We start from the raw sequence: 57,348 nt of genomic DNA, 5'->3' as shown, positions 1-57,348 counted from the left end.
CGACGGCCCGCTGCTGGACCCGCTTTCCCGCCACCTGCGCCAGGCGGGCCTGACCGTACGGCGGGGCGAGCCCGGCCAGGACCTCCAGCCGCAGGCCGTAGCCCTGGTCGCCTGCGCCGAGTACCTGCCCGACACGGCCTGGCGGGAACTGGACGCCCGCTGCCGCGATCTGCGCCTCGCCTGGCACCGCGGCCACAGCGAGGGCCGCCGCTGGTACGTCGGCCCGTTCACCCCGCCGACCGGCGGCGCCGGGTATGAGGATGTGCGGCTGCGCCGCCTGGCGGCCTGCCCGTGGCCGGACGAGCTGGCCGCCTACTGGGCCTTCCTGGAGGCCGGCGGCCGGCCCGCGGCTCCGGCCGACCCGGCCGGAGCCGAGGTCGCCGCCGCCCTGGTCGCCGCCGACCTGCGCGCCTGGTTCGACGGCGCGCCCCCACCCGGCGGCGGGCACCAGGTGGGGATCGACTTGGCGGCCGGGGAGATCCGCCGTCACCCCGTGCTGCCGGTGCCACGCGGCCTGATGCGTGAGACACCCGCGTGAGCAAGGTGCGTACCGGCCTGACGGTGAAGGCGTCCGACGGCGCGCGGTTGGTGGCCGACCTGGTCCTGCCGGACCGGCTGCCCGCCCCCGCGGTGGTGATCCGCACGCCCTACGGCGCCTCGGGCTGCCTGCCCGAGGCGCTCTCCCTGGCCGAGGCCGGATTCGCCTGCCTGGTGCAGGACCTGCGGGGCCGCCACCTGTCGGAGGGGGCCTTCACCCCCGGCGCCGACGAGACCGCCGACGGCCACGCGAGTTTGGACTGGACGGCGGCCCAGCCCTGGTGCGACGGCGAGGTGTTCCTGTACGGCCTGGCCTACGAGGCCTACGCCGCCTGGTGCGCCGCCGGCCACCCCGCGGTCCGCGGGATCGTCAGCCGCCAGCCCTGGCCGCCGATCGGCTCGCCCGCCCTGGACGAGGAACTGTGGTGGCGCACAGACCTGGGCACCGGCCGGACGGTGCGCACCGGCCTGTACGACGCGGCCCTGGCCCGCGCACCGCACCTGACCGCGCTGATCCCGGCGGCCGCCGTCGCCAAGGCCTGGCCGGTGGACGTCGGCCCGTGGCCGGCCACGCCCAGCACCTACAGGACCGCGGCCCGGCGCATGGCGCGGGCCGCGCGCACCGCCACCGTGCCCAGCCTGCACCTGGGCAGCTGGTACTGCCGGTCGGCGCCGACCACGCTGCGTCAGGCCATGCTGGCAGCACGCGCCGAAGCCGTCGTCGGCGGCTGGGCGAGCGCGCTCACCCACCGCCTCCAGCCCGAGTGCGCCCTGCCGGAACCGGCCGGACCGCATCCCTTCGCGCTGGCACTGGAGTGGCTGGGCGGCTTCCGCCGCAGCGGGTGCCTGCTGCTGGGCACCGGCCGCTGGACGGACACCGATCCGATCCCGCCCGGCCGCCCCGGCTGGACCGCCCTGCCGCTCGGTGCCGACGGCATGCGACTGCGGCACGACCCGGCCGACCCCTGTCCGTCGGCGCCGCACTCCGCCGACCTGGCACCGTTGGCCGACCGCGACGACGTCGTCCGGCTGACCCTGGACGGCCCGTTGTACTGGCACGGCACACCCCGCCTCACCGCCGAGGTCACCACCGACACCGGCACCGAACTGGTCGCCACCCTCGTCCACGAGCAGCCTGATGGCACCGCCACCCGGATGGCCGACGGCACGGCGCCCATCGCGACGGGCACCTCCCGCTGCGAGATCCGCCCGGCCCCGGCCGCGGCCGAGCTGCCGCCCGGCCACCGGCTCCACCTGGAGCTGACCGCCGGGCGCACCCCCCGCTACCCGGCGCCGCAGCGGCGGGCCGAGCTCTCCTTCCGCGACGTGACGCTGCACCTCCCCCGCCCGAGAAAGGACGCCTTCGCATGACGGACGCAGGCGGTACGCCAGGTGTCACGACCGACACAGGCGAGAACACAAGGGGTGACACGATGGGCGCCGCCGACCGGCCGGACATCGCACAGGCCGGCAACGACCCGCTGGCGCTCCTGGCCGACGAGCGCACCGGCCTGATCCGCAGAATCGACCTCCTGGAGCCGGAGCCGTGGTGGCCCGACGGGCTCGCCATCTGCTCGGCCGAGGTGAGCTCGCCCTACCGGCTGCTGCCCTGGCCCGCCGACCGCGTTTCCACCGGCACCGCGTTCGGCGACCCAGGCCGGGCCAGGATGAGCGCCGTCGGCGAGGCGGTGGAACGCTACTGCGGCAACTTCGTCCCCGCCGGCCTGTTCCGCTCCTCCTACCGGCGGCTGCGCGAACCCGCCCTGGACCCGGCCCGGCTCGCCCTGTACCGCGACGCCCAGCACGCCGAGCCCGGCTTCCCGTTCACCCCGTTCACCGCGGACCTGGAGGTGCTGTGGACCCAGGGGACGGACCTGAGGGACGGCACGCCCGCCTGGCTGCCGGCCTCTCTCGTCTACGTCAACTACTTCACCCCGCCCCGCACCGGCGAGCCGCCGACCAACTACGCCATGCTCGCCGGCATCGCCGCCGGGTCCTCCGCGCGAGCCGCCCGCACGGCCGCGCTGGAGGAGGTCATCGAACGCGACGCCACGGTCGTGTGGTGGGCCGGCGAGCTGCCCGCCCGGCCCGTCACCGGCGCCGGCCATCCCGCGGCGCCGCTGCTGCCGGAGGCCGAACCCGGCTGGTACCGCGCCGCCGGTGCGGCCGGAAGCTGCCGCTACCGGGTCGTGGCCATCCCCACCGTCTTCGAGGTCGCGGTCCTGGGCGTGCTGCTCGACGACCCGCAGGCCGGCATCGCCGTCTTCGGCGTCGCCGCGCGTCCCGATCCCGCCGAGGCCGTGCGCAAGGCGCTGGCCGAGGCCGTCACCCTGCGCCGCTACGCGCTGGGCCTGATCGACCCGGAGGGGGAGATCTGGGCCGCCGCAGCGGCCGGCGTCATCGACGCCCGCATCTTCAAGCCCCACCGCGCCGACCGCCGCTACGCCGACGACTACCGAGGCGACTTTCGCGATGTCGTCGATCTGGGCTGCCACAGCCAGCTCTGGCTCGACCCCCGGATGCGCGCGCACCTGGCGCCGATCACCGCCTGCACCGACGCGATCGCCCTGGCCGACCTGCCGCACGTGGACGGCGATGTGCTCGACGGCTACCTCGAGCGGGTCGCCGCCCAGGGACTGGGCGCTTACGCGGCCGACCTGACCACCCCCGACATCGCGGCCGCCGGGCTGTCGGTCGCCCGGGTGATCGTGCCCGGCGCCTACTCCAACGCACCCGCCGCCTTCCCCTTCCTCGGCGGGCACCGCCTGCGCGAGGACCCCGCCCGGCTCGGCCTGCGAGCCGCCGACCGGGTCAACCTCGTCCCCCTGCCGCACACATGATCCCCGTCGACTCCCGAACCGGTCTCGTCACCGGCGTGCGCACCGCACTCCTGCGCGGTCGCCTGCACGTCGCCTTCGCCGACCTCGCCGCCACCGCCGGGTACGGCCTGCCGCTCGGCAACCCCACGGTCTGCGGCGCCTCCTGGCACGATCCCGCCGAGGCCCGCCGCCGCGCCCTGGGAGAGGCGGCCGAACGCCACTGCGGCCACCTCGTCCCCGGAGACCGGCTGGTGCGGGCCACCTGGCACGAACTGGCCCCTGGCGCCGTCGACCCGCAGACCCTGGCGCTGTACTCACCCGAACAGACCGCCCGCGACGGATTCCCCTTCACCGGGCTGGCGCGTACCGACCGCACCCACTGGGTGCGGGGTGGTCACTGTGACGGCGCGCCGGTCTGGGTGCCCGCCGCACTGGCCTGGCTCACCCCCTTCCGCGTGCGGTCCCGGCCCGTCGTCCTGCCGGTGTCGGCCGGGATCGCCGCGGGCCCCGACCTCGCCTCCGCGCGCTCCTCGGCGCTGGCGGAGGTCGTGGAGCGGCACGCGCTGGCCACCGCCTGGGCCTCAGGGCGCGCCTTCCCTGAACTGGCGGACGTGCGGCTGCCCCAGGTGCCCGGGGTGCGGCTGAGCGCGCACGCCGTACCGAACCTCCTGGACGCCCCGGTGGTGCTGTGCGTCGCCGAGGACACCGGAGAAGAATTCGGCGGGACGGCGGGGGTCGGCTGCGCGTTCGTTCCCGGAGCCGCCGACCCGCTGACCGCGGCCGCCTGGAAGGCCGCGGCCGAAGCCGTCCAGTCCCTGGACACCACCGCCCAGCTCGCCGCGGGCGACCTGTCCGAGTGGGAGCGCCCGCACGGCCCGCTCGCCCCCCACCGCCCCGACCGCGCCTTCGCCTCCTCCTACCGGCCCGACCTCGCCGACGTCACCGACGTCACCTGCCATCTGCAGCTCCTGGCCGACCCCTCCTTCTCCGCCCGCGTGCTGACCCGCCTGGCCCGCGGCGGGCTCACGACACCCGCGGAGCCCACCGTGATGGGCCGCTTCGACACGGACGCGGCGCTGACCGGCAGCGGCCTGCAGGCCGTCACGGTGGACCTCACCAGCCCTGACGTCGCCGTCTGCGGCCTGGCCGTCGCCCGCGTCGTCGTGCCCGGCCTGAGGGCCACGGCCCCGGCGGCCTTCCCCTTCCTGGGCGACGGCGCCGACCCCCTCCCCGGCCGCCCCGACCTGTCGCCGGTGCCCCATGCCTGAGCGCCCGTCCCGTCCCCCCGGACGACCTGCACCGTGAAGGGTTCGCCGCCGGCCGGGCCACGTCGGCCGGAGCCGAACCGCCCGGCGCGATCCTCGACGTACTCCGGCCGCGCGGCCGCCACGCCGACCGCCTGAAGAACCCGCACCAACCCGAAAGAGAGCACCTCCGATGAGACTCATCGCCCCTCGCGCGGCCCAGGCCCTGCTCGCCGGGGCCACCGTGCTCGCCGCCGCCGCGTGCGGCCAGACCGCCGGCCCCGCCACGGGCACCACCGCCGCCGCACAGGCCACCGCGCGGCCCTCGGCCACCCCGGTGGAGGTGAGCAACTGCGGCGCCACCTACCGCTTCGAGCGTCCGCCGCAGCGCATCGTCACCTCCAGCACGATCGCCACCGAGATCGTGCTGGCCCTGGGCGCCCGCGACCGGCTGGCCGGCACGGTCGCCCCGGGCGAGCTCCTGCCCGAGGTCGCCCCCGCCTTCGAAGGCGTGAACATCATCGCCAAGTCCGCCTTCCCACCCCCTTCCAAGGAGACGGTCTTCGCCGCCAATCCCGACTTCGTGGTCAGCGGTTACGGCGACGACTACGGCCCCAAGGCACTCGGTGATCGGGCACAGCTGCAAAAGGAGGGCGTCGACTCCTACCTGCTGTCGGGCAACTGCCCCGGCCGCAAGGCCACCGTCGAGGACACCTATACCGACATCCGCGAGCTGGGCCGCGTCCTGGGCGCCCAGGACGCGGCCGAGGACCTGGTGAGCAAGCTCACCGCCGAGGTGGAGGGCGTGAAACCGGTCTCCGGCACCCCCAAGGTGTTCGACTACGCGGGCGGCCTGGAGAAGCCGAGCACCGCCGGATCCAACGGCCTGATCGACGACCTCATCCGCCGAGCCGGCGGCGAGAACATCTTCCCCGAGGTGACCTCCTACGCGCAGATCTCCTGGGAGGAACTGGTCAAGCGCGACCCCGACGCCATCGTCGTCGAGGACCAGGCGTTCGAGCCGGCCGACAAGGCGATCGCGTTCTTGACCTCCTACGAGCCGATCAGGAACGTCACCGCGATCAAGGAGAGGCGATTCATCGTGATCCCGGTCAACGACACCCAGCCCGGCCTGCGCAACGGCCGGGCGCTGAAGACGCTCGTCGCCGGATTGGCCAAGTGACCTCTCCGGGGGCGGAGTCCCAGGCTCCGCCGGGGACGCCAGGGCCGCAGCGGCCACCGGGCTCCGCGGGACCCTCCGTCGCGGCTTCGAGACGGCGGGGCCCGGTGTCCGGCGCGCCGCGACGACCAGCGCCGGCCGGCCGCCTGACCTTCCTGGGCACGCTGGCCCTGCTGTCGGCATTGCTGGGTGTCTCGCTGGTCGCCGCCGTCGGTCTCGGGCCGGTCGCCATCGGTTCCGGCGACGTCGCCCGCATGCTCGGCCATCGGCTGCTGCCCTGGTTCGTGACCGAGGCGCCGGCCGGCCCCCAGGCGGTCATCGTGCTGGACATCCGCTTCCCCCGAGTCCTGCTCGGCGCCGTGGTCGGCGCGGGGCTGGCCCTCGTGGGCGCGGTGCTGCAGGCCGTACTGCGCAACCCGCTGGCCGACCCCTACATCATCGGAGCGAGCTCCGGGGCGTCCCTGGGCGCGGTGCTGGTGATGCTGGCGGGACTGTCACCGTTCGGGCCGCTGTCCCTGCCGCTGTCGGCCTTCGCCGGCGCCATGGCCGCCTTCACGCTGGTCCTGGCGCTGTCACGGCGCGGCGGACAGCTGGCACCGACCCGGCTCATCCTCGCCGGTGTCGCGGTCGCCGCGCTCACCGAGGCCGTCACCAGCTACATCGTGCTCACCACACCGGACAAGGAGGTGCGCTCGGCGCTGTTCTGGACCCTGGGCGGCCTGTCCGGCACCCAGTGGCGCGACGTGGGCGTGCCCGCGCTCATCGTCGCCGCGGCCACCGTCTGGGCCGCCACGCGGGCAAGCCTGCTCAACGCCCTCGTGCTCGGCGACGAAGGCGCCACCGGCCTGGGGGTGGAGGTCGACCGGCTGCGGCTGCGCCTGATCGTCATGTGCGCGCTGGTCATCGGCACGGTCGTCGCGGTGAGCGGCGGCATCGGCTTCGTCGCGCTCATGGTCCCGCACGCCGTACGGCTCGTGCTCGGCGGCGACAACCGCCGCCTGGTCCCGCTCGCCGCGCTGACGGGAGCGCTCCTGCTCGTCTGGGTCGACGTGGCGGCCCGCATGCTCAACCAGCCCGACGAGATCCCCATCGGGGTGATCACCGCCGTGCTCGGCTCGCCCTTCTTCCTCATGCTGCTCATCCGCGCCGATCGAAGGGCCCTGCGATGAACGTCGACATCCAGGACGTCTCCTGGCTGCACGTGCTGCACGACGTCAGTCTCACGGCCGGTTCCGCAAGGGTGACCGGGCTGATCGGTCCCAACGGCAGCGGCAAGTCCAGCCTGCTGCGGTGCGTCTACCGCCGGATCCGCCCGGACCGCGGCAGGGTCCTGATCGACGGCGCCGATGTGTGGCGGACCCCGCCACGCCAGATCGCCCAGCAGGTCGCCGTCGTCACCCAGGACACCCCCGCCGACCTCGACGACAGCGTCGAGCAGATCGTCGCCCTGGGCAGGATCCCCCACCTCGGAGCGCTGGGCCGGCTCTCGGCCGCCGAACGGGCGCTCATCGCCGAGACGATGGAGCGATGCGACGTCTCCGCGCTGGCGCACCGGCCGTTCGCGACCCTGTCGGGAGGCGAGCGCCAACGGGTCCACCTCGCCCGCGCACTGGTCCAGCAGCCCCGGCTACTGATCCTCGACGAGCCCACCAACCACCTGGACCCGCGCCACCAGGTCGACCTCCTGCGGCTGGTCCGCACGCTCGGCATCACCGTCCTGGTGACCCTGCACGACCTCCAACTCGCGGCCGCCGCCTGCGACCGCCTCGTCGTCCTCGACGGCGGACGCATCGTCGCCGACGGCCCGGTGACCGAAGTGATCACCACAGACCTCCTGCGCGCGGTCTACCGGGTCGAGGCCGAGGTAGGTCACGGACGTGACGGCCTACCCCGGGTCTTCCTGCCGCTGGACCGGCTCACCGAACCGATGCACCCGAGGTGACGGAAACCGGGGACCGGGCGCGCCGGCGGCTCACCCCCGAAGCAGGCCGGACAGGTCCCAAAAAGCCGACGGCCCCGACATCGGCCCGGCCTGAATTTACTTGGTAAAGGAATCCGGGCCGCACACCATGTGCGGCCCGGATTTCGTCATCTCCTGGCGAATCACGTCAAGGCGCGGAAAGAGGACTGGAAGATGAACGCCACGGCCGGGGCCGCGCTGCGCGCAGGCACGGGGACCGTGCTGCGAGATCCCAGCTGACCTGCGAGAACGAGGTATCGTGCAGGGGAGCCCGGTGCCTCTTGACGAGGGGGAAGACACGTGGCGACGCTCCTGTCGATCAATGTCGGCCTGCCCAGGGACGTCCCGTGGCACGGCACGACGGTGCACACCGGGGTGTGGAAGCGGTCCGTGGCCGGGCCGCGCACGGTGCGCCGGCTGAACATCGACGGGGACGGCCAGGGAGACCTTCGGGGGCACGGCGGCGAGCACCGCGCGGTGCTGGTCTACCAGATCGACTCCTACCGGCACTGGCAGGAGGAGTTCGGCCGCGACGACTTCGTCTACGGGCAGTTCGGGGAGAACCTCACGGTCGACGGGCTGCCCGACGACGAGGTGTGCGTCGGCGACCGCTACCGCGTCGGGGAGGCGGTGTTCGAGGTCACCCAGCCCCGGGTCACCTGCTACCGGGTAGGCCTGCGGATGAACGAGCCGCGGATGGCGGCCCTGCTGGTGTCCCACCGGCGTCCCGGGTTCTACTTCCGGGTGATCACCGAAGGGCGGGTGGAGGCGGGCGACGAGATCGTCAAGGTCGCCTCCGGACCGGAGGCGATGTCCGTCGCGGAGATCGACGCCCTGCTCTACCTGCCGGGGCACCCCCGCGACCGGCTGGAGCGGGCGCTGCGCATCCCCGCACTGAGCGAAGGCTGGCGGGCGTCCCTGCAGGCCCTGCTCGACCGGCCTGATGACAAGGGCACGAAGAAGGGATCGGCGGGGAACCCGGGGCTGACGCCCGCCGCGGCCGGGCCGCCGCCCGCCTGGCCGGGGTTCCGGCCGCTGCGGATCACCCGGATCGACGCCGAGAGCCGCAGCGTGTTCTCACTGACCCTGGAGGCCACCGGCGGGAAGCCGCTGCCGGCCGCCCTGCCGGGCCAGTTCCTCACCGTACGGCTGCGCCCCGAGGGCGGCGGTCCACCGGTCATCCGCAGTTACTCGCTGTCCGGCCCGCCCGACGCCGGTCGCTACCGGATCAGCGTCAAGCAGGAGCCCAGGGGTGTCGCCAGCACCTATCTCCGCACCCACCCGCGTGTCGGCGACCTTCTCGAAGTGGCGGCGCCGCGCGGCACGTTCACCCTGGAAGACGGCGACGCTCCGGTCCTGCTGCTCTCGGCGGGCATCGGCGCGACCCCCGTCCTCGCCATGCTGCACGCCCTCGCCGCCGCCCGCTCGACCCGCGAGGTGTGGTGGCTGTACGGCACGCGCGGCGGTACGGAACACCCGTTCGCCGCGGAGAGCGGCGGCCTTCGCGCGCTGCTTCCCAACGCGCACGAGCACGTCTGCTACAGCCGGCCCGCGCCCGGCGACCGCCAGGGAGCCGACTACGGCACGGCGGGACGGCTGTCGGTCGAACTGCTCGGCCGCCTCGGCGTCCCGCACGCCGCCGACGCCTATCTTTGCGGTCCTCCTGCCTTCATGCGCGACCTGCCGCCCGCCCTCGTCGCCTCCGAACTCGCCCCCGCGAGCGTCCACACGGAAGTCTTCGGCGCGGAGGCGGCGCTGACGCCGGGAGTGGCCCCGGTAGCCGCCCGCCCCCCGCACCCACCCGTCGGCGCGCCGGGAGCCGGGCCCGCCGTCACGTTCGCGCGCAGCGGCCTCACCGTCTCCTGGGACCCCGCCTACGAGAGCCTGCTCGAACTCGCGGAGGCGTGCGATGTGCCGACCCGCTGGTCGTGCCGTACCGGGGTCTGCCACACCTGCGAGAGCGGTCTGCTGTCCGGCGCGGTCGGCTACTCGCCGGAGCCGGTGGACGCCCCCGCCGACGGCAACGCGCTGATCTGCTGCTCGCAACCCCGCGAGGACCTCGTCCTCGACCTCTGACGCCCTGTCCCGCCGTCGGGCCGGACACGGAGGAACCCCTGTCCGGCCCGCCGCGCCGGGGAACTCGCGACAGTCGAGTACGCGAGCTCAGCTCATGCTCAATGGCCGGACCCGGCATGCGCTGGGCCTGGCGGCGCCGCGGCTCGTTGACCGGCCGCGTGATGGCCGGGTGTTCGTGACGAGGCGTCGGTCTCCGGGCGGCACTGGGCGGAGCCCGCTCGGCGCGGCGAACCGGCGGCGCGTCCGGTACGAGTGCCCGCCCGGCGGCGGTCTCACAGGCCTCCCGGCGTGCTCGCGTCGTGGACCAGCAGGGCGATCTGGACCCGGTTGTTGAGATCCAGCCGGGTCAGGATCCGTGACACGTGCGTCTTCACCGTCGGCAGCGCCAGATGCAGCTCCCGCGCGATCTCCGCGTTGGAGCGGCCGCGCCCGACCGCCAGGGCCACCTCCCGCTCCCGCTCGGCCAGCAGCGCCAGCCGGGCCCGGGCGGCGGCGGCCCGGTCCTCCTGCCCGGAGCCGTCCGTCACCTGCTCGATGAGGCGGCGGGTGACGGCGGGGGAGAGCACCGGATCTCCGGCGGCCACCGTCCGGACGGCCGTGACGATGTCCTGCGGCGGGGTGTCCTTGAGAAGGAAGCCGGCCGCGCCGGCGCGCAGCGCCCGCAGCACGTGCGCGTCGGTGTGGAAGGTGGTCAGGACCAGCACCTCCGGGGCACCGGGCCGGGCCCGGAGCCTCTCGGTGGCGGCCAGCCCGTCGACGCCCGGCATCCGGATGTCCATCAACACCAGATCGGGTCCGTACGCGGCGACCAGGGCGGGCACCTCCGCCCCGTCGGCGGCCTCCGCGACGATCTCGACGTCCGGGGCCCCGCCCAGCATCAGGCGCAGCCCGGCCCGCACGATCGCGTCGTCGTCGACCAGCAGGACGCGGATCACCTCGTCCCCCTCCTCGGCTCAGGCCCGCGGCGGACGCGGGTCATCTCGTCCCCTCCTCAGCCCCGGCCCGTGACGGGCGCGAGGTCCGTCGCCGGCCAGGGTAGTGAGGCGTGGACCCGGAAACCACCGTCGGCGGGACCGGCCGTCAGCTCACCGCCCGCCAGGCGGGCCCGTTCGGCCAGCCCGATCAGCCCCTGCCCGACGCCCCCGCCCTCGCTCGCGCCGGAGGCCGGAGCCGGTCCGGGCGGCGGCGCGTTACGGACCTCCACCGCCAGCCCGCCCGCCGGGCCCCCGGTCACCTCTACCGCGATCGCCGCGCCGGGCGCGTGCTTGCGTGCGTTGGTCAGCGCCTCCTGGACGATCCGGTACGCCGTACGCCCCACCACGGGCGGCGGCGCCGGTCCTTCCGGCGGCCCGGTCAGCTCGATCCGGCCGCCCGTCGCCCGGGCCTCCGCCACCAGCCGGGCCAGGTCCGCCAGTTCCGGCTGCGGGCGCTCACCCTCCTCAGGTCCGGCCCGCAGCACCCCGATCACCTCGCGCAGGTCGCGCAGGGCCAGGTGGGCGCTCTCCCGGATCACCCCGGCGGCCCGCGCGATCTCCTCCCCGGGCGCGCCCGGGTTGAACTCCAGCGCTCCCGCGTGCACGCTCAGCAGCGACAGCCGGTGACCGAGCACGTCGTGCATCTCGCGGGCGATCTCCTCCCGCGTCTCCCGCCGGACCCAGTCGGCGCGCGACTCCGCGTCCGCCTCCGCCAGTTCGGCACGCTCTCGCAGCGAGGCGATCAGCTGCTGCCGGGAGCGCCGGAACAGCCCCCACCCGACGGCCCCGGCGATCAGCGCGAAGTACGCCAGCGCCGAGTCCGCGCGGGCCTCGGGTATCTCCGCCACCTGCCACAGGAAGACGGGCAGCGGCGCGAAGGCCAGCGCCGCCACCCACGCCGTGACCCGCCACGGCCGGGTCGCGGCCACCGTGAACACCGCCACCATCGCCGGGCCGGTCAGGTGGTGCGCCTGGGTGCCCGCGAGCAGCAGCGTCACCGCCAGCGTCACCGGCCAGCGCCGCCGCAGGAGCACCGCCGCGCACCCCAGTCCGCCGGCCACCTGGTCGGCGTCCCGCCACACGGGATCGAGGTCCTCGGGGATCGGGACGGACTGCGAGCTGACGGCGGCGAAACAGGCGGCGAAGAGGAACAGCGCCAGGTCGGCGACCCAGTCGCGGCGGGTGCGGTGGATGCGGCGCATACTCAGAAAACCTACGCGCCCCCCGCCCGCGAACGGGCGTCCAGGCCGCGGCCGGATACTTAAGTACGACCCCCGGCCCGCCGGCGGCCGACCTTGGTCACCATCCGGCCGTCTTGAGCCCGATCCGGGGCCCGGAGCCACACGCCTACCGTCGGGCCATGACCTCCACCTCGAAGTCCCCCCTGGCGGCCTTGTCCGGCCTGATCTGCTTCGTCCTCGTCGTCGGCGGTGCGAGCGGCCTCCTGCACGAGTGGTTCGGCTGGATCCACTTCATGGGCTTCGTCCGTTTCCTCGTCCCCGGCGGCTACGAGATCTACAGCTACGTCGTCATGATCGTCCTCGGCCTCGCGGTGGGCGCGGCCGGCGACGCGGTCACCCGGCGAGGCCGCGGATGACCCACCGGGCGTCCACGAGCCGGCCCGCGGAACGGCGCGGCGGGTCATCCGGCGGGAACGGCCGCCCGGCCTCGGCGGTCCCGCAGCGCCCGCGCCCGCTACCCGGACACCCCCTCGGCGGCCGGCTCCGCCCGCCGGGTTCGCAGGGCCCAGCGCACGGCCGGTCCCGTGGCGAGGCCGGACAGCAGGAACAGGCCGCCGAGCACCAGCCAGCCCGGGGTCCCCCAGGTGAGGATCAGCGTCGTGAGCAGCAACGGGCCGAGCATCCTGGCGACCGCCGCGCCGGACCCGAAGAAGCCCTGGTACTGCCCCTGCCTGTCGGCCGGGGCGAGATCGAACCCGATCTCCCAGGCGCCGGAGGCGTGCGCCATCTCGCCGAACACCTGCAGGCAGGCCGCGAGGAGCAGGACGAGCGCGGCGGCCCACGCCGAGGACCAGGCCGACGACGCCGACGACAGGGCGAACACCGCGCACGCGGCGAGCAGCACCGCGCCCGCCCGCCGTACGGACCTGGAGGCGCTCTCCAGGTCCGTGACCCGCCGGGCCACCCGCACCTGGAACAGCACGACGCCCAGGGTGTTGAGGATCAGCAGGGCGGAGACCGTCCAGCTCGGGGCCTCGGTCCGCTGGACGATCCACAGGGGGATGACCAGGCTGAGCAGCGGCATGTTCAGCAGCGTGACCATGTTGAGCAAGGAGAGCAGGGCGTACGGCCTGTCCCTGAGCACCGCTAGCGCCGGTTCGCCCGCCGGTGCGGCCGCCGCGGGCGGCACAGGGGGGAGGCGGAGCAGGATCAGGGCGGAGAGCAGGAAGCTCAGCGCGTCCATCCCGAGAACCGTCAGGTAGGCCGCCCGGGTGTCGAGGTGCAGTGCCGCCCCGCCGAGCGCGGCGCCGACCGCCAGACCGGCGTTGACCGTCGCCTGCAGGTGGGCCCGGACCCGCGTCCGCCGCGTCCTGTCCACCAGACCGGCGAGCAGCGCCTGCCTGGCCGCGGCGAGACCGCACTGCGAGATCGCGTACAGGCAGGCGGCCACCACGAATACGGGGAAGGAACGGACGAACAGGAACGAGCCGACCGCGGCGGCCGTGGCGACGGCCAGCAGGACCGCCGTGCCGCGAGGTCCCCGGCGGTCGGCGAGGTGGCCGAGCGGGACGCCCGCCACGAAGCCGACGGCCCAGCCGAACGTCAGCGCGAAGCCGACCTGGGTCGGCGAGAGCCCCACGATCCGGATGAAGTAGAGCGCCGAGCACACGTAGTACGCGCCGTCCCCGATGGAATTGGTCAGTTGCGCGAGGGCGAGGACCCGGGGCGGCCCGGACGAGGGCATGATCCGGTTGAGCATGGTGCTCCTTCATCGGCTGTTCGGTCGTCACGGGCTTGGCGGGCCTCGCCGCGAGCCGTGCAGAGGGCAACTTTAGGGAGCCCATTGGTCCCATGTAAGATCCAATATGAGGAGAGTCCACTGGGCCAATACGAGGGGACGCAATGGACTTCCACGTGAGCCTCACCGGTCGCGGCGACCTGTCCGCCCGCATCTACCGGCAGCTCCTGGACGCCGTCCTCGACGGCCGCCTGCGCCCGGGGGAGCGTCTGCCCCCCACCCGCGAGCTGGCGCGGCGGCTTGACGTGTCGCGCAACACCGCGGCCGTCGCCTACGAGCGGCTCATCGCCGAGGGCGTTCTCGTCGGCAGGGTCGGGGCGGGCACCTTCGTGTGCGCCGAGCCCCTCGCCCGCACCCGTCCCAGGAACGCGCCCGCGGGCGGCGGCGTGCGTCCCCGCCGCCTCTGGCGCTCCCCGGCCGCCCCGCAGGCCGAACCGGAGGGGGAGGCGGTCTACGACTTCAGGGTGGGGCTCCCCGACGCGGAGCTGTTCCCGCTCGAAACGTGGCGCAGGCTCGTCGCCCGCGAGCTGCGCCCGGCGCTGGTGCGCTCCGCCGGCTACGGCGACCCCGCCGGGTACGCGGACCTGCGGGAGGCCGTCGCCCGCCACGTCGGTGTCTCCCGCTCGGTGCGGGCGAGCGCCGATGACGTGCTCGTCACGCAGGGAGCCCAGCAGGCGCTCGACCTGATCGGCCGCGTCATGATCGAGCCGGGCTGCCGGGTGGCCGTCGAGGAGCCGGGCTACCCTCCGGCCAGGCTGCTGTTCCGGTCCCTGGGCGCGCGGGTCGTCGGCGTCCCCGTCGACGGGGAGGGCCTGGACGTGGCCGCCCTCCCCGACTCCGCCCGCCTCGTCTACGTCACGCCGTCACACCAGTTCCCGCTGGGTACGCCGATGTCGCTCGGCCGCCGCGCCGCGCTGCTCGAATGGGCCGGGCGGCGCGGCGCCGTGGTGATCGAGGACGACTACGACAGCGAGTTCCGCTTCGAGGACCGCCCGCTCGAACCGCTCCAGAGCCTCGACCGCAGCGGTCACGTCATCTACGTCGGCTCCTTCTCCAAAACGATGCTGCCGATGCTGCGTCTGGGCTTCCTGATCGCCCCCGCCTCGCTCCAACCCGCCCTCCGCGCCGCCAAGCGGCTCACCGACTGGAGCGGCGAGCTTCCCGCCCAGGCGGCGCTGGCCTGCTTCATCGACGAGGGCCTCCTCGGGCGGCACGTCCGCAGGGCGACGCGCGAGTACGCGGCCCGCCACGAGCGGATCCTCACCATCCTCCGGCGTGACTTCCACGACTGGCTGGAGCCGGTTCCCTCCGCCGCGGGCCTGCATCTCTGCGCCCACCTGAAGCCGGGCGCCGGGGTCGACACGGCCCTTGTGGCGGCGTACGCGTGGGAGGCGGGCGTCGCGCTGCAGGACCTCGCCGCCTACTACGGCGAGGCCCCCGCGCGGGCGGGACTGGTGCTCGGGTACGGCGCGATCCCCCTGGAGAGGATCGAACCGGGCCTGGGGCGCCTCGCGGAGAGCTTCCGCGAGGCGGGGAGCCTCCGCGTCGGAGCGCGATGCCGACCGGTGCCCTGACGGTGCCCCACCGGTTTTCCCTCGCCGTCCTCCCGCCGCCCCCTGGCCACCGTCGGCCGCCGTGCGGGGGACCGTCCTCGGGCCGGTTCACAGCCGGTCCGGCCGGTTCGCCGTGGGGTGCGCACGAGCCATGGGGCGCGCACGACCGGAGGGGGTAGGGGAGGCCCTCCCGCAAGAGCGGTGCAGGCGTCACTGCTCTTCCCCCCTCCACCGGACAGAGTCGGAGGCGTCATTCGTCCCCCGATCCCTAAGGCGAACCCATGCCTCGGAAGAACTCCCGCCGGCTGCTCGCGACCGCGGTCGCCGGCGCGCTGGTCCTGGCCGGTCATGGCGGTGACCGTGATGCGGCTGGCAGAGCGGAAGAGGATCGACCTGGACGCGCCCGTCGACCGTTACCTGCCCGGCACCGTACGCGGGAAGGGCGCGGGCGCGGCGACGGACGGGCGGAGGATCACGGTGCGCGACCTCCTCCGGCAGACCAGCGGGCTGCCCGAATACGCCGACGTGGCCGACTGGTCCAAGATCCCCCAGGACTACCTCGGGCTCGCGCTCGCCCGGAAGCCGACGCCTCTCGGCCGGTTCGCCTACTCCAACACCAACTACCTGGTCGCCGGCATGATCGTGCGTGCCGTGACCGGCCGCGACTTCCGCGAGGTCAGCCACGATCTGGTGATCGAACCGCTGGGCATGCGGAACACCTACTGGCCGGCCCGCGGCGAGACGGGCATCCGCGGGGCGCACGCGCACACCTACGGTGTGCAGCCCGCGAATCCCGGAACCGGGATCGTCGACCTCACGAGGTTGCCCGGCTACGAGTTCGGCGCCGGCGGCGGCCTGGTCTCCACACCCGGCGATCTCGACCGGTTCTGGCGAGGGGTGTTCGACGGCAAGGTGCTGTCACGCGAGACGCTGCGGACGATGGTCGGCGCTCCCGTGCCCGTCGGGGAGGCGGGCTGGCCCGCGGACGCCCGGTACGGTCTCGGCATCGCCCGCGCCCGGCTGAGCTGTGGTCCGGCCTGGTTCCACGGCGGTGACGTGCCCGGCGTGTCCGTCATCAGCGGGCGCGACCGGGCGGGACGCCAGGCGACCGTCTACACCACGGGCCAGGCCGGTACGGCAGGGCGGCGCGAGCACCTGATCGCAGCCTTCGAGACCGCCCTGTGCGGCCGAGCACGGTGAGGTCCCCGGCGCCCCGCCGGTCTCCAGCGGTCACCGGACCGGGGGCGCCACCCGCCGGGCACCGGATCCCGGTTCCCGGTCCGGGCCCGCCTCGGCCAGGAAGCGCCTGATGAGGGCGTGCGCGCCCATGCCCGCGCCCATGCCCGCAGGCACCCCGGCGAGCACGCCCGAGCCCATCCCCACGAGCACGCCGACGGCGATCCCGGTGACCAGCCACGCGATCACGCCCGCGACCAGGTACACGGCCGGGCGGGTGGTCACCGGGTACCCGCGGTGTGGAGGTCCCGTCCCTCGGGGCGGGGAGGGAATCGCGCCCACGGCTACGCCTCGTCCGCCGTGCCGAGGCGCTCCTCCAGCCGTTCGAGCCTGAGCAGGACGGGGCGCAGCTCCTCGCGCACGGCCGCCGACAGGGTGCTCGCCGCGTCGGCGGGCAGGGCCGGGGAAGGGGCGGCGGGCCGGGTCTGCGCGCGCAGGTGGACGTATCCGGCGAGCGCGGCCGAGACCGCGTGGCGGGTCAGCCGGTGCTCGGCGCCCAGCTCCCGCAGGATGCGCCCGGCCGCCCCGTCCGGTTCGGCGACCAGTCCGAGGAGCAGGTGCTCGCAGCCGACGTAGTTGTGACCGAGCGAGGTGGCCTCGGTGACGGTCATCTCCAGGGCCGCCGCCGCGGGCGCCCCGAAGGCGAGCTCCGCCTCGTCGGCGCCGGTCGCGGCCGGGGTGTCGAGGCTGAGCCGGTCCAGGCGCCGCCGCACCTCCTCGGGGTCGATCTCCAGGGCGCCGAGAACCTGGATCGCCAGGTTGCCTCCCTCGGCGAGCATGCCGCCCAGCAGGTGCTCGGTGCCGACCTCGGCCGCACCCAGGGCGCGCGCCTGCTCCACCGACAGCCTGACCACGTCCCGGGCCCGCGGGGTGAAGTGGGTGAGGCGCGCGGTCAGGTCGTCGAGGTCGGGGGCGCCGAGCGCCGTCTCGCGGATGGCCGTCACCCGCCGTACGGCCTGCTCCAGAGCCCGCTGGCACACGGCGGAGACCGGCACGCCCGCCTTCTTCACCGCTTCTGCCAGCTCGTCGGGCAGATAGACATTGATCTTCGGCATTTCATCTCCCCTATGGGGTTACAGGAGGGTTATAACCCATTGATAACCCCAAAGAAGGCGCTTGTCCAGTGCCTGCCCGGGTTTCCCGGGCCCGCCGAGGGCCGGCTAGCGCGTCGCGCCGGTGAGGAACCGGGTGATACCGGGAGAGAGGGCCGCGCCTCTCGTGGAGAGCCACGCCAGGCGGTTGCGGCTGGTGAAGGTGGCGAGCCTGCGGGCCTCCAGCCGCGTGAGGTCGCCGGGACCGGCCAGCACGGGTGTCAGGGCGATCCGGTTCCAGGCGGCGCTCTCGCCCAGGGAACGGGCGATCTGAGGGTGCGCGGCGCGGACGGCCGAGGCGATCGGGCGCAGGCGGTTCCCCGCGCCCGAGGCGGTGTCGACGGGCGCCAGGAGGTTGACGGCGGTGATCTCGGCGCCCGCCGCCCGGGTGGTCCGGAGCATCTCCTGGTCGGCGGGGGACAGGCCGGCCCCGGTGACCGGAAGGGTGAAGCTCACCGTGAGGGAACGGCCCTCGCCGGCCGCCTCGCGCTGCAGGGCCGCGATCGCCCTGGCCCGCCGCAGCACGGTGGCGCCGCCCGCCGGGCCGTGGACCTCGAAGTCGATGTACGTGGCCTCGAAGGTGCCGATCGCCCGGCGGTAGGCGGCGGTGAGCCTGGCGAGGTCGAAGCAGGCTGCGGCGAGCTCGCGCCCCGCCGGGCCGCCGAAGGCGAGGCCCGCGTTCCCGCCCGCGGCGCGCAGGGGGGCGAGCCGGTTGGCGACCGGGTTGCCCCCCTGCGCCTGGAGCCCGCCCCACTTGGGGACGCAGCCCTTCTGCCCTGCGGTGAGGTGACCCAGCGTGAACCAGCGCACGTGGCTCCTCCTGGCCTCCCTGGAAAGGTTGAAGCGCGGCTCGCGGACCGCGTCCACGAACGCCACGAAGCCCGAAGGGCGGGTGACGGCCGGTGGGGGCGAGGGCTCGGCCGCGGACCCCGAGGCCGTTCCCGAGGGCGTCGCCCCGGACCCGGCCCGCCCCTCGAGGGGGGCCCACTCGCCCTGCGCCCTGGAGGGCAGCAGCCAGATCGCGGCCCCGGTGCCCGCGGCGAGCGCGATCGAGGCGAGCACCACGAGGGGCCGGGGCGGGGTGCCGGGCTCGCGGACCCGGCGGGTGTGGGGGCGGTCGGTCGCCACAGGCATGTGATCCCCTCCTCGACGGCCAAGGGGTGATCGCTGTGAGTGGTCGATCCGCTACCCGTTGCGTCAGAGGCCAGAACGTTAGCAAGCGTTCCCGCCGCGGCGCGGGCTTTCTGCGGATGCCGTCCGGAGTGCCCGGATAATGGTTCTCATGAAGTTGAGGATCTTCACTGAACCGCAGCAGGGTGCCACCTACGACGAACTGCTGACGGTCGCGCTGGCCGCGGAGCGGCTGGGGTTCGACGCCTTCTTCCGTTCCGACCACTACATGCGGCTCGGACCCGGCGACCCGGGACCCGGCTCCACCGACGCCTGGACGACCCTGGCCGGCCTCGCCAGGGACACCTCCACGATCCGTCTCGGCACCCTGGTCACGCCGGTCACCTTCCGGCTGCCGGGCCCGCTGGCGATCAGCGTGGCCCAGGTCGACCAGATGAGCGGCGGGCGGGTGGAGCTGGGCCTGGGCACCGGCTGGTACGACGCCGAGCACACCGCGTACGGCATCCCGTTCCCGCCGGTCGGTGAGCGGTTCGGCCGGTTCGAGGAGCAGCTGGAGATACTGGTCGGGCTCTGGACCACGCCCAAGGGTGAGACGTTCTCCTTCGAAGGGGCCCACTACCGGCTGGCCGACTCGCTCGCGCTGCCGAAGCCCGCGCAGAGCCCGAAACCGCCGATCATCATCGGCGGCACCGGCGCCACGCGCACCCCGCGCCTGGTCGCCCGGTTCGCCGACGAGTACAACGTGCCGTTCCGCACCCTGGAGGACACCTCGCAGGCCTTCGACCGGGTCAGAAAGGCGTGCGAGGCGGAGGGCAGGGAACAGGTCGTGTTCTCCGTCGCGCAGACCGTCTGCGTCGGTTCCGACGACGCGGAGATCGCGCGGCGGGCCGAGGCGACCGGGCAGGACCTCGCCGCGCTGCGTGCGACGGGCCTGGCGGGCACCCCCGCCGAGGTGGCCGAGAAGATCGGCCGGTTCGCCGAGCTGGGCGCCGAGCGGATCTATCTGCAGGTGCTGGACCTGGACGACCTCGACCAGCTGGAACTCATCTCGGACGAGATCCTGTCCCACGTGTAGGCCGCGGGCCCGCGCGTCACCGCGTACGGGCGGGCCGTTCACGGACCGGCTCGCCCCCGGCCTCCCGGCCCCCGCCCCCGCCCCTCGACCCGGCCCTCGCCCTCGGCCGTGAGCCGCCCCCGCGGGCGCGCTCCCGGTCCTGGCCCGGGACCGCGCCCTCGGAGCTCCCCGCTGGGAACGGATCATGACATGTCGCCCAACCGGCGGCGTGTCGTGTGGATCCGGAACCATCGGTCGATGGCCGGGTCATGGGGGTTCGGGGCGTTAACCGATGGCCGTCCCGGCGGGGGTGCGGCACACTGAACCGGGTGTTGCTGACGATCTCCACCACCGTGAGTCCCGCCACGGACCTCGGATTCCTGCTGCACAAGCACCCCGACCGGGTCCAGGAGTTCGGGCAGTCGTACGGCGTGGCACGTGTCCTCTACCCCGAGGCGAGCGAGGAGCGCTGCACGGCCGCGCTGATGCTCGACGTCGACCCGGTCCGCCTGGTGCGCTCGCGCGACCGGTCCACGCCCGACTACACGCTGGGCCAGTACGTCAACGACCGGCCCTACGCCGCGTCGTCGCTGCTGGCCGTGGCGCTGGCCGACGTGTTCCGCACGGCGCGCACCGGGCGCTGTGACAGCCGTCCCGAGCTGGCCGCGGGGCCGATACCGCTGGAGATCACCCTGCCCGTGCTGCCGTGCAAGGGCGGTCCCGAGCTCGCGCGCCGGCTGTTCGAACCGCTGGGCTGGCGGGTCGAGGCGACCGCCCTGCCGCTGGACGAGGAGTTCCCCGAGTGGGGCGACTCCCGTTACGTGCGGCTGGTGCTGCGCGGGGAGGTCCGCCTGGCCGACGCGCTCAACCAGCTCTACGTGCTGCTTCCCGTGCTCGACGACGCCAAGCACTACTGGGTGGCCCCCGACGAGGTGGACAAGCTGATCAGGGCGGGCGAGTCGTGGCTGGCCGCCCACCCCGCCCGGGGTCTGATCACTCACCGCTACCTCGGCCGTCGCCGGGCCCTCACCCGTACCGCCTTCGCCCGCCTCGCCGAGATCGGCGACGACGTGGAGGAGGACCTCGAGACCCCTGTCGAGGAGGACCCCTCGGCCGACCCCGCCGCGGAGGGTTCCGCCGGGGAGGAGCCGGGGGAGGGGCCGGGAGCCGCCGCCGTCGGCGGGACCGGCGCGCCGGACGGGGACCTTCCGGCCGGTGAGATCCCTTCCGAGGGGGAGTCGCGGACCGGGCCCGGGGGCGCCGCCAGGCGGCCGTTGAACATCCTTCGCCTGGAGGCCGTGCTCGCCACGCTGGAGGGACTGGGAGTGGGCACCGTCATCGACCTCGGGTGCGGTTCCGGCCGTCTGGTCGCGGCGCTGCTCGACCGGCCCCGGTTCACCAGGGTGGCGGGAGCGGACGTTTCCTCCCGGGCGCTGGCGCTCGCGGCCAGGCGGCTGAGGCTCGACCGGATGCCGGAACGCCGGCGGGAGCGGCTGGAGTTGTTCCAGGGCGCGCTGACCTACACCGACGTCCGGTTCGCCGGGTATGACGCCGCGGTGCTGATGGAGGTCGTCGAGCACGTCGATCCGCCGCGCCTGGACGCGCTGGAGCGGGTGGTCTTCGGAACCGCCCGGCCGGGGTACGTGATCGTCACGACCCCCAACGTCGAGCACAACGTCCGCTACGAATCCCTGAGCGGTGCGCGCCACCCCGACCACCGCTTCGAGTGGACCCGCGCCGAGTTCCGCGCGTGGGCGGCGAAGGTGTGCGGCGAGTACGGCTACCGCGCCGAGTTCCTGCCGGTCGGCGACGACGACCCCGAGGTCGGCCCGCCCACCCAGATGGCCCTGTTCGGCCTCGCGGGCGTGAAGGACCCCGCGGGCGTGAAGGGCCTTGCGGGCGTGAAGGACCTTGCGGGCGCGTCAGGCGGTCCCGGGAGTACCGAAGACGGTCCCGGAAGTACGGAGACGCCCATGGGCGCGGGAGACGCGGGAGGTGGAGATGACTGAGATCGCCGTACCGGAGATGTCGCTCGTCGTGCTCGTGGGGGTGTCCGGCAGCGGCAAGTCGACCTTCGCCGCCAGGCACTTCGCGCCGACCCAGGTGATCTCCTCCGACTTCTGCCGGGGGCTGGTCGCCGACGACGAGAACGACCAGGCCGCCACCCCCGACGCCTTCGACGTGCTCCACTACATCGTCGGCACCCGCCTGAGGCGCGGGCTGCTGACGGTCGTGGACGCCACGAACGTGCAGTGGGAGGCGCGCAAGCAGCTGGTCACCCTCGCGAAGGCGCACAACGTGCTGGTCGACGCGATCGTCCTGGACGTACCGGAGGAGCTGGCGATCGCGCGCAACGAGTCCAGGCCCGACCGGGACTTCGGGGCGCGCGTGGTCGTCAGGCAGCGCAAGGAGCTGCGCCGTTCCATGAGCAGGATCTCCCGTGACGGCTTCCGCCGGGTCCACGTGCTGCGCGGGGCCGAGGAGATCGAGGCCGCGACGGTCGTCACCGAGAGGGCGTGGACCGACAGGCGCGAGCTGACCGGCCCGTTCGACATCGTGGGCGACGTGCACGGCTGCCGCGCCGAGCTGGAGACGCTGCTGCGCGACCTCGGCTGGGAGGTCGACCCCGGCGGCGCGGGGGCGGTCCACCCCGAGAGCAGGACGGCGGTGTTCGTCGGCGACCTGGTGGACCGGGGGCCCGACTCGCCGGGCGTGCTCCGGCTGGTCATGGGCATGGTCGCGGCCGGGACCGCGCTGTGCGTGTCGGGCAACCACGAGCAGAAGCTGGCCCGCGCGCTCAACGGCCGCAAGGTCCGGGTGGCCCACGGCCTCCAGGAGTCCCTGGACCAGCTGGCCGCCGAGCCGGAGGAGTTCAGGCGGGAGGCGCTGGCCTTCATGGACGGCCTGATCAGCCACTACCAGCTCGACGGGGGCAAACTCGTCGTCGCCCACGCCGGGCTCAAGGAGGAGTACCACGGCCGCGCCTCCGGCAGGGTCCGCTCCTTCGCGCTGTACGGCGACACCACCGGCGAGACCGACGAGTACGGTCTGCCGGTGCGCTACCCCTGGGCGCACGAGTACCGGGGCCGGGCCATGGTCGTCTACGGCCACACCCCGGTCCCCGAGACCGAGTGGATCAACAACACGATCTGCCTGGACACCGGGGTGGTCTTCGGCGGGCGCCTCACCGCGCTGCGCTACCCGGAGCGGGAGATCGTCTCGGTGCCCGCCGAGCGCGTCTGGTACGAGTCGGTCAAGCCGCTGACCGCCCCCGGTCACCGCGCTCCCGGCATGCTCTCCGTCGACGACGTGCGGGGCACCCGCCACATCGAGGTGCGCCACGGCGGCGGCCGCATCAAGGTCCGCGAGGAGAACTCGGCAGCCGCCCTGGAGATCATGAGCCGGTTCGCGGTGGACCCGCGCTGGCTGGTCTACCTCCCGCCGACGATGGCGCCTCCGGAGACCTCCCGTCTCGACGGCTACCTGGAGCACCCGGCCGAGGCGTTCGCCGAGTTCGCGGCGGCCGGGGTGACCCGGGTGGTGTGCGAGGAGAAGCACATGGGCTCGCGGGCGGTGGCCGTGCTGGCCGCCGACCCGGAGGTGGCGGCGGCTCGGTTCGGGGTCACCGACGGCAGCGCGGGGGCGGTCTACACCCGTACCGGAAGGTCGTTCTTCGCCGACACCACCGAGCTGGTCGACAGGCTCAGGCGGGTGTGCGCGCCGCTGATGGAGGAGCTGGGGTCGGGCTGGATCGCCCTCGACTGCGAGCTGCTGCCCTGGTCGGCCAAGGCCGAGGGGCTGATCCGCGGCCAGTACGCGTCGGTGGGCGCCGCGGCACGCACGGTGCTGCCCGAGGCGATCACCGTGCTGGAGGCGGCGGCCGGGCGCGGTTTGGATGTGGGCGATCTGTTGGACCGCACCCGACGCCGCTCCACCAACGCTGCCCGTTTCAGGCAGGCATATGCACGTTACTGCTGGCCTGTCTCCGGACTCGAGGGTCTTCGGCTGGCACCGTTCCAGATCCTCGCCTGCGAGGGCAGGGCGACCGCGATCCAGGAGCCGCACTCCTGGCACCTGGATCTGCTGTCGCGGCTCGACGACCCGCTGATCGCGCCCACCCGGCACGTGTTCGCCGATCCGGCCTCGCCGGAGTCCACGGAGGCGGCCACGGCCTGGTGGTCGGCGCTGACCGCCGAGGGCGGCGAGGGCATGGTCGTCAAGCCGCTGGACCCGCCGGACGGGCGGAGCCGGGTGCAGCCCGGGGTCAAGGTGCGCGGACGGGAGTACCTGCGGATCATCTACGGGCCCGACTACACCGAGAGCCTGGACGTGCTGCGCCGCCGGTTCCTGGGCCGCAAGCGATCGCTCGCCCTGCGCGAGCACGCGCTGGGTCTCGAGGCGCTCTCCCGGCTGGCCGAGGGGGAGCCGCTGTGGAGGGTGCACGAGGCGGTCTTCGCCGTCCTGGCCCTGGAGTCCGAGCCGGTCGATCCCCGGCTGTAGTCCCCGCCGGTGGCCGGTGCATCCGCCCGTCCCGAAAGTCCGGAAGCCATGTCTCAAATCTCCTTCTGGGGGAAAGAACCCTCATGGCCAGCACTGCTCCCACGGGCACCTCCGGCGAGAACATCGGGCACGTCGTCTTCATCACCGCCGCGGCGGCGATCGGCGGCTTTCTCTTCGGGTACGACAGCGCCGTCATCAACGGCGCCGTCACCGGGATCGAGAAGAACTTCGACGTCGGCCCGGTCCAGACCGGCTTCGTCGTGGCGATCGCGCTGCTGGGCTCGGCGCTGGGCGCCTGGATCGCCGGAGGGCTGGCCGACCGCTGGGGACGCACCAGGGCGATGCAGGTGGCCGCGATCCTGTTCGCGGTCAGTTCCGTCGGCCAGGCCCTGCCCTTCGCGCTCTGGGACCTGGCCCTGTGGCGGGTGCTCGCCGGTGTGGGCATCGGCATGGCCTCGGTGATCGGCCCCGCCTACATCGCGGAGGTCGCACCGCCCGCCTACCGGGGGCGGCTGGGGTCCTTCCAGCAGCTCGCGATCGTGCTGGGCATCGCGGTCTCCCAGCTGGTCAACTACGCGATCGCGGAGCGGGCCGGGGGGGACGTCAACAACGAGCTGCTCGGGCTGCAGGCCTGGCAGTGGATGCTCGGCGCCTGCCTGATCCCCGCCCTGCTCTATCTGGTCTTCGCGACGATCATCCCCGAGTCGCCGCGCTTCCTCATCGCGGTCGGGAAGACGGACGCGGCGCGCAAGGTGCTGTCGGAGGTCGAGGGCGAGGGAACCGATCTGGACGCCCGGCTGGCGGAGATCGAGACCTCGCTGCGCAGCGAGCGCCGGCCCCGCCTGCGCGACCTGCGCGGTTCCCGGTTCGGGCTGATGCCGATCGTCTGGATCGGCATCCTGCTCTCCGTCTTCCAGCAGTTCGTCGGCATCAACGTGATCTTCTACTACTCGGCGTCGCTGTGGCAGTCGGTCGGCATCAACCAGTCGGACTCGCTGCTCATCAGTTTCTCCACCTCGATCATCAACATCGTCGGCACGTTCATCGCCATCGCGCTGGTCGACAGGATCGGCCGCAGGCCGCTGCTGCTGATCGGCTCCGCGGGCATGACGGCCGCGCTGGCCGTGGCCGCGTGGGCCTTCAGCGCGGGTGTCCCCAGTGGCGAGGCGGTCAAGCTGCCCGAGGCCCAGGGCACGGTCGCCCTGATCGCCGCGCACGTCTTCGTGCTGTTCTTCGCGCTGTCGTGGGGTGTGATCGTCTGGGTGCTGCTGGGGGAGATGTTCCCCAACCGCGTCAGGGCCGCCGCGCTCTCGGTGGCCGCCGCCGCGCAGTGGGTGGCCAACTGGCTGATCACCGTCTCGTTCCCGTCGCTGAGCGAGTGGAACCTGGCCGGGGCCTACGTGGGGTACGCCGCCTTCGCCGCGCTCTCCTTCGTCTTCGTGCTGTTCAAGGTACGGGAGACCAAGGGGCGAAAGCTCGAGGAGATGGGCTAGGTTCGTCCCGTGCCGTCCAAGAGACAGGAAAGTGCCCCGCTCGCGAGGCGGGCGACCTCCGGAGCGCGGCTCCCGGCGCGGCCGAGCCGCGCCGAGCTCGAGGCGGCCGGGGAGAGGACGATCGAGGACGTGCTCGGGCCCTCGCTGGACGTGCTGTTCTGCGGGATCAACCCCGGCCTGTACTCCGCGGCCACCGGCCATCACTTCGCCCGCCCCGGCAACCGCTTCTGGCCCGCGCTGCACCGCTCGGGCTTCACCCCCCGGTTGCTCTCGCCCGCCGAGCAGGACCTGCTTCCCTCGTACGGGCTGGGCATCACCAACGTGGTGCGACGGCCCACCGCGCAGGCGGCGGAACTGTCCGCCGAGGAGTTCCGCGCGGGCGGGGAGCGCCTGGCGGGGCTGGTCGCCGAGATCCGCCCGAGGGTGCTGGCGGTGGCGGGGGTGACCGCCTACCGGCAGGCGTTCGGCGTGCCCAAGGCCGTGATCGGGCCGCAGGAGAGCGAGATCGGCGGCGCGGCGGTGTGGGTGCTGCCCAACCCGAGCGGCCTGAACGCGCACTGGACGCTGGACGGGATCGCGGGAGAGATGCGCAGGCTCCGGGAGTCTCTCGCCTGACCGGCCGGTGCGGGCGCCCCCGCGAGCCGGTACGGGCTTCGGGCGAGCACGCCGCGCCCGCTCGCCCGAAGCCCTCAAAGGCCGGTGGAGGCCGGTCGGAAGCGGTTCAGAGGCGGGTCAGGACGCCGGACGGGGGCCGACCCCGCGGGAGCGCGTCCTGGAGCGCCCCCGCCCGCGGTGGAGCATGCCCAGCACCGCCATCACCAGCCAGGCGAGGAAGACGAACTTGAGCACCCCGAACCCGCCGATCAACACCCCGGCCACCATCACCGGGATGATCAGGGGGAAGAACGGCGGCCCGCCGCGGTGACCCCTGGGGCGGCGGCCCCCGGGACGGTGGTGGCCCCAGGGGTGGGCGTGCGCGCGGTGCCGGTGGCCCGGCCCCCACGGTCCGCCCGGCCCCCACGGTCCCCTCCCCGGACCCCAGGGGGCCCCCGCGCCCCAGGGACCCCAGGTGTCCTCGGACTCCTCCGGCCGGGAGCCGCTCGGGCCGGGCAGGTCCGCGCTCACCCGGGCCAGCTCGCCGCCGGTCCGCGCGGACAGGGTCAGTTCGAGGCGCTCGTCGAGCTCCTCGCGGGTCAGGCGGCCCTGCACGTAGTGCTCGCGCAGGGACTCCATCGCCGCGTCACGCTCGGCGTCTCCGATACGGAGGTCGTCTCGGGGGGTCATGGTCGGGTCACTCCTCGCCGGTGTCGCCGTCGGCCAAGATCTGGTAGAGCTTGCGGCGCGTCTCGACCAGGGTCTGCTTGGCCTGCCGGATCTGCGCGTCGCTGCCGGTCTGCAGGATCTGGAGCATGGCGAACCCCGACTGGCGGGTGATGTCCATCAGCTCCCAGGTGCTGTCGTCGACATCGGGCGTCATCTCCTCCCACGGGGCGCGGACCTCGTCGGAGTGCTCGGCCACGTAGGCGCGTCCGGCGTCGGTGAGGCTGAAGGTCTTGCGGCCCTCGTTCTCCTCGGCCAGGACCAGACCCTCGTCGGTGAGCTGCTGCAGGGCCGGGTAGACCGCTCCCGGGCTGGGCTTCCAGCCGCCCTCGCTGCGCCGCTCGATCTCCTGGATGATCTGGTAGCCGTTGCACGAGGACTCGGTGAGCAGGGCGAGGATCGCCGCGCGGACGTCGCCGCGCTTCGCCTTGCGCCCCCTCCCGAACGGCGGGCCGCCGAACGGGCCCCCGCCGAACGGGCCTCTGCCCCCCCTGCCGCCCCGGCCCATGTCCCAGGGGAACCCGCCGAAGGGGAAGGGGCCGCGGTGGCCGCGGTGCCGGTGCTCGCGAGGCCCGCCATCGTGGTGCTCGTGGTGGGTGTGGTGTGGCGCGCGGGGGCCGTGCTCCGGGCCGCCCTCGTGCCATCCGGCGGCCATCTGCCGCCATGCCTCCCTGGCCGCGCGCTTCATCTCGCGCCTGACCTCGTGGGACCCGAATCCGGCCCAGGGAGCGCCCATCGCGTTGGACGATGTCATGCCGTACCTCCATGCCGCGATCGTCTTTTGATCGCTCTCGATGCTTCAAAGATATATCGAGAACATTCTGACAGCAACCTCATGTCACGAAATGGGGGTTATGTGGGACCTGAGGCATTTGATCGTCGGCGGGATGAGACGCTTCCCGGCACGCCGGGGGTCGACCGAGCCCGGGCGGGAGTCGCCGAGCGGGTGGGCCCGGCACGGGCCCCGGAGCCTCCGGTTCGCCGCCCTCCGCCCCTGTTTCGGCCACCTTCGCCGAGAGTGATGACTCGTCACCCTGAGTAGAAGTGAGGCAGATCACGTAATTCTTGCCGGATTCTGGAACAAGTACTGAGACCTGCACGTTACAAAGGACGTAGACGGGATTCGTTCCGCGCCGGAAGGGCTGGGGGGTGCTTTCGGCGCGGAACGGTCCCGTCTGTCGTTTCTCCACGTTTTCGCACGTCTCTTCTTGATCGCGACCCTCCCGGGTTCGCGTCCGGGCCTCCGGTGAAGACCCCCGGAGGGCTCCCCGCCCCAGGCCCGCCCCGCGAGGGCGATCACTCCGCCGAGATGCTCCAGGGCCGCCGTCCCAGGCACCATTCGCCCGTTCCATCCGTTCCCCATCCGTAGGAAGATTCGGATGGCAGGCACCTCTCGTGAAGGGACGGGAAGATCGAAGCGGACCGTCGTCGCCCTCGGGCGACCCTGGAGTCGGCCGGAAACGATCAGCACGCACGCGCCGGGGCCGTCTCGCCCGCGCGACACGCCGATGGCGTGAAATGGCACGGTCCTCCATCTGGGGGAGGCTTTGACGTACAGTCTCCCGAGGTGATCTTGATGGGGGTTTTTGACCGATGATGGGGCATACGCACGCGCTGACAGGGGCGATCGCCTGGCTGGGGGTGGCGCCCGCGCTGGCCGCGCTGCCCTTGCTGACCGAGACGTCCAGGTTCATCGAGACCGGTGTCATGGTCAACGCGCTCAACCCGGCCGAGTTCGTCGCCGGGGCCATCATCTGCGCCGGTGCCGCGATGCTGCCCGACCTCGACCATCCGAGCGCGACGATCGCGCAGACGTTCGGGCCGGTCACCTGGGGGCTGAGCAAGGCGGTCTCGTGGCTCGCCGGAGGCCACCGCAACGCCACCCACTCGCTGGTGTTCGCGATCGCGGCGGGCTTCGGCGCGCACTACCTGGCCAACACCTATCCGATCGGCCGCGACATCCTGGTGATCCTGCTCATCGGCCTGTCGCTGCGGGCGATCGGCATCGGCATCCCGGGCAAGAAGTTCGCCTCGGCGATGCTCAACGTCGGCATGACGGCCGGGCTGTTCGTGGTGTTCCGCAGCGACAACGTGGAGTACGCCTGGCTGGGGCTCGCGGTCGCGATCGGGTGCCTCACCCACGTCGTGGGCGACTGCTGCACCGAGAAGGGCTGTCCGGTGCTCTGGCCGATGCGGCAGAAGTGGCTGCTGCCGTGGAAGATCGGCATCAAGACGGGCCGGGCCTTCGAGCAGAAGTTTCTCGCCCCGGTACTTTCCGTCGTCGTTCTCGGGTTGCTGTACCTCCGCCTCGCTCCGCAGTGATCATACTGAGGAGTAATTTGATGTCGAGATACCCGGAGGGATATCTTGATATCGAGACATCCGCTGCAACCTGCGGGTGGCCTGGAAGTTAGGCAGACCTAACAGTTCGGGGCGCTCGGGCGGTGCGGCAGGATTCAATCGCGCCCTATGTGCCGGCGCGCCAGACATCAGGTGATGAGGGAGGCGAACCGTGTCCGCGAACAGCTTCGGCAGTCGTGACACGCTCCGCGTCGGTGACGCGGAGTACGAGATCTACCGGCTGGACGCCGTGGAGGGGTCGGGACGTCTCCCGTACAGCCTGAAGATCCTTCTGGAGAACCTTCTCCGCACGGAGGACGGCGCGAACATCACCGCCGACCACATCCGTGCGATCGGCCAGTGGGACCCCGAGGCCGCCCCGAACGTGGAGATCCAGTTCACGCCGGCCCGCGTGATCATGCAGGACTTCACCGGCGTCCCGTGCGTCGTCGACCTGGCGACCATGCGCGAGGCCGTCCGCGACCTCGGCGGCGACCCGGCCAGGATCAACCCGCTCGCCCCGGCCGAGATGGTCATCGACCACTCGGTCATCGTCGACTTCTTCGGCGGCGCCGACTCCTTCCAGCGCAACGTCGACAGGGAGTACGAGCGCAACCGCGAGCGCTACCAGTTCCTGCGCTGGGGCCAGACCGCCTTCGACGAGTTCAAGGTCGTCCCGCCGGGCACCGGCATCGTGCACCAGGTCAACATCGAGCACCTGGCCCGGGTCGTGATGGTCCGAGAGGGTAAGGCATACCCGGACACCTGCGTCGGCACCGACTCCCACACCACCATGGAGAACGGCATCGGCGTCCTGGGCTGGGGCGTCGGCGGCATCGAGGCCGAGGCCGCGATGCTCGGCCAGCCGATCTCCATGCTCATCCCGCGGGTGGTCGGTTTCAAGCTGACCGGCAAGCTCCCCGCCGGGGCCACCGCCACCGACCTGGTGCTCACGATCACCGAGATGCTCCGCAAGCACGGCGTCGTCGGCAAGTTCGTGGAGTTCTACGGCGACGGCGTCTCCAGCGTGCCGCTGGCCAACCGGGCCACGATCGGCAACATGAGCCCCGAGTTCGGCTCGACCTGCGCGATCTTCCCGATCGACGGCCAGACGACCGACTACCTCACGCTGACCGGCCGCCCCGCCGAGCAGGTCGCCCTGGTCGAGGCCTACGCCAAGGCCCAGGGCATGTGGCTCGACCCCGAGGCCGAGGAGCCGGTCTTCTCCGAGTACATCGAGCTGGACCTGTCCACGGTCGTCCCGTCGATCGCCGGCCCCAAGCGGCCCCAGGACCGCATCGCGCTGTCGGACGCCAAGAGCGCCTGGCGCGCGGCCGTCAAGGACTACGTGTCGAGCGAGCAGGGCCCGCTCGACGAGGCGTCCGGCGAGTCGTTCCCCGCCTCCGACTCCCCGGCGGTCTCCCACAACGACAACGGCGACAAGCCGCACCCGGCCGGCCTCGGCGGCGAGCGCCCGCACAAGGTCGTGCGGGTCACCCTGGCCGACGGCACCGACTTCGAGATCGACCACGGCGTGGTGACCATCGCCGCGATCACCAGCTGCACCAACACCTCCAACCCGTACGTCATGATGGGCGCCGCGCTGCTCGCCAGGAACGCGGTCGAGAAGGGCCTGACCCGCAAGCCGTGGGTCAAGACCTCGCTCGCCCCCGGCTCGCAGGTGGTCACCGGCTATTTCGAGCGCTCCGGCCTGCAGCCGTACCTCGACAAGATCGGTTTCAACCTGGTCGGCTACGGCTGCACCACCTGCATCGGCAACTCGGGCCCGCTGCAGGAGGAGATCTCCGCCGCCATCCAGGAGAACGACCTCGCGGTCACCGCGGTGCTGTCGGGCAACCGCAACTTCGAGGGCCGGATCAACCCCGACGTCAAGATGAACTACCTGGCCTCGCCGCCGCTGGTCGTCGCCTACGCCCTCGCGGGCACCATGGACCTCGACCTGAACAACGAGCCGCTGGGGGTGGGCTCGGACGGCGAGCCGGTGTTCCTCGCCGACATCTGGCCGGCGCCCGAGGAGATCGCGGCGGTCGTCGCCTCCTCGATCGACCAGGAGATGTTCCTGCACGACTACGCCGACGTGTTCAAGGGCGACGAGACCTGGCGCTCGCTGCCGATCCCGACCGGCAACACCTTCGAGTGGGACCCGGACTCGACCTACGTCCGCAAGGCCCCCTACTTCGAGGGCATGCCGCCGGAGCCGGAGCCGGTGACCGACATCTCCGGGGCCCGGGTGCTCGCGAAGCTGGGCGACTCGGTCACCACCGACCACATCTCCCCGGCAGGCGCGATCAAGGTCGGCACTCCCGCCGCCGACTACCTGAAGGAGAACGGCGTCGGGGTCAAGGACTTCAACTCCTACGGCTCGCGCCGGGGCAACCACGAGGTCATGATCCGCGGCACCTTCGCCAACATCCGGCTGAGGAACCTGCTGCTCGACGGCGTGGAGGGCGGCTACACCCGTGACTTCACCCTTGACGGCGGGCCGCAGTCCTTCATCTACGACGCCTCGGCCAACTACCAGGCCGCGGGCATCCCGCTCGTGGTGCTGGCCGGCAAGGAGTACGGCTCGGGCTCCTCGCGCGACTGGGCGGCCAAGGGCACCGCGCTGCTCGGCGTCCGCGCCGTCATCGCCGAGTCCTACGAGCGCATCCACCGCTCCAACCTCATCGGCATGGGCGTGCTGCCGCTGCAGTTCCCCGAGGGCGAGACGGCGCAGTCGCTGGGCCTGACCGGCGAGGAGACCTTCGACGTCGTCGGCGTCGAGGCCCTCAACGAGGGCGGCGTCCCGCAGACCGTGACGGTCCGGGCCGACGGCAAGGAGTTCCAGGCGGTCGTGCGCATCGACACCCCCGGAGAGGCCGACTACTACCGGCACGGGGGCATCATGCAGTACGTCCTGCGCTCCCTGCTCGCCAAGAGCTGAGCAGGGGGGCGAGGCCGCACGTAAGCCTCGCCCGCATGGGGACACACCCCAGACGAGAACCGCCCGGCGGGACACCATCCTGCCGGGCGGTTCCGTGCTTTCCGGAGACTTTCGCGCGTCCCGAGGCGCCGGGATCCCGAGGATTCCCGAAGGGCGGGGCCGGGCAAGGGCAGGGGCCGACGGGGAGAGCGCCGCACCGCGCCGGGAAAAAGGCAGCTCAGAGCCGCGATCCCAATAACCGCAGGGGTATCGGGAAGGTGAAAGACCGGCTGGACCCGGGACGGTTAAGAGCGCGTTTCTGGATTGTTACCGGCCACAACAAACTTTACCTACGGAGGGTCTGGCGCTCCAGGCCAACGGCGGAATACGTTGCCGCAAACAACATTCAACGGAACGGTGAGCCGAGACCCGGCACAGCCGTACCCGCGAATTCGGCATGCCGCACGTCCGTACCCCCCAATTTCGAAGAAAGGACCCGTGCACCATGCGCAAGGGGATCCTCAGCCTTACCGCCGCCGCCGCGGCGATGACCCTCGGCCTCACCGCTTGCGGGAGCGACAGCCCCGAAACCAGCGCCTCGAGCGGTGCCGCCCCCACGGAGAGCGCGGCGGCCGCGGGCAAGGTCGGCGTCATCCTTCCCGACAGCAAGTCCTCCGCCCGCTGGGAGACCGCGGACCGCAAGTACCTGGAGGAGGCCTTCAAGGCCGCGGGTGTCGCCTACGACATCCAGAACGCCCAGGGTGACAAGACCCAGTTCCAGACCATCGCCGACCAGATGATCACCAACGGGGCCACGGTCCTGATGATCGTCAACCTCGACAGCGGCACCGGCAAGGCCGTGCTCGACAAGGCCAAGGCGCAGGGCGTGGCCACCATCGACTACGACCGCCTCACCCTCAACGGCGGCGCCCAGTACTACGTCAGCTTCGACAACACCAAGGTCGGCACCCTGCAGGGCGAGGGCCTGGTGAAGTGCCTGACCGACAAGAAGGCCGAGAAGCCGATCGTCGCCGAGCTCAACGGCTCGCCGACCGACAACAACGCCACGCTGTTCAAGAACGGCTACGACGGCGTGCTCAAGGCCAAGTACGACTCCGGCGAATACGTCAAGGGCCCGGACCAGTCCGTCCCCGAATGGGACAACACCCAGGCGGGCACGATCTTCGAGCAGATGCTCACCGAGCAGCCGAAGATCGCCGGCGTCCTGGCCGCCAACGACGGTCTCGGCAACGCCGCCATCTCGGTCCTCAAGAAGAACAACCTGAACGGCAAGGTCCCGGTCACCGGCCAGGACGCCACCGTGCAGGGCCTGCAGAACATCCTCGCCGGCGACCAGTGCATGACGGTCTACAAGGCGATCAAGAAGGAGGCCGACGCGGCCGCCGCGCTCGCCATCGGCCTGGCCAAGGGCGAGAAGCCCGCGGCGACCGGGACGGTCAAGGACACCGAGAGCGGCGCCGACGTGCCCTCCGTCCTCCTCGACCCGCAGCCGATCTTCTTCGACAGCGTCAAGGACGTCGTCGCCGACGGCTTCGTGACCAAGGACGAGCTGTGCACCGGCGAGTTCGCCGACAAGTGCACCGAGGCCGGAATCCAGTAAGGCGCGGAGGGGGCGGCCGGTCGTTCCCCCCGGCCGGCCGCCCCCTCGCGCTCGATCGCGGCACACCTCACCCTGTGACGCCGGGAGACGCGGCAGGTGGGCGTCTTCCGGCGTCACAGGGCGGGACGCCGCCCGCAGGCGTCCGAGCCGCGCGAGCTTCGCCGCGCGAAATGAACACAGGGAGCACAACCCCATGACCCCCGCACTGGAACTCCGCGGGATCGACAAGAGTTTCGGTCCCGTACAGGTCCTGCACGACGTCTCCCTCTCCGCGTACGCCGGAGAGGTGACCGCGCTGGTCGGCGACAACGGCGCAGGCAAGTCCACCCTCGTCAAGTGCGTCGGAGGCATCCACGCGATCGACTCCGGCGAGTACTTCTTCGACGGCAAGCCCGTCCAGATCGGCAGCCCGCGCGACGCGGCCGACCTGGGCATCGAGATCGTCTACCAGGACCTCGCGCTCTGCGACAACCTCGACATCGTCCAGAACATGTTCCTTGGCCGCGAGCACAAGCGCGGCATCGTCCTCGACGAGGACACGATGGAGGAGATGGCGGCCAGGACCCTGGAGAGCCTGTCGGTCAGGACCGTCAAGTCCATCCGCCAGCTCGTCGCCAGCCTCTCCGGCGGCCAGCGCCAGACGGTGGCCATCGCCAAGGCCGTGCTGTGGAACAGCAAGGTCGTCATCCTCGACGAGCCGACCGCCGCCCTCGGCGTCGCCCAGACGGCGCAGGTGCTGGAACTGGTCCGGCGCCTGGCCGACCAGGGCCTGGCCGTCGTCCTGATCTCGCACAACATGAACGACGTCTTCGCGGTGTCCGACCGGATCGCCACCCTCTACCTCGGCCGGATGGCGGCCCAGGTCAAGACCTCGGACGTCACCCACGCGCAGGTCGTCGAACTGATCACCTCCGGCCGCAGCGGGGACCTCGGCCTCACCAACGGAGTCACCGTATGACCGCCACGATTTCGCCGAAGACCGTACACGAGGCACCCTCGATCAGGACCAACGTCCGCGGCTACGCCGAGAGGGTACGCGGCGGCGACATGGGCGCGCTGCCCGCGGTGTTCGGCCTCGTGGTGCTCTGCGCGATCTTCGCCATCCTGCGTCCCTCCTTCCTGACCGCGGGGAACTTCGCCAACCTGTTCACCCAGGGCGCCGCGGTCACCGTGATCGCCATGGGCCTGGTCTTCGTGCTGCTGCTCGGCGAGATCGACCTGTCGGCGGGCTTCGCCAGCGGTGTCTGCGCGGCGGTGCTCGCGATCATGCTCAGCAGCCAGGGGCTGCCCTGGTACGTGGCGGTGGGCGCGGCGATCCTCACCGGCGTGGTGATCGGCACCGCGATCGGCTCCATCGTCGCGAAACTCGGCATCCCGTCGTTCGTGGTGACGCTCGCGGCCTTCCTCGCCTTCCAGGGCCTGGTCCTGCTGCTCGTCAAGGGCGGCACCATCATCGCCATCCGCGACGAGACCATCCTGTCGATCGCCAACAAGAACCTCCCGCCCACGCTGGGCTGGATCCTGCTGGTCGTGGGCGTCGCCGCCTACGCCGGTCTCCAGCTGCTGCGTGCCCGCAAGCGCACCTCCCGCGGCCTCACCTCCGACCCGATCTCGCTGATCGCGGTCAGGGTCGGCGCCCTCGCGCTGCTCGGCGGCCTCGCCGTCTACTTCCTCAACATCGAGCGCAGCCGCAACGTCGCCGTCGTCTCCCTGGCGGGCGTGCCGCTGGTGGTGCCCATCATCGTGGTGCTGCTGCTGATCCTGACGTTCGTGCTCCGCCGCACGGCGTACGGGCGCCACCTGTACGCGGTCGGCGGCAACGCCGAGGCCGCGCGCCGGGCGGGCATCAACGTCGACCGGATGAAGATCAGTGCCTTCGTGATCTGTTCCTCCATGGCCGCGGTCGGCGGCATCATCGCCGCCTCACGGGCCAGCTCGGTCGACCCCAACACCGGCGGCAGCAACGTGCTGCTCTACGCGGTCGGCGCCGCCGTCATCGGCGGCACCAGCCTGTTCGGTGGCAAGGGCCGGGTGCTGGACGCCATCCTCGGCGGTGCCGTGGTCGCGGTCATCGAGAACGGCATGGGCCTGATGGGCTACAGCTCCGGGGTGAAGTTCATGGTGACCGGATCGGTCCTGTTGCTCGCCGCCATGGTGGACGCGTTGTCCCGCAAGCGGGCGGCCGCCACTGGTCTAAGGTGATCAGCGACTCCGATCCACCGAAGGAACATCACGTCATGCGGGCAGGCCCCTCCCAGGAGGAGATCAGGCGTCACAACCTTGGGGCCCTGCTCAGGCACGTCCATCTGAGCGGCCCCACCTCGCGTGCGGAACTCACCAACCGGATGGGCCTCAACCGCAGCACCATCATGGCGCTGACCGCCGATCTGACAGCCGCGGGGCTGGTCAGGGAGGAACTCCCCAGGGAGACGGGCAGGGCCGGGCGTCCGTCCCTGGTGGTCCGCCCGGAGTCGGCGCGGGTCTACGTGTTCGCCCTCGACGTGGGCGTCGACCGGCTGGTCGCCGCCCGCGTCGGCCTGGGCGGCACCATCCTCGACCGCCGCGAGACGGTACGGCGGCGCGGTGACTTCTCCCTGGAGGAGATCGTCGGCCCGCTCGCCGCCTTCGCCCGGCAGATGCACCGCAGGACCCGGCCCGACACGGTGTGCGTCGGGGTGGCGGCGGCCTTCTCCGGGGGAGTGGGACGCGGCGACGGGGTCGTCAGGTTCGGGCCCAACATGGTCACCGTGGACGACGTGCCGTTCGCCGACGAGATGACCCGGCGGCTGGCCTTCGGCCTGCCGGTCACCGTCGGCAACGACGCCAACCTCGCCGCCCTCGCCGAGCAGACCAGGGGTGTCGGCGTCGGCTGCCGCGACCTCGTCTACCTTCACGGCGACGTCGGCATCGGCGGGGGAGTGATCGTCAACGGCCAGTTGCTCGGCGGCCACCTGGGCTTCGGCGGCGAGGTCGGGCACATGATCGTCAACCCTGACAAGGGACGGCTCTGCGGGTGCGGCTCGCACGGCTGCCTGGAGGCGGAGGTCGGGGAGCGCGCCCTCCTGGAGGCCGCGGGCCGCTTCGGCTCCCGGGTCGGCAGGGACGCCGTCCGCGCCGCGGTCGACGCAGCCGACCGGGGAGACGTCGTCGCGCAGGCGGCCCTGAGCCGCGTCGGCGACTGGCTCGGCCTGGGCGTCTCCAACCTCGTCAACCTGTTCAACCCCGAGATGGTCGTCTTCGGGGGCACGCTCAGGGAGATCTACCTCGGCTCCGCCGCGCAGGTCCGCAGCCGCCTCGCCCTCGACGCCCTGCCCCCGTGCCGCGAGCAGCTGCGCCTGCGCACCTCGGCCCTCGGCGATGACGCCACTCTCGTCGGCGCCGCCGAACTGGCCTTCTCCCAGGTCCTCGCCGACCCTCTCGAAGTCCTCGCCCGCGCCGGCTCCTGATCCTCCCGCGCCGTCCGGCGGTGGTGAGGAGCGGGGGCTGCCCCGCTGCCCGGGGTGGGGCGTTCTGATCCGCGGCGGTTCGTGGTCTGCGGCGATCCCGGTTCTCGGGCGATCGGTGCGTCGTGGCGATCCGTGGGGTGTCGCGCCGCCGGCACCCGCAGCCGTGGGGTGCCGGCGGTGGTGCGGGGTTACCTCACGAGACCGGCGACCAGGTGGCGCAGCTCGATGTGACCGGCCTTGAGTTCGGCGACGTCACCCTCGACGCGCTTCATGGAGAGCTCCAGGTTGCCGACGGAGCGCTTGACCACGGAGATCTCCTCGCGGAGTTCGGCGTGCCCGGCTCGCATCTCGGCACGGAGCTCGTCCTGTCCCGTGCGAAGTCCGGTCAGTTCCGTGCGGAAGCCGTCCATGTCCGTGCGGAAGCCGTCCATGTCCGTGCGGAAGCCGTCCATGTCCGTCCGGAGCCCGGTCACCTCCGTCCAGAGTTCCGATGTCACCGTCCGCAGGTCCTTCAGAACCTCCAAGATGCCGGTGTTGATCACCCTGTTTTCCCGGTTCTGCGCGCGGAGCGCGGCGACGTCCGTTTCCAGGACGCTCAGGCGGTTGTCTGTTGTGTCCATTCCGTCTTTCTCCTTGCCGTCGACCAGCGGGGGGACCGGGCCTGGTTCCGTGGCGAGGAGGGCGCTCACGGGGAGGGTCGTTCAGGCGGCGTCGCAAGGTTACTGAATGTCATGAGGTCGTCGCCACTCGTGATCATGCTTCGTAGGGGGCCGCCCGCGCCGGGCGGGCACGGGGGATGAGGTCTGAGCCTCCCGGGGGATGAAACTTATACCGGGTGGAAAAGAACGACCACCCGTCACGCGTCCGTGGGACGGCGGCGGGTGGTCGCGGGGGTCAGCGCGGTCGGGAGGGTCAGGCGACCCTGGACTTGGGGGCGGAGAAGGTGTTGCAGGCGCCGGGGGTCTCCTGCTGGAAGCCGCGGGTCACCCAGTAGGCGATGCTCTTGGTCGTACCGTGGCTGGCCGTGCTGTAGGCGGCGTTCAGGACGTACCTGAAGTCCGACTCGCGGCGGCCGAGGGAACGCCAGATGCTGCCGATGAAGGCGCCGCTCAGGCACTCGGCCTGGAGCTCGACCTTGCGCAGCTCGGGCAGGTACGCCTTGTCGTTCTTGTACTTCCGCTTGAACACCGTGGGCAGGATCCCGGAGAGCTGCTGGACGTGGTGACCGTACTCGTGGGCCAGGGTCTGCAGCAGGAACAGCTCGGTCGCCTGGGAGAGGATCCCCTTGTCGAGGTAGAAGGTGATCTTCTTGTTCAGCGAGCAGTAGACCGCCTGGGCGCCCTTGGGGAACTTGCCGCAGCCGGTCGGGACGCCGATGCGCGTGGTGACCGCGAACTTGGGCTTGGAGAACGGCAGTTTCGTCTTGGAGAACTGGTACTCCCAGCCCTCGTTGAGGCAGTCCAGAGCGAAGCTGAGATAGGTCTCGGCGGTCTCCAGGTCGTCGTTGTAGACCGGTTGCTCCGGACAGGCATCCGGTTCGAGCTTGCCCGTCTTGTAGATCGGGTTGGCGGTCAGGGCGGCCTGGCCCGTGGGTACCGGCGCGAGTCGTCCGGTGGTGACCGCGGCGCCCGCCGTACCGGCGAGCAGCGTACTCACGAGCACGCCGGAGAGCAGTGCGATAAGGGGGATGCGCATGATCCTCAACCCTAGGGGAGGTTAAAGGGGGGGTAAAGCAGATATGCGGCCACGCTTGGGAAGCGCGGCCGCATATCGCGGTTTCGTGCCGGAAGTCAGGCGGCGTGCGGCGTGCCGGAGATCGGGCGACGGGTCGGGAGGCTCAGGCGACCCGGCCGGCCGGGGCCGTCCAGGTGTTGCAGCCGGACGGGGAGCTCGCGTCGAAGCCGCGCTCCATCCAGTAGGCCTGGCTGCGGCCCTTGCCGTGGTCGTTCTTGGGCCAGTTCTTGTGCCCGTTGGCGCTGACCCAGCTGACCATCGCCTCCCACTGCGCCTGCTCGACCGGCAGGTCGTCGGCGGCCTGGCGCAGGAAGGCGGAGGCCAGGCAGTCGGCCTGCAGTTCGAGGCGGCGGGAGAAGGCCAGCTTGGTGGACGAGGAGGCGCGCCAGATGCTGCGGCCGTAGTAGTCCATGATGCCCGCGAGGCGCTGCACGTGGTGGCCGTACTCGTGGGCGATGAACTGGGCGTGGTTGGCGGGGTGGGCGTTCTTCAGGACATCACGCGTGACACCGATGTAGATGGTGCGGTTGCTGGAGCAGTACAGCCCCCCGGCGCTGCTGGGCCACCGGCCGCAGGGGGTGTTCACCTTGGTGGTGGAGAAACGGAGCTTTGGGTGGGAGAACCCCAGGTTGGTCTTCCTGAACTGGGTCTTCCAGGCAAGGTTCAGGCAGCGGACGAGCTTGGTCACGAAGGTCCGGTAGGAGGCCGCGCTCCCCGCGCGGATCTGTCCGGCCTGACAGCGCATGGTGGGCAGGGTGCCGGTGCGGTAAAGGGGACTGGCCGTCGCGGCGGCCCGGCCGCGCGGGGGTGCCTGCTCCCTGGTGGAGGCGGCGGAGCTGGAGGGGGTGGTCGTACCCGACGTCGTCCCGGTGACCGGCGCGACCTGCTGCGAGGCGGAGGGCGCGATGGTCCGTGAGGCGGACGCGCCGGCCGGGCCCAGACCCGTCACCAGCGCAAACGTCAACGAGGCGGCAACAAGAGATGATAGTTGCCTATAGGGGAGAGTTTTCATGGTGGGGCAAAGGTTATTGCAAGTGTGGATAAAACGTGCAGAATCACTGCTCCCGGGGGTTGCGTCCTCCATCGCAACTAGACTCGTCGTGACGTTGACTGGACAGAGAGGATGATTCCGTGAGCGAGCGGACCGGGCAGCCTGGAAATCTTCTGGAGTCGGTCAAGGGGCCAGGAGACCTCAAGCGCTTGGCGGTGGACGAGCTACCGGTCCTCGCCGCCGAGATCAGGGATCTCCTGATCTCCTCCACCGCCCGCAGCGGCGGCCACCTCGGCCCCAACCTCGGCGTCGTCGAGCTGACGATCGCGATGCACCGGGTCTTCGACTCGCCACGCGACCCCATCCTGTGGGACACCGGCCACCAGGCCTACGTCCACAAGATGCTCACCGGCCGGGCCGGGCAGTTCGACACGCTCCGCCAGGAGGGCGGCCTGTCCGGCTACCCGAGCCAGACCGAGTCCGAGCACGACATCATCGAGAACTCCCACGCCTCGACCGCGCTGTCGTACGCCGACGGCCTGGCCAAGGCGTACAGGCTGCGCGGCGAGGCCGGCCGCACGGTCGTCGCGGTGATCGGGGACGGGGCGCTCACCGGCGGCATGGCCTGGGAGGCGCTCAACAACATCGCGGCGCGCAAGGACCTGCCGCTGATCATCGTGGTCAACGACAACGGCCGCTCCTACTCGCCGACCATCGGCGGGCTCGCCTCCCACCTGGCCTCCCTGCGCACGAACCAGCGCTACGAGGACGTGCTCGACTTCGTCAAGGGCAACCTGACCAAGGTCCCGGTGGTCGGCGCCCCCGTCTACGACGCCCTGCACGGCGTCAAGAAGGGCCTCAAGGACGTCCTGGCTCCGCAGGTCATGTTCGAGGACCTCGGCCTGAAGTACATCGGGCTGGTCGACGGCCACGACGAGCAGGCCGTGGAGTCCGCGCTGCGCAGGGCCCGCGACTTCCGCCGCCCGGTCATCGTGCACGTGCTCACCAAGAAGGGCTTCGGCTACTCCCCGGCGGAGAACCACGACGAGGACTGCTTCCACTCGCCGGGCGTCTTCGACCCGCTGACCGGTGAGGAGAAGCCGAAGCCGCACGGCTGGACCAACGTCTTCGGCCAGGAGATGGTGCGCCTGGGCGCCGAGCGGCGCGACATCGTGGCGATCACCGCCGCGATGCTCGGCCCCACCGGCCTGATCCCGTTCTCCGAGGCCTACCCCGACCGCCTCTACGACGTCGGCATCGCCGAGCAGCACGCCCTGACCAGTGCCGCCGGTCTGGCGCTCGGCGGCCTGCACCCGGTGGTGGCCGTCTACGCCACCTTCCTCAACCGGGCCTTCGACCAGCTCCTGATGGACGTCGCCCTGCACCGGCTCCCCGTCACGGTCGTGCTCGACCGGGCGGGCGTCACCGGCGACGACGGCGCCAGCCACAACGGCATGTGGGACCTGTCGATCCTGCAGGTCGTCCCCGGCCTCTCGGTCGCCGTCCCCCGCGACGAGCCCCGCCTGCGCGAGCTGCTGGCCGAGGCCGTGGAGATCGACGACGGCCCGACCGTCCTGCGCTACCCCAAGGGAGCGGTGACCGCCGAGATCGAGGCGGTCGGCCGTCTCGGCGAGATGGACGTGCTGCGCGCGGGCGATCCCGACGTGCTGCTCGTGGCCGTGGGGCCGATGGCCGGACTGTGCCTGGAGGCCGCCGACCTGCTCGACGCCCAGGGCATCTCCGCCACGGTGGTGGACCCGCGCTGGGTCAAGCCCCTGGACGAGGCCCTGGTGCCGGCCGCCCGCGCCCACAAGCTGGTCGTGGTGGTCGAGGACAACGGCCGGGTGGGCGCGGTCGGCGACGCGGTGGCCCGCATGCTGCGCGACGCCGACGTGGACGTCCCGATCCGCACCTACGGCATCCCGCAGCGCTTCCTCGACCACGCCAAACGTCCGAAGATCCTCGGCGAGATCGGCCTGACCTCGCAGGACATCGCCCGCCAGATCACCGAGGCGATCGCGAAGCGCTCCCCGGCCCTGGAGAACCACCCGGCCCGCTGACGGCGTCGCCCGCGCCCGTCCCCTCCCGGGGCGGGCGGGCGCGGTGGTTGATCACGAGGAGGCCCGCGACCACGACGGCCACGCACGCGAAGATCGGCACCAGTAGGTGCTGGTTCTGGCGCAGGGCCTCGCCCGCCAGGGCGCCCAGCGACAGGTAGACGGTCACCCAGACCGCGCCACCCGCCAGGGCCCAGCGGACGAAGCGCGTGTACGGCACGCTCGACGCCCCGGCGACGACCGGGGTGAGCGAGCCGACCACGGGCAGGAAGCAGGCGGCCGCCAGAGCCGGACCGCCGCCCGTGCCCGTGGCCAGTCGCTCGGCCCGCGACCAGCGCCGCTCGCCGATCCGGCGCCCGGTCCCGCCGCGGCGCAGCCGCGATCCGTACCGGCGGCCGACGAGCCAGCCGCCGGTCGCGTACAGGACACACCCGGCGCACCCGGCGAGCGCCACCACCGCGACGTCCCAGGGATCCGCCAGCGTCGCCCCCGCCACGAGGATCGCCGCGACACCGGGGACCAGCGATCCGGCGAACGCCAGCACCGCGAGGAGTACCGAACCGACCAGGTACGGAGACGACGACTGCAGCATGTCCAGGAGCATGACCCCAGGATCGCCGCCGTGAGCGGCGGCCGGCATCGGGGACCTCCCCCCAAACAACCCCGAGTTCGCCGTTCGGCCGCCGATCGGCTGGGCATGTGACCTGAAACACAGCGCCGGCGGCCGGGAAGGGACCATGAGTGTCTTGCGCGTCAAGTCGGTGGAACAGTCGATCTCGGATACCGAGGCGCCGGAACACCGGCTGCGCAAGGATCTCAGCGCGCTGGACCTCACCGTCTTCGGCATCGGCGTCGTCATCGGCACCGGCATCTTCGTGCTCACCGGCCGGGTCGCCAGGGAGACGGCCGGGCCCGCGGTCGCCCTGTCCTTCGTGGCCGCGGGCGTCGTCTGCGCGCTGGCGGCGCTCTGCTACGCCGAGTTCGCCTCCACCGTCCCGGCGGCCGGGTCCGCCTACACCTTCGCCTTCGCCACCCTCGGCGAGTTCCCCGCCTGGATCATCGGCTGGGACCTGATGCTGGAGATGATGCTCGGCGCCGCGGTCGTCGCGGTCGGCTGGTCGGGATACCTGACCTCGCTGCTGGCGTCCCTGGGCATAACGCTGCCCGGCGCGATCGCGGGGGAGGGGGCGGCGTTCAACCTGCCCGCCGCGCTCATCGTGCTGATCCTCACCGCCGTCCTGGTCGTCGGGATCAAACTGTCGTCCCGGTTCAACCTGGTCATCGTCACGATCAAGCTCGCGGTCATCCTGCTGGTCGTCGTGGCCGGGCTGTTCTTCGTCAGGGCCGCCAACTACTCCCCGTTCATCCCGCCGTCGAAGCCGACCCCCGCGGTGGAGGGGCTGTCCGCGCCGCTGATCCAGGTGCTGTTCGGGATCACCCCGGTCGCGTTCGGGGTGCTGGGCATCTTCAGCGCCGCGGCCATCGTGTTCTTCGCCTACATCGGCTTCGACGTGGTCGCCACCGCCGCCGAGGAGACGCGTAACCCGCAGCGGGACCTGCCCATCGGCATCCTGGCCTCGCTCGGCATCTGCACGGTGCTCTACGTCGCGGTCTCCCTGGTCGTCGTGGGCATGCAGCCCTACGGCCAGCTCAGCGAGGCGGCACCGCTCGCCGACGCGTTCAAGGCGGTCGGCCAGACCTGGGCCGCGTCACTGATCAGCATCGGAGCCCTGGCCGGCCTGACGACGGTCGTGATGATCCTCATGATGGGCATGTCGCGGGTGATGTTCGCCATGTGCCGCGACGGCCTGCTGCCGCGCGGGCTGGCCAAGGTGCACCCCAAGTACCGGACCCCGTACCTCATCACCATCATGATGGGCGTCGTCGTCGCGGCCCTGGCCGGACTGGTGCCGCTGTCCACCATCGCCGAGCTGGTCAACATCGGCACGCTCTTCGCGTTCGTGGTGGTCTCGACCGCGGTCGTCATCCTCCGCCGCGCCCGTCCCGACCTGCCGCGTTCCTTCCGCACCCCGCTCGTGCCGCTGGTGCCGATCCTGTCGGTGCTCGCCTGCCTCTACCTGATGCTCAACCTCCCGGTGGAGACCTGGCTCAGGTTCGTGGCGTGGATGCTCCTCGGGGTCCTGCTCTACTTCGGGTACGGCTACCGGCACAGCCGGCTGTCGGAGCACTCCCGGTGACCGCCGTACGGCTCCCCCGCCGCGGGAGGGCGGGGGAGCCGTACGGGGGACGGATCGTCAGGCGGGGACCGAGGCCACGCCCGGCGGCAGGAAGCGCGGCTCCGCGATGCCCGTCCGGTCGAGGTAGGGGGTGACGCCGCCCAGGTGGAACGGCCAGCCCGCGCCGAGGATCATGCACAGGTCGATGTCCTGGGGGGCCGAGACCACGCCCTCCTGGAGCATGAGGCGGATCTCCTCGGCCAGCGCCCGCAGCGCCCGCAGCCGCACCTCCTCCGCCGTCGATGGGGAGGTGCCGCCGGTGAAGAGGGCCACCGCCTCGGGGTCCAGCGAGAAGTCCGGCGCGTAGACGCCCGGCTTGCCCGCCGCGACCAGCCGGGCGAGGTTCTCCGACACCCCGTAGCGGGCCGGGAAGGCCTCGTGCATCGTCTCGGCGACGTGCAGCGCCACGGCGGGGCCCACCAGCTGCATCAGCGCGAACGGGGTCATCGGCAGGCCGAGCCCGTCCAGCGCGTGGTCGGCGACCTCCAGCGGGGTGCCCTCGTCGACGGCGCCGATGACCTCGCCCATGAAGCGCGTCAGCAGGCGGTTGACCACGAACGCGGGCGCGTCCTTGACCAGCACCGACGACTTCTTCAGCGACCGTCCGACGGAGAAGGCCGTGGCGAGCGTCGCGTCGTCGGTCTCCGCCCCCCGCACGATCTCCAGCAGCGGCATCACCGCGACCGGGTTGAAGAAGTGGAAGCCCACCACGCGCTCCGGGTGGCGCAGGCCGGAGGCCATCTCGGTCAGCGAGAGCGAGGAGGTGTTCGTGGCCAGCACGCACTCGGCGGAGACGACCTCCTCCACCTCGGCGAACACCTTCCGCTTGACCTTCATGTCCTCGAACACGGCCTCGATGACGAAGTCGGCGTCGGCGAACGCGTCCTTGGTCAGCGAGCCGGTCACCAGGGCCTTGAGCCGGTTGGCCTGGTCGGCGGAGACGCGCCCCTTGCCGAGCAGCTTGTCCACCTCGGCGTGGACGTAGCCCACACCCTTGTCCAGCCGGGCCTGGTCCAGGTCGGTCAGCACGACCGGGACCTCCAGGCGGCGGGCGAACAGCAGCGCCATCTGCGAGGCCATCAGGCCCGCGCCGACGACGCCGACCTTGGTCACCTTGCGGGCCAGCGCCCTGTCGGGGGCGCCCGCGGGCTTCTTGGCCCGCCGCTGGACCAGGTCGAAGGAGTACAGGCCGGCGCGGAGCTCGTCGCCCATGAGGAGGTCGGCCAGGGCCTGGTCCTCGGCGTCGAAGCCCTCGTCGCGCGAGGCGGTGCGGGCCAGCTCGACCAGTTCCAGCGCCCGGTACGGGGCCGGGGAGGCGCCGTGCAGCCTCATGTCGAGCAGGAAGCGCGCGTCGGCGACCGTCTTGGCCCAGTCGTCCCCGGTGTGGTCGGTACGGGAGACCGTCACGTCACCGCGCAGCACCTGGGCGGCCCAGCGCAGCGACTCCTCCAGGAAGTCGGCGGGCTCGAACATCGCGTCGGCGACACCGAGCGCGAACGCCTCCCTGCCCTTGATCATGCGGTTCTGCGAGAGCGGGTTCTCGACGATCAGCTTGACGGCCGCGGCCGGGCCGATCAGGCGGGGCAGCAGCTGGGTGCCGCCCCAGCCGGGGACCAGGCCGAGAAAGCACTCGGGCAGCGCCACGGCGGGCACCCCGGAGGAGATGGTCCGGTACGTGCAGTGCAGCGCGACCTCCAGGCCGCCGCCCATCGCCGCGCCGTTGACGAAGGCGAACGAGGGCACGTCCAGCTCGCCGAGGCGGCGGAACACGTCGTGTCCCAGCTTGCCGATCCGCAGCGCCTGCTCCCGCTCGGTGACCAGCGCGGCCCCCTTGAGGTCGGCGCCGACGGCGAAGACGAAAGGCTTGCCGACGACGCCCACCGCCGCCAGGTCGCCGCGCCCGGCGACCGCGTCCAGGGCCTCGCCCAGCGAGGTCAGCCCGCCGGGGCCGAACGTCGACGGCTTGGTGTGGTCGAAACCGTTGTCCAGCGTGATCAGGGCCATGGTGCCCGCCCCGTACGGCAGCTCCACGTCGCGGACGGCCGCCCGGGTGACGACCTCGTCGGCGAAGAGCTCCGCGATGTCGGTGGTGCCCGCGCCGCTCGTCTTGATGTCCGTCACTTCTCGCCCTCCCAGCCGAGGTTCTCCCAGATGACCGTTCCGCCCATGCCCAGGCCCACGCACATCGTGGTCACGCCGTAGCGGACGTCGGGGCGCTCGCCGAACTCGCGGGCGAGCTGCGTCATCAGGCGCACCCCGGAGGAGGCCAGCGGGTGGCCGAAGGCGATGGCGCCCCCGTAGGGGTTGACCCGGGGGTCGTCGTCGGCGATGCCGAAGTGTTCCAGGAACGCCAGCACCTGCACGGCGAACGCCTCGTTGATCTCGAAGAGCCCCATGTCGGAGACGGAGAGCCCGGCCAGGCGCAGCGCCCGCTCGGTGGACGGGATCGGCCCGACGCCCATCACCTCGGGGTCCACGCCCGCGAAGGCGTACGAGACCAGGCGCATCTTCGGCGCCAGGCCGAGCTCCTCCGCGACGTCGGCGGCGGCCACGACACAGCCGGTGGCACCGTCGTTGATCCCGGAGGCGTTGCCCGCGGTGACCCGGCCGTGCGGGCGGAACGGGGTCTTCAGCCCGGCGAGGCCCTCCAGCGTGGTGCCCGGGCGGGGCGCCTCGTCGGCGGTGGCCAGCCCCCACCCCTTCTCCGCGGACCTGATCGCCGTCGGGACCAGGTCCGGCTGGATCCTGCCGTCGGCGTACGCCTTGGCGACCTTCTCCTGGGAGGCGAGGGCGAAGGCGTCCGCGCGGTCCTTGGTGATGGAGGGGTAGCGGTCGTGGAGGTTCTCGGCGGTCATGCCCATGACGAGGGCGGAGCCGTCCACGAGCTGCTCGGCCAGGAAGCGGGGGTTGGGGTCGACGCCCTCGCCCATGGGGTGACGGCCCATGTGCTCGACGCCGCCGGCGATGGCGACGTCGTAGGCGCCGAAGGCGATGCCGCCGGCGACCGAGGTCACCGCGGTCATCGCGCCCGCGCACATGCGGTCGATCGAGTAGCCGGGCACGGTCTTGGGCAGGCCGGCCAGGATCGCGGCGGAGCGGCCCAGGGTCAGGCCCTGGTCGCCGATCTGCGTGGTGGCCGCGATGGCCACCTCGTCGACGCGCTCGGGAGGCAGATTCGGGTTACGCCGGATCAGCTCGCGGATGACGCGGATCACCAGGTCGTCGGCGCGCGTCTCGGCGTACAGGCCCTTGGGGCCCGACCTGCCGAATGGTGTGCGCACACCGTCGACGAATACGACGTCACGAGACGAAGGCACGGGGTTCGCTCCTCGTTGCTGGATGGCTTCCCCACCATGCTACTCGTCAGTAACAACGCTTGGCGCGGCCGGGCGCGCGAGAGGTGGGTAAGTTGTCCCCAAGGGTGTGCGGGCCTACGGCCCCACCTCGCGGGCCGTGTCCCGGGATGCGGGGCGAGGGTAACTCTGGCAGACTTTGGAAAACGCTTTCCGGGAGGTTGTCGGTGGTCACGCTTGAGGATGTCGCCCGGCAGGCGGGCGTCTCGCTCGCCACGGCGTCGCGGGTGCTCAACGGCAGCACCCGGCAGGTGGGCGCCTCCCTGCGGGCCAAGGTGGAACTGGCCGCCGCCGAGCTGGGGTACCGCACCAACGTGGCCGCGCAGACCCTCGCCAGGGGGGCCAGCAACGTGATCGGCCTGGTCGTCCACGACCTCACCGACCCCTACTTCGCCGCGATCGCCGACGGGGCCATGCGGGTCGCCGAGAGCCAGGGGCTCATGGTCATGATCGGTACGACCCACCGCGACCCCCAGCGGGAGATCGCCTACGTCTCGACGCTCAACGCCCAGCGGGTCCGTGCCGTGCTGCTCGTCGGCTCCCGGGTCACCGACCCGGAGGCGACCCGGCGGCTCCGGACGGAACTCGACCACTACCGGGAGTCCGGGGGCCGGGTCGCGTGCGTGGGCCAGAACCTGCTCGGCGTCGACACGGTGGTGCCGGACAACCGCCTGGGCGCCGCCGAGCTGGCCCGCGCCCTCGCCGGGCTGGGGCACCGCAACTTCGCGATCCTCGCCGGGCCGGACTGGCTGATCGCGCCCAAGGACAGGGTGGAGGGGTTCACCGGCGCGCTGGAGGAGCTCGGCCTGCCCGCGCCGCGCGTCCTGAACGGCTCCTTCGACCGGGAGGGCGGCTACGCGGCGGCCACCCAGGTGTCGGGGGTCACGTGCGTCTTCGCCGTCAACGACGTGATGGCGGTGGGCGCCCTGGCCGCCTTCAGGGACCGGGGCATCCGGGTTCCCGAGGACGTCTCCGTGGCGGGCTTCGACGACATCTTCACCCTGCGCGACCTGGTTCCCTCGCTGTCCACCGTGCGGCTGCCGCTCGCCGGCATGGGCGCCCGCGCGCTGGAGCTGGCCCTCGACCCTTCCGAGGAGTCCAGGGCCGAGATCGTGACCGGCGAGGTGATCCTCCGGGAGAGCACCCGCGGCCTGGGGTGACACGCCTCCGTCCCGAAAGGCCGGTCCGCCGCCCGTCACGGCGAGCGGATCCGGCGGCCCGGCCGCCACGGGGCCGTCCTGAGAGGCCGGAGGCGGTGAGGCCGGCACGACGATCGGCCCGGACACCTTCCGGGGTGTCCGGGCCGATCGTGTCGTAGGGGAAGGCGAGGGCGGGAAGAGAGAAGAGCGGGGGTCAGCGCATGCCGGGAACGGGGTTTCCCTGCTCGTTGACCGGCGGGACCATGATCTGGCCGCGCAGCCAGCGGATCGTCCTGATGACCCCGTCGCCGTAGCCGGGGGAGTGCTGGCGGCCCCGGCCGAGCTGCCGGGACACGTCCTCGGCGGCGCTCTCCTCCATGCCGAGGTTGAGGCCGGTCGGCCCGTGGATGGGGCGGGGAGTGTTACGGACCGGGGACTTCCTGCGGGTGCCGAGGACCCACTCGCACACGGCGATGGTGCCCGCGCACCATTCCTTCTCCCACTCGCCCGCCGCGTTGGGCCGGCCCTCGGCGGCCAGCTGGGCGACCTTGGCGATCTCGGCTTCGGTGCGCAGGATCACGCCGCGCCCGCCGACCAGGTGTCCCCAGCCCTCCGAGGACCGGCGGCCGGGGATGGGCAGCCCGTCCTTGGCGCCGATCAACCAGTTCAGGGTGCTGATGACCCCGTCGGCCGGCACGACCCGGCCCTCGCGCGGAACCCGCTCGGCGGCGTCGATCTCGGCGCGCGCCTCGGCCAGGGTGGGCGGGGATCCCGAGGAGGGGCGGCCGCTGATCGGCGCCTGCTCCCGCTTGCCCAGGGCCCAGAGGATCGCCTCTCCCTGGCCGGAGGGGGCCGAGTCGGGGTTGGCCGCCTCCCACTCCCTGATCGCTTCCAGTACGGCCATCACATGTTCCGGCGGCCGCTGTACGGCGGGGCTGGCTTCGCTTTCTGCGGTCGTCATACCCCTACCGTACGAGTACCTGCCATGTCACTCCAACGTGAAGCGGTAATCCGGGCCCGTCGAACACGTTTTCCTGCCCGTTGGAACGGTCCCCCGCCCCCGGAACACCGTGGCGGGGGACCGCGTGTCAACCGCCGACGAACTCGGCGAAGGCGGCCTTCACCCTGGCCAGGATCCCGTCGGGGTCGGCGGCCCACACGTCCGCGTTGAAGATCTCCACTTCGATGTCCCCCGTGTAGCCCGCCTCGGCCACCGCCCGGGTCATCGGCGCGAAGTCGATCACCCCGTCGCCCATCACCCCCCGGCCGAGCAGCACGTCGGCGGGCAGCGGCGACAGGAAGTCGCACACCTGGTAGCTCGCGATCCGGCCCGACGCCCTCGCGATCTCCTCCAGCACCCGCGGGTCCCACCACACGTGGAAGGTGTCGACGACGACGCCCACCTGCTCGGCGGGGTGCGCCTCGGCCAGGTCGAGCGCCTGGCCGAGTGTGGACAGCACGGCCCGGTCGGCGCAGTACATCGGGTGCAGCGGTTCGAGGGCGAGCCGCACCCCGCGCTCGCCCGCGTACGGGGCCAGCACGGCCAGCGCCTCGGCGACCCGCTCCCGCGCGGCGGGCAGGTCGCGGGAGATCGTGCCCAGCGGCTCGCCGGGCACCACGCCGGGCAGGCCGCCGACCACCATGACCAGGCAGGCGGCGCCCAGCGCCGCGGCCTCGTCGATCGCCCTGCGGTTGTCGTCCAGGGCCTCGGGCCCGCCGGAGGTGAGGAACCCGCCCCGGCACAGCGACGACACCCGCAGCCCGGCGTCCGCGACGAGCTTGACGGTCTGCTCCAGACCCTGCGCGGCGACGTCCTGCCGCCACAGGCCGACGGCCTCGACGCCGTGCCGCACGCACCCGTCGACGGCCTCGGCCACCGACCACCGCTTCGTGGTCCACTGGTTCAGCGAGAACCGGCTCGTACGCGCTCTCACAGGCCGTTCACCGCCAGCAGGGAGCGCATCCGGGAGACCGCCAGCTCGGGGTCGGCCAGCAGCCCGGCCCCGTCGGCCAGGCGGAAAACCTCGGCCAGGTGGGGCAGGGAACGGGCCGCCTGGGCGCCGTTGACCATGGCGAAGGCGTCCTGGTGGCCGTTGAGCCACGCCAGGAGGACGATGCCCGTCTTGTAGTTGTACGTCGGGGCCTCGAAGATCTTCCGCGAGAGCGGGACCGTGGGCTCCATGATCTCGTCGTACCGCCCGAGGTCGCCCGCGTCGAGCGCCTCCAGGGCCGCCGCGGCCGCGGGGGCGATCGCGTCGAAGATCCCCAGGAGGGCGTGGCTGCCCGATTTGATGAGCGAGGGGTAGTTGAAGTCGTCGCCGGTGTAGAGCCGCACGCCCTCGGGCAGCGCCGCGCGCAGCCCGATCTCGTGCTCGGCGTCCAGCAGCGAGACCTTGACCCCGTCCACCTTCGCCGCGTGGTCGCGGATCAGGGACAGGAAGGACGCGGTGGCCTCGGACACGTCCCGCGAACCCCAGTAGCCCGCCAGGTTCGGGTCGAACATCTCGCCCAGCCAGTGCAGGACCACCGGGCGGTCGACCCGGGAGAACAGCTCGCCGTAGACCCGGTGGTAGTCCTCCGGGCCCCGCGCGATCGCGGCCAGCTGACGGCTCGCCATCACGATGACCCCGGCGCCCGCGTCCCGCACGGTCTCGATCTGCTCGGTGTAGGCCGCCACGACCTCGTCCAGGGTCCGGGCGTGCGGGGCCTGGTCGGTCCCCGCGCCGCAGGCCACCAGCTCCGCCGGGTCGCCGAAGGCCTTCGCCTCGGTGGCGCTGCGCCGGATCAGCTCGCGGGTGGCCGCCCAGTCGAGACCCATGTTGCGCTGCGCGGTGTCCATGGCGTCGGCGACCCGCAGCCCGTACGACCACAGGTGGTGCCGGAAGCGCAGGGTGGCGTCCCAGTCGACGGCGGCGGGGGAGCCGGGGGTGTTGTCGCCGAGCGGGTCGGCGACCACGTGGGCGGCGGCGTAGACGGTGCGGCTCACCGCCGGGCCCGCGGGCCTGGTCCAGGTGACCCGCTCGCGCAGGGTGTGCTCCCCGCCGGGCAGCGCGATCCTCAGGGTGGTCATCAGGGCTCCACCGGCAGGCGGCGGCCCTCGGCGGAGGAGCGCAGGCCCAGCTCGGCGAGGCGGACGCCGCGCGCGCCCGAGGCGAAGTCGTAGGGGAAGGGCGCGTCCTCGACCACGTGGCGGACGAACAGCTCCCACTGGATCTTGAAGCCGTTGTCGAACTCCGCGTTGTCGGGCACCTCCTGCCAGCCGTCCCTGAAGCGGGCGGTGGCGGGCAGGTCGGGGTTCCAGACCGGCTTGGGAGTGGCGGCGCGGTGCTGGATCCGGCAGTTGCGCAGGCCCGCGACGGCGCTGCCGTGCGTGCCGTCCACCTGGAACTCCACCAGCTCGTCGCGGTTCACCCTGACGCTCCAGGAGGAGTTGATCTGCGCGATGGTCCCGCCCTCCAGCTCGAACACCCCGTAGGCGGCGTCGTCGGCGGTGGCCCGGTAGCTCTCGCCCCGCTCGTCCACCCGCTCGGGGATGTGGGTGACGGCCTGGGCGTAGACCGAGGTGACCCGGCCGAACAGGTTCTCCAGCACGTACGCCCAGTGCGGGAACATGTCGAGGACGATGCCGCCGCCGTCCTCGGTGCGGTAGTTCCACGACGGGCGCTGCGCGTCCTGCCAGTCGCCCTCGAACACCCAGTAGCCGAACTCGCCGCGCACCGACAGGATCCGGCCGAAGAAGCCGCCGTCGATCAGGCGCTTGAGCTTGAGCAGGCCCGGCAGGAAGAGCTTGTCCTGCACGACGCCGTTCTTCACACCCCTCGCGGTCGCGGCCTCGGCCAGCGCCAGCGCGTCCTCGTACGTCTCGGCGGTCGGCTTCTCCGCGTAGACGTGCTTGCCCGCCTCGATCGCCGCGAGCACGGCCTTCACCCGGGCCTGGGTGACCTGGGCGTCGAAGTAGACCAGGTTGGCGTCGTCCGCGAGGGCGGTGTCGAGGTCGGTGGTCCAGTCCGCGATGCCGTGCTCGCTCGCCAGCCTCTCCAGTTTCTCCGCGCTCCGGCCCACCAGCACCGGCCTGAGCAGAACCCTCCCGCCGCCCGACAGCGTCACGCCGCCCTGCTCGTTGATCGCCAGGACCGATCGGACCAGGTGCTGGCGGTAGCCCATGCGGCCCGTGACACCGTTCATCACGACGCCGATGCTTTGCGGGGACATCTTTTCTCCGACCTCCGATTGGAAAGCGCTTTCCTTTCCACGGTACGGCAGCCGTCCCGCCTGCTGCAAGCGCCGGGAGAAAGGAGGGGTGAGCTGGAGGGCGTCCGCGTGGGCGGCGGGCGGGCCGCGCCGGCGGCCGGTCCGGGGGTGGCGTGCGTGCCTCGCCCCGCGCCCGGAGGCGGGGCCCGCGCCGTCCTCGGCAAGGAAGGCGACTTCGCCGGCGCGATCGGCGAGGGACCCCGGGTCGTGTTCAACGTGATCGACCGGCACGCTGCGCGGCTGCTTCGTCGACGACGAGGGCACGAATCCGGCCGGCACCGCCGCAGTCGCCTACGAGCCGTGTCGCGCGGTCGGAACCCTGCCCGCCCCAGGGGTCCGTCAGATTTTGGTGGACCATTCCCTTCGAATTACCTGCCCTGATTTGTAGTAATTGACCTATTTTGAGTGCTTTTGATAGCTAATGTCGGGTATTTCTTCTTCGCTGAGACAGCGGCGGCCTCGCCGCTTCGGCTCCTGCCGATGCGACGGGCCGCACGACCAGCAAAGGAGATGACTGCCATGTCCACCAGAATTCGCCAAGCGATCGTAGTCGCCGTCGCCGGTATCGCGATTATCGGCAGCGGCACGATGAACGTGGCCTCGGCCGGCACGGCCTCCACGAAGACGGCGGTAGCCGATGCTTCACAGCGCGCGGCAATGGCAAGCACGTCCCAGGCCAAGCCCTGCCATGAAGACAAGCACTGCTCGCAGGGCTACAGCGCCGGGTACAGCGCCGGAAGGGCCTCCTGTAAAAGCGAGCGGCGGCGAGAGTACAGGCGGGAGAGCGGTCGCGGCTTCGGACGGTTCCAAACCGGGTTCGACATGGGATATGACCGAGCCCGTGCCAGGTTCTGCTGACGAAGAATAGGCACCCGAGAATTCGAGGTGCCGGCGGCTCCCGACCTTCCCTCCGGAGGTCGGGAGCCGCCGCCGCGACCGATCTCCGACGACGCCGGGCCGAGCGGGGAGCGAACGCGATGACGTCGTCGGTGGGTTCGGGCATGGGGGCCTCCCGTGGGCGCGTTCTGCATTACCGGCGGAAGCGGCGATCATCGGTACCGATGACGCCGTGCAGACGCACGCGGCCACGTTGATCATGTGAATTCCCTGGTCAAGCGTCATTCGTGTCTTCGGCCGGGGACCGGTAAACTCCGGTCACCGATCGTTCGGAGATGGGGGCTAGGGTGTCGGCCATCCGGCTGCTGGTGCTCGGGGCCGTCCGCGAACGCGGCCGGGCGCACGGTTACCAGGTGCGCGGAGACCTGGAGAGCTGGGGCGCGCACGAGTGGTCCACGGCCAAGCCCGGCTCGATCTACCACGCGCTCAGGCAGATGGCCAAGCAGGGGCTGCTGCGTGCCCACGAGATGGCGCCGAGCGCCGCGGGCGGACCGCCGCGCGTGGAGTACGAGCTCACCGACGCGGGTGACGCGGAGTTCCTGGACATGTTGCGCAAGGCCCTGGCCAGGCACGACCAGAAGATCGACGAGCTGACGGCCGGGGTGGGCTTCCTCACCTGCCTGCCCAGGGAAGAGGTGGTCGCGCTGCTCAAGAAGCGGCTGGCGGCACTCGACGGCTGGCGGGCGGAGGTCGCCCGCCACTGGACGGCCGACGACGCCGACTCCCGGGACTGGGAGCCGATCGCCGAGATCATGCGACTCTGGACGCACTTCTCCGGCAGCGGCGCCGAGTGGACCCGCGGGCTGATCGAACGCCTGGAAAGGGACGCGCGCGCGTCCTGAGGGAGGCCGTGCCGGTGCCGTCGGCTTCCGGTGGACACGAGTGGACATGGGCGATCGCCGCTACACTCGGCTCCGGCAATAGTAAAATTTGACTACTGCTCATCCGGAGGAGCGAGATGGCCGACGAGACGACCGTGCCGGCACTGCCCTGCCGATCGATCGACGAGATCGAGGAGTTCTACACCGCGCTGGGTTTCACCAGGACCTACCACCAGGTTCGCCCGAACCCGTACCTCGCCCTACGGCGGGAGGACATCCATCTGCACTTCTTCGCCATCCCGGGCTTCAACCCGGAGGACTCCTACGGCACCTGCATCATCACCGTCCCCGATACCGGAGCTCTCTTCAGCGCCTTCGCCGAGGGCATGCGATCCGCGTACGGCAAGCTCCTGATCTCCGGGATCCCCCGGATGACCAGGCCGCGGAAGCGGAAGAACGCCGGCGACCTCGCCGGGTTCACGATCGTCGACCCGGGAGGGAACTGGATCCGGATCTTCCCCGCGGCCGCGGCCGCGGACCGGGAGGAACCTCCGGCGGGCAGGCTCGCCACGGCGGTGCGGAACGCCGTCGTCATGGGCGACTCCCACGGCGATCACCGGCAGGCCGCCAAGATTCTCGACGGCGCGCTGGCGCGAGCCGGGGACGCGCCGAACGCGGACCTCGTCGAAGCGCTCGTCTACCGCGCGGAGATGGCCCTGGCGCTCTCCGACCACGGGCGGGCGGGCGAGCTGCTGGCCCGCGTCCGCGAGATCCCCCTGGACGCCGCGGAGCGGGAACGGCTGGCCGACTCGCTGGCCGGCGCCGACGACATCGAGACGATCCTGTCGGCCGGTTGAGCCTGGCGAGGATTCCGGCGTTCACCAGATCTTCATGCCGTATTGGCAGGGGAAAGGGAGGGCCGCGCCTTTCCGCGCGCCGTGTCGTCGCAGATCAAACGCATCCGATCATGGACCGAGGCAGTATCCGACCAAGCGCGCCCTGACTCGTCGTCAAACCATGACATTTAAGCATTTGTCATGAGTTGAGACGTTCCGTCTGTCGTCCTCTCGCCGTGCCCAGACCCCCCGACTGGCCGAGGTGGAGCGACAGAAGGGGCCACTCGTGAAACGAGTCGTCACCGGGATTTCCGCTGCCCTCACGGCAATTCTCCTCACCGTCTCCCTGACGACGGGAACGGCCTCGGCGACCCCGCCGAACATCCCCTCGGCGGCCACCGCCGCCAGCAGGCTGGCGACGCTCACCGTCGCCCCGGAGACCAACCAGTCCTCCTACGACCGGTCGCTGTTCAACCACTGGATCACCATCAGCGGCGCCTGCAACACCCGCGAGACGGTGCTCAAGAGGGACGGTACGGGAGTGGTCGTCAACTCCAGCTGCGTGCCCACCTCCGGCAGCTGGTACTCCCCGTTCGACGGCGCCACCTGGACCGCCGCGAGCGACGTCGACATCGACCACATGGTGCCGCTCGCCGAGGCGTGGCGCTCGGGCGCCTACGCCTGGACCAGCGCGCAGCGCCAGTCCTACGCCAACGACCTGGGCGGCCCCGAGCTGTGGGCGGTCACCGACGACGTCAACCAGGCCAAGGGCGACCAGGACCCCTCGACGTGGCAGCCGCCGCTGGGAGGCTTCGACTGCACCTACGCCAGGGCGTGGATCCAGGTGAAGTATTACTGGAAGCTGACGCTGCAGAGCTCGGAGAAGAGCGCCCTGCAGGGCATGCTCGCGACCTGCTGAGCGTCTCGTCCCTCTGGTCGGAGGGACGAGACGCCCGCCGTCCGCGTGACGGGGAGATCCCGCGTCGGGTCCCGCGCCCCGGCTCAGGGGTGGGGGCGGGACCCGGGGCCTCCCCGTCACGCGACGGCCGCCGTGAGACCGGCCAGGCCGGTCAGGCCGTACGGCTGGCGGAGACGGAGACGGAGACGGAAACGAAGACGGAGATCACGGGGCCGCGATGGTGTACGTCGCACCCGCCTGGGTCGGGAAGGTGATCACGTTGCCGCCGACGGTGTGGGCCACCGTGCCGCCGCCGACCCGGTCGACCACGATCGTCCGGCCGGGCCAGGGGTGCTGCAGGCGCACCTGGCGGCCCGCCTCGCTGGTGATGTCCACGTAGGTCACGCGACCGCCGGAGAACGCGCTGGAGACGACCAGGGCGCCCTTCTCCCGCAGCTTGACGAAGCTCGCGTTCCTGTTCGACGGCCAGACGGGGAACACCCGCATGACGCCGCCGTCACTTTGCAGCATCAGGTTGTTGACCGCCTCGATCGCCCCGCCCTTCTCGATCCCGTGGTGGGGGGTCGCGGACGGGCAGGTTGGCGTCCAGCTTGGCGCTGATCTGGTTCTTGAGCCTGTCGATCAGGCTCTGCGCCG

At 72.1% G+C, this 57,348-nt stretch carries 49 protein-coding genes (2 of these 49 only partly in view); 28 read left to right on the top strand and 21 right to left on the bottom strand.

The features are described 5' to 3' along the window. The 8 genes from ACTOQ3_RS19690 to ACTOQ3_RS19655 all read left to right on the top strand — a co-directional run. Positions 1-538: the 3' portion of a hypothetical protein gene (locus ACTOQ3_RS19690; RefSeq protein WP_440084828.1), read on the top strand. It extends 308 nt beyond the left edge of the window; only the last 538 of its 846 coding nucleotides appear in the window; its start codon lies off the left edge, out of view; its stop codon occupies positions 536-538. Then, entirely contained in the window at positions 535-1,908 is a 1,374-nt protein-coding gene (locus tag ACTOQ3_RS19685) for a CocE/NonD family hydrolase (protein ID WP_440084827.1), read from the top strand. The genes ACTOQ3_RS19690 and ACTOQ3_RS19685 overlap by 4 nt, the downstream gene beginning before the upstream one ends. Before the next feature lie 62 nt (positions 1,909-1,970). Next, on the top strand, positions 1,971-3,377 hold the full coding sequence (locus ACTOQ3_RS19680; protein ID WP_440084826.1) for a YcaO-like family protein: 1,407 nt from the start codon (positions 1,971-1,973) through the stop codon (positions 3,375-3,377). Positions 3,378-3,412: 35 nt separating this feature from the next. After that, a complete protein-coding gene (locus tag ACTOQ3_RS19675; RefSeq protein ID WP_440084825.1) occupies positions 3,413-4,624 on the top strand; it encodes a YcaO-like family protein in 1,212 nt (403 codons plus the stop codon). A gap of 169 nt (positions 4,625-4,793) precedes the next feature. Continuing rightward, entirely contained in the window at positions 4,794-5,783 is a 990-nt protein-coding gene (locus ACTOQ3_RS19670; protein WP_440084824.1) for an ABC transporter substrate-binding protein, read from the top strand. Between the two features lie 104 nt (positions 5,784-5,887). Further along, entirely contained in the window at positions 5,888-6,949 is a 1,062-nt protein-coding gene (locus tag ACTOQ3_RS19665; protein ID WP_440084823.1) for a FecCD family ABC transporter permease, read from the top strand. Further along, positions 6,946-7,722: an ABC transporter ATP-binding protein gene (locus ACTOQ3_RS19660; RefSeq protein ID WP_440084822.1), complete on the top strand. Its 777-nt coding sequence runs from the start codon at positions 6,946-6,948 to the stop codon at positions 7,720-7,722. Before ACTOQ3_RS19665 ends, ACTOQ3_RS19660 begins: the two co-directional genes overlap by 4 nt. Before the next feature lie 318 nt (positions 7,723-8,040). Then, positions 8,041-9,816: an MOSC domain-containing protein gene (locus ACTOQ3_RS19655; RefSeq protein WP_440084821.1), complete on the top strand. Its 1,776-nt coding sequence runs from the start codon at positions 8,041-8,043 to the stop codon at positions 9,814-9,816. A gap of 272 nt (positions 9,817-10,088) precedes the next feature. Here ACTOQ3_RS19655 and ACTOQ3_RS19650 read toward each other — a convergent pair whose 3' ends face one another. Both ACTOQ3_RS19650 and ACTOQ3_RS19645 read right to left on the bottom strand, forming a co-directional pair. Beyond that, the gene (locus ACTOQ3_RS19650) at positions 10,089-10,751 is read right to left on the bottom strand and encodes a response regulator transcription factor (RefSeq protein ID WP_440084820.1); all 663 of its coding nucleotides are present in this window, start codon (positions 10,749-10,751) and stop codon (positions 10,089-10,091) included. A 56-nt stretch (positions 10,752-10,807) separates the two neighbouring features. Next, entirely contained in the window at positions 10,808-11,992 is a 1,185-nt protein-coding gene (locus ACTOQ3_RS19645; protein ID WP_440084819.1) for a sensor histidine kinase, read from the bottom strand. Positions 11,993-12,150: 158 nt separating this feature from the next. Here ACTOQ3_RS19645 and ACTOQ3_RS19640 point away from each other — a divergent pair, with 158 nt between their 5' ends. Next, positions 12,151-12,387: a hypothetical protein gene (locus tag ACTOQ3_RS19640; protein WP_440084818.1), complete on the top strand. Its 237-nt coding sequence runs from the start codon at positions 12,151-12,153 to the stop codon at positions 12,385-12,387. A gap of 98 nt (positions 12,388-12,485) precedes the next feature. Here ACTOQ3_RS19640 and ACTOQ3_RS19635 read toward each other — a convergent pair whose 3' ends face one another. After that, positions 12,486-13,730, bottom strand: a complete 1,245-nt coding sequence (locus ACTOQ3_RS19635; RefSeq protein ID WP_440084817.1) for an MFS transporter — start codon at positions 13,728-13,730, stop codon at positions 12,486-12,488. 143 nt (positions 13,731-13,873) lie between these two features. Between ACTOQ3_RS19635 and pdxR the strand changes: the two genes are divergently transcribed. Together pdxR and ACTOQ3_RS19625 are read left to right on the top strand one after the other, a co-directional pair. Further along, on the top strand, positions 13,874-15,343 hold the full coding sequence (gene pdxR / locus ACTOQ3_RS19630) for a MocR-like pyridoxine biosynthesis transcription factor PdxR (protein WP_440084816.1): 1,470 nt from the start codon (positions 13,874-13,876) through the stop codon (positions 15,341-15,343). Between the two features lie 327 nt (positions 15,344-15,670). After that, positions 15,671-16,522, top strand: a complete 852-nt coding sequence (locus tag ACTOQ3_RS19625; protein WP_440084815.1) for a serine hydrolase domain-containing protein — start codon at positions 15,671-15,673, stop codon at positions 16,520-16,522. A 30-nt stretch (positions 16,523-16,552) separates the two neighbouring features. On the opposite strand, the gene ACTOQ3_RS19620 is transcribed toward ACTOQ3_RS19625, so the two are convergent. The 3 genes from ACTOQ3_RS19620 to ACTOQ3_RS19610 all read right to left on the bottom strand — a co-directional run bounded on the left by ACTOQ3_RS19620 (position 16,553) and on the right by ACTOQ3_RS19610 (position 18,783). Then, positions 16,553-16,783: a hypothetical protein gene (locus ACTOQ3_RS19620; RefSeq protein WP_440084814.1), complete on the bottom strand. Its 231-nt coding sequence runs from the start codon at positions 16,781-16,783 to the stop codon at positions 16,553-16,555. Positions 16,784-16,842: 59 nt separating this feature from the next. Beyond that, positions 16,843-17,613 carry a Clp protease N-terminal domain-containing protein gene (locus ACTOQ3_RS19615; protein WP_440084813.1) on the bottom strand — a complete coding sequence of 257 codons (771 nt, stop codon included), beginning with the start codon at positions 17,611-17,613 and terminating at the stop codon, positions 16,843-16,845. 105 nt (positions 17,614-17,718) lie between these two features. Further along, entirely contained in the window at positions 17,719-18,783 is a 1,065-nt protein-coding gene (locus ACTOQ3_RS19610) for a hypothetical protein (protein WP_440084812.1), read from the bottom strand. Positions 18,784-18,931: 148 nt separating this feature from the next. Between ACTOQ3_RS19610 and ACTOQ3_RS19605 the strand changes: the two genes are divergently transcribed. The 5 genes from ACTOQ3_RS19605 (at position 18,932) to mug (ending at position 26,442) form a co-directional block, all read left to right on the top strand. Beyond that, a complete protein-coding gene (locus ACTOQ3_RS19605; RefSeq protein ID WP_440084811.1) occupies positions 18,932-19,855 on the top strand; it encodes an LLM class F420-dependent oxidoreductase in 924 nt (307 codons plus the stop codon). Positions 19,856-20,163: 308 nt separating this feature from the next. Then, positions 20,164-21,843, top strand: coding sequence for a 3' terminal RNA ribose 2'-O-methyltransferase Hen1 (locus ACTOQ3_RS19600; protein WP_440084810.1), 1,680 nt, complete (start codon positions 20,164-20,166; stop codon positions 21,841-21,843). Further along, positions 21,836-24,334, top strand: a complete 2,499-nt coding sequence (locus tag ACTOQ3_RS19595) for a polynucleotide kinase-phosphatase (protein WP_440084809.1) — start codon at positions 21,836-21,838, stop codon at positions 24,332-24,334. The genes ACTOQ3_RS19600 and ACTOQ3_RS19595 overlap by 8 nt, the downstream gene beginning before the upstream one ends. A gap of 83 nt (positions 24,335-24,417) precedes the next feature. After that, positions 24,418-25,827, top strand: coding sequence for a sugar porter family MFS transporter (locus tag ACTOQ3_RS19590; RefSeq protein WP_440084808.1), 1,410 nt, complete (start codon positions 24,418-24,420; stop codon positions 25,825-25,827). A 9-nt stretch (positions 25,828-25,836) separates the two neighbouring features. After that, positions 25,837-26,442 (top strand): G/U mismatch-specific DNA glycosylase, encoded by a 606-nt coding sequence (gene mug / locus ACTOQ3_RS19585; protein ID WP_440084807.1) that lies wholly within the window; start codon positions 25,837-25,839, stop codon positions 26,440-26,442. Positions 26,443-26,559: 117 nt separating this feature from the next. Here the strand turns inward: mug and ACTOQ3_RS19580 are convergent, their stop codons facing one another. Together ACTOQ3_RS19580 and ACTOQ3_RS19575 are read right to left on the bottom strand one after the other, a co-directional pair. Then, a complete protein-coding gene (locus ACTOQ3_RS19580) occupies positions 26,560-27,111 on the bottom strand; it encodes a DUF1707 SHOCT-like domain-containing protein (RefSeq protein WP_440084806.1) in 552 nt (183 codons plus the stop codon). Positions 27,112-27,118: 7 nt separating this feature from the next. Further along, complete coding sequence (locus ACTOQ3_RS19575) at positions 27,119-27,901, bottom strand: PadR family transcriptional regulator (RefSeq protein ID WP_440084805.1); 783 nt, start codon at positions 27,899-27,901, stop codon at positions 27,119-27,121. A gap of 839 nt (positions 27,902-28,740) precedes the next feature. Here ACTOQ3_RS19575 and ACTOQ3_RS19570 point away from each other — a divergent pair. The 6 genes from ACTOQ3_RS19570 (at position 28,741) to ACTOQ3_RS19545 (ending at position 37,477) form a co-directional block, all read left to right on the top strand. Continuing rightward, positions 28,741-29,469 (top strand): metal-dependent hydrolase, encoded by a 729-nt coding sequence (locus tag ACTOQ3_RS19570; protein WP_440084804.1) that lies wholly within the window; start codon positions 28,741-28,743, stop codon positions 29,467-29,469. A gap of 190 nt (positions 29,470-29,659) precedes the next feature. Continuing rightward, on the top strand, positions 29,660-32,431 hold the full coding sequence (acnA, locus tag ACTOQ3_RS19565) for an aconitate hydratase AcnA (protein WP_440084803.1): 2,772 nt from the start codon (positions 29,660-29,662) through the stop codon (positions 32,429-32,431). 484 nt (positions 32,432-32,915) lie between these two features. Next, on the top strand, positions 32,916-34,031 hold the full coding sequence (locus ACTOQ3_RS19560; protein ID WP_440084802.1) for a sugar ABC transporter substrate-binding protein: 1,116 nt from the start codon (positions 32,916-32,918) through the stop codon (positions 34,029-34,031). Between the two features lie 193 nt (positions 34,032-34,224). After that, complete coding sequence (locus ACTOQ3_RS19555; RefSeq protein WP_362681189.1) at positions 34,225-34,989, top strand: ATP-binding cassette domain-containing protein; 765 nt, start codon at positions 34,225-34,227, stop codon at positions 34,987-34,989. Beyond that, a complete protein-coding gene (locus ACTOQ3_RS19550; protein WP_440084801.1) occupies positions 34,986-36,233 on the top strand; it encodes a sugar ABC transporter permease in 1,248 nt (415 codons plus the stop codon). Before ACTOQ3_RS19555 ends, ACTOQ3_RS19550 begins: the two co-directional genes overlap by 4 nt. A 35-nt stretch (positions 36,234-36,268) precedes the next feature. Further along, on the top strand, positions 36,269-37,477 hold the full coding sequence (locus ACTOQ3_RS19545; RefSeq protein ID WP_362681183.1) for an ROK family transcriptional regulator: 1,209 nt from the start codon (positions 36,269-36,271) through the stop codon (positions 37,475-37,477). Between the two features lie 188 nt (positions 37,478-37,665). Here ACTOQ3_RS19545 and ACTOQ3_RS19540 read toward each other — a convergent pair whose 3' ends face one another. The 3 genes from ACTOQ3_RS19540 to ACTOQ3_RS19530 form a co-directional block, all read right to left on the bottom strand. Beyond that, a complete protein-coding gene (locus ACTOQ3_RS19540) occupies positions 37,666-38,097 on the bottom strand; it encodes a hypothetical protein (protein WP_440084800.1) in 432 nt (143 codons plus the stop codon). A gap of 292 nt (positions 38,098-38,389) precedes the next feature. After that, positions 38,390-39,172, bottom strand: coding sequence for a neutral zinc metallopeptidase (locus tag ACTOQ3_RS19535; RefSeq protein WP_440084799.1), 783 nt, complete (start codon positions 39,170-39,172; stop codon positions 38,390-38,392). Positions 39,173-39,314: 142 nt separating this feature from the next. Further along, positions 39,315-40,160 carry a neutral zinc metallopeptidase gene (locus ACTOQ3_RS19530; RefSeq protein ID WP_440084798.1) on the bottom strand — a complete coding sequence of 282 codons (846 nt, stop codon included), beginning with the start codon at positions 40,158-40,160 and terminating at the stop codon, positions 39,315-39,317. Between the two features lie 182 nt (positions 40,161-40,342). Between ACTOQ3_RS19530 and dxs the strand changes: the two genes are divergently transcribed. Further along, positions 40,343-42,262, top strand: a complete 1,920-nt coding sequence (gene dxs / locus ACTOQ3_RS19525; protein ID WP_440084797.1) for a 1-deoxy-D-xylulose-5-phosphate synthase — start codon at positions 40,343-40,345, stop codon at positions 42,260-42,262. On the opposite strand, the gene ACTOQ3_RS19520 is transcribed toward dxs, so the two are convergent. After that, positions 42,207-42,863 carry a DedA family protein gene (locus ACTOQ3_RS19520; RefSeq protein ID WP_440084796.1) on the bottom strand — a complete coding sequence of 219 codons (657 nt, stop codon included), beginning with the start codon at positions 42,861-42,863 and terminating at the stop codon, positions 42,207-42,209. The genes dxs and ACTOQ3_RS19520 overlap by 56 nt on opposite strands. A gap of 133 nt (positions 42,864-42,996) precedes the next feature. Between ACTOQ3_RS19520 and ACTOQ3_RS19515 the strand changes: the two genes are divergently transcribed. Continuing rightward, positions 42,997-44,457, top strand: a complete 1,461-nt coding sequence (locus ACTOQ3_RS19515) for an amino acid permease (protein WP_440084795.1) — start codon at positions 42,997-42,999, stop codon at positions 44,455-44,457. Between the two features lie 57 nt (positions 44,458-44,514). Here ACTOQ3_RS19515 and ACTOQ3_RS19510 read toward each other — a convergent pair whose 3' ends face one another. After that, complete coding sequence (locus tag ACTOQ3_RS19510) at positions 44,515-46,617, bottom strand: 3-hydroxyacyl-CoA dehydrogenase NAD-binding domain-containing protein (RefSeq protein WP_440084794.1); 2,103 nt, start codon at positions 46,615-46,617, stop codon at positions 44,515-44,517. Further along, complete coding sequence (locus ACTOQ3_RS19505) at positions 46,614-47,813, bottom strand: thiolase family protein (protein ID WP_440084793.1); 1,200 nt, start codon at positions 47,811-47,813, stop codon at positions 46,614-46,616. Before ACTOQ3_RS19505 ends, ACTOQ3_RS19510 begins: the two co-directional genes overlap by 4 nt. A 203-nt stretch (positions 47,814-48,016) precedes the next feature. Between ACTOQ3_RS19505 and ACTOQ3_RS19500 the strand changes: the two genes are divergently transcribed. After that, positions 48,017-49,009: a LacI family DNA-binding transcriptional regulator gene (locus ACTOQ3_RS19500; protein ID WP_440084792.1), complete on the top strand. Its 993-nt coding sequence runs from the start codon at positions 48,017-48,019 to the stop codon at positions 49,007-49,009. Between the two features lie 193 nt (positions 49,010-49,202). Here the strand turns inward: ACTOQ3_RS19500 and ACTOQ3_RS19495 are convergent, their stop codons facing one another. From ACTOQ3_RS19495 to ACTOQ3_RS19475, 5 genes are all read right to left on the bottom strand, one after another. After that, positions 49,203-49,949 carry a hypothetical protein gene (locus ACTOQ3_RS19495; RefSeq protein WP_440084791.1) on the bottom strand — a complete coding sequence of 249 codons (747 nt, stop codon included), beginning with the start codon at positions 49,947-49,949 and terminating at the stop codon, positions 49,203-49,205. 127 nt (positions 49,950-50,076) lie between these two features. Continuing rightward, positions 50,077-50,922: a sugar phosphate isomerase/epimerase family protein gene (locus ACTOQ3_RS19490; protein WP_440084790.1), complete on the bottom strand. Its 846-nt coding sequence runs from the start codon at positions 50,920-50,922 to the stop codon at positions 50,077-50,079. After that, positions 50,919-52,058: a dihydrodipicolinate synthase family protein gene (locus ACTOQ3_RS19485; protein WP_440084789.1), complete on the bottom strand. Its 1,140-nt coding sequence runs from the start codon at positions 52,056-52,058 to the stop codon at positions 50,919-50,921. Before ACTOQ3_RS19485 ends, ACTOQ3_RS19490 begins: the two co-directional genes overlap by 4 nt. Then, a complete protein-coding gene (locus ACTOQ3_RS19480) occupies positions 52,058-53,200 on the bottom strand; it encodes a Gfo/Idh/MocA family protein (RefSeq protein WP_440084788.1) in 1,143 nt (380 codons plus the stop codon). Before ACTOQ3_RS19480 ends, ACTOQ3_RS19485 begins: the two co-directional genes overlap by 1 nt. 407 nt (positions 53,201-53,607) lie before the next feature. Continuing rightward, entirely contained in the window at positions 53,608-53,919 is a 312-nt protein-coding gene (locus ACTOQ3_RS19475) for a hypothetical protein (protein ID WP_440084787.1), read from the bottom strand. 492 nt (positions 53,920-54,411) lie between these two features. Here ACTOQ3_RS19475 and ACTOQ3_RS19470 point away from each other — a divergent pair, with 492 nt between their 5' ends. From ACTOQ3_RS19470 to ACTOQ3_RS19460, 3 genes are all read left to right on the top strand, one after another. Beyond that, complete coding sequence (locus ACTOQ3_RS19470) at positions 54,412-54,978, top strand: PadR family transcriptional regulator (protein WP_440084786.1); 567 nt, start codon at positions 54,412-54,414, stop codon at positions 54,976-54,978. A gap of 116 nt (positions 54,979-55,094) precedes the next feature. After that, a complete protein-coding gene (locus tag ACTOQ3_RS19465) occupies positions 55,095-55,814 on the top strand; it encodes a VOC family protein (RefSeq protein WP_440084785.1) in 720 nt (239 codons plus the stop codon). A gap of 265 nt (positions 55,815-56,079) precedes the next feature. Continuing rightward, entirely contained in the window at positions 56,080-56,712 is a 633-nt protein-coding gene (locus ACTOQ3_RS19460; protein WP_440084784.1) for an HNH endonuclease family protein, read from the top strand. A 204-nt stretch (positions 56,713-56,916) separates the two neighbouring features. Here the strand turns inward: ACTOQ3_RS19460 and ACTOQ3_RS19455 are convergent, their stop codons facing one another. Continuing rightward, complete coding sequence (locus ACTOQ3_RS19455) at positions 56,917-57,222, bottom strand: glycoside hydrolase family 95-like protein (RefSeq protein WP_440084783.1); 306 nt, start codon at positions 57,220-57,222, stop codon at positions 56,917-56,919. Continuing rightward, positions 57,222-57,348 carry the 3' portion of a hypothetical protein gene (locus ACTOQ3_RS19450; RefSeq protein WP_440084782.1) on the bottom strand. 395 nt of this gene lie beyond the right edge of the window, so 127 of the gene's 522 nt are visible here — the last part of the coding sequence; the start codon falls outside the window, past its right edge; its stop codon occupies positions 57,222-57,224. Before ACTOQ3_RS19450 ends, ACTOQ3_RS19455 begins: the two co-directional genes overlap by 1 nt.

This window comes from Streptosporangium sp. LJ11, from assembly GCF_051918945.1.
In the GTDB taxonomy this organism is placed as follows: Bacteria; Actinomycetota; Actinomycetes; order Streptosporangiales; family Streptosporangiaceae; genus Streptosporangium.
Note: the sequence above shows the minus strand (reverse complement) of the source record. Positions and strands in the feature narration are given on the sequence as shown.

Bases quoted from the DNA above. Each gene is read 5' to 3' on its own strand.
- ACTOQ3_RS19560 (WP_440084802.1), top strand. From the start codon at position 32,916: ATGCGCAAGGGGATCCTCAGCCTTACCGCCGCCGCCGCGGCGATGACC.
- ACTOQ3_RS19545 (WP_362681183.1), top strand. From the start codon at position 36,269: ATGCGGGCAGGCCCCTCCCAGGAGGAGATCAGGCGTCACAACCTTGGG.
- ACTOQ3_RS19610 (WP_440084812.1), bottom strand. From the start codon at position 18,783: ATGCCTGTGGCGACCGACCGCCCCCACACCCGCCGGGTCCGCGAGCCC.
- ACTOQ3_RS19470 (WP_440084786.1), top strand. From the start codon at position 54,412: ATGGGGGCTAGGGTGTCGGCCATCCGGCTGCTGGTGCTCGGGGCCGTC.
- ACTOQ3_RS19465 (WP_440084785.1), top strand. From the start codon at position 55,095: ATGGCCGACGAGACGACCGTGCCGGCACTGCCCTGCCGATCGATCGAC.
- ACTOQ3_RS19575 (WP_440084805.1), bottom strand. From the start codon at position 27,901: ATGACATCGTCCAACGCGATGGGCGCTCCCTGGGCCGGATTCGGGTCC.
- ACTOQ3_RS19605 (WP_440084811.1), top strand. From the start codon at position 18,932: ATGAAGTTGAGGATCTTCACTGAACCGCAGCAGGGTGCCACCTACGAC.
- ACTOQ3_RS19595 (WP_440084809.1), top strand. From the start codon at position 21,836: ATGACTGAGATCGCCGTACCGGAGATGTCGCTCGTCGTGCTCGTGGGG.
- pdxR (WP_440084816.1), top strand. From the start codon at position 13,874: ATGGACTTCCACGTGAGCCTCACCGGTCGCGGCGACCTGTCCGCCCGC.
- ACTOQ3_RS19635 (WP_440084817.1), bottom strand. From the start codon at position 13,730: ATGCTCAACCGGATCATGCCCTCGTCCGGGCCGCCCCGGGTCCTCGCC.
- ACTOQ3_RS19520 (WP_440084796.1), bottom strand. From the start codon at position 42,863: ATGCTCCTGGACATGCTGCAGTCGTCGTCTCCGTACCTGGTCGGTTCG.
- ACTOQ3_RS19535 (WP_440084799.1), bottom strand. From the start codon at position 39,172: ATGCGCATCCCCCTTATCGCACTGCTCTCCGGCGTGCTCGTGAGTACG.
- ACTOQ3_RS19570 (WP_440084804.1), top strand. From the start codon at position 28,741: ATGATGGGGCATACGCACGCGCTGACAGGGGCGATCGCCTGGCTGGGG.
- ACTOQ3_RS19455 (WP_440084783.1), bottom strand. From the start codon at position 57,222: ATGCTGCAAAGTGACGGCGGCGTCATGCGGGTGTTCCCCGTCTGGCCG.
- ACTOQ3_RS19550 (WP_440084801.1), top strand. From the start codon at position 34,986: ATGACCGCCACGATTTCGCCGAAGACCGTACACGAGGCACCCTCGATC.
- ACTOQ3_RS19680 (WP_440084826.1), top strand. From the start codon at position 1,971: ATGGGCGCCGCCGACCGGCCGGACATCGCACAGGCCGGCAACGACCCG.
- ACTOQ3_RS19580 (WP_440084806.1), bottom strand. From the start codon at position 27,111: ATGACCCCCCGAGACGACCTCCGTATCGGAGACGCCGAGCGTGACGCG.
- ACTOQ3_RS19555 (WP_362681189.1), top strand. From the start codon at position 34,225: ATGACCCCCGCACTGGAACTCCGCGGGATCGACAAGAGTTTCGGTCCC.
- ACTOQ3_RS19615 (WP_440084813.1), bottom strand. From the start codon at position 17,613: ATGCCGAAGATCAATGTCTATCTGCCCGACGAGCTGGCAGAAGCGGTG.
- ACTOQ3_RS19515 (WP_440084795.1), top strand. From the start codon at position 42,997: ATGAGTGTCTTGCGCGTCAAGTCGGTGGAACAGTCGATCTCGGATACC.
- ACTOQ3_RS19645 (WP_440084819.1), bottom strand. From the start codon at position 11,992: ATGCGCCGCATCCACCGCACCCGCCGCGACTGGGTCGCCGACCTGGCG.
- ACTOQ3_RS19640 (WP_440084818.1), top strand. From the start codon at position 12,151: ATGACCTCCACCTCGAAGTCCCCCCTGGCGGCCTTGTCCGGCCTGATC.
- ACTOQ3_RS19670 (WP_440084824.1), top strand. From the start codon at position 4,794: ATGAGACTCATCGCCCCTCGCGCGGCCCAGGCCCTGCTCGCCGGGGCC.
- ACTOQ3_RS19485 (WP_440084789.1), bottom strand. From the start codon at position 52,058: ATGACCACCCTGAGGATCGCGCTGCCCGGCGGGGAGCACACCCTGCGC.
- ACTOQ3_RS19660 (WP_440084822.1), top strand. From the start codon at position 6,946: ATGAACGTCGACATCCAGGACGTCTCCTGGCTGCACGTGCTGCACGAC.
- ACTOQ3_RS19625 (WP_440084815.1), top strand. From the start codon at position 15,671: ATGGCGGTGACCGTGATGCGGCTGGCAGAGCGGAAGAGGATCGACCTG.
- ACTOQ3_RS19540 (WP_440084800.1), bottom strand. From the start codon at position 38,097: ATGGACACAACAGACAACCGCCTGAGCGTCCTGGAAACGGACGTCGCC.
- ACTOQ3_RS19495 (WP_440084791.1), bottom strand. From the start codon at position 49,949: ATGACGACCGCAGAAAGCGAAGCCAGCCCCGCCGTACAGCGGCCGCCG.
- ACTOQ3_RS19590 (WP_440084808.1), top strand. From the start codon at position 24,418: ATGGCCAGCACTGCTCCCACGGGCACCTCCGGCGAGAACATCGGGCAC.
- ACTOQ3_RS19480 (WP_440084788.1), bottom strand. From the start codon at position 53,200: ATGTCCCCGCAAAGCATCGGCGTCGTGATGAACGGTGTCACGGGCCGC.